Source organism: Clostridium sp. 'White wine YQ', assembly GCF_028728205.1.
In the GTDB taxonomy this organism is placed as follows: Bacteria; Bacillota; Clostridia; order Clostridiales; family Clostridiaceae; genus Clostridium_T.
On sequence record NZ_JAQYUU010000003.1, the window covers coordinates 230,686 to 288,356 of the forward strand.

Here is a 57,671-nt window from a genome sequence, read left to right on the forward strand (position 1 = left end):
TGAATTTGAGACGATTTAAGTGGCTTACCAATCAGATAACTTTTTAAACTTGACATTGAAACACTCTCCCAATATAAATAATTCTCTTGACTCAATAGATATTATCATCATTTAATTTACTATTCAAAATTATTATCAAGTTTAAAGATTACTTAAAACCTTATCATTTATAGCATAGAAGAGTTATTTTCACTTGTTAGCCTATAACTAGGTGAAAACCCTTAAAATAATCAAGTATTTAGCATACGCATTCTTTTTTTAGCATTAATTATTATAAATATATTTATTCATTAATTAAAAGTTGTTTTTTAGTTTAAAATAATCACTCTGCCTTAAGAGAATTTAAAAAAGTATACAAATTTAAAGAGTGAACTTTTATTCACTCTTAAGTCTTTTTTATGAAGAAGGCCTATGGTAGATTTATAATTAATACACATGGCATTTGGAAAAAATGTAAAGCAACTAAGGCTCTTATATATCAGCGCTGCACTCATCACATATGCCGTCATTACGCTCATATTCATCTTCTGATATTTCAGCTTCACAAATTTCACAGGAGAATATTTCTTCCCCTTTATATTCAAAGTTCCTTAGGAATTGCTCATTATCTTCCTCTTCTTCATGTTGATAATGTTCTTTTATTCTATTTATCATCTTATTTCCTCCTTTTATTTAAAACTCAATTGTAAACTTAACTCCATTATCAATATTCTCAATTCTATAATCAAACTGATGTAATTCTAATATCTTCTTTACAATGTAAAGTCCTAAACCACTACCACCAGTTTTTCGGTTTCTAGATTTCTCTACTCTATAAAATGGTTCAAATAATTTATTTAAATGTTCCTCATTTATTGATGTACCTGTATTTACAACTTCCAAATAAGCTCTTGAATTATCTGGCTTACTTAATTTAATTACTATATTTTCTTCCTCTTTGGAATATTTTATTGCATTAATAATTATATTTGAAAATGCCTTATTTAGTCTGTCATAATCTCCTTCAATTGTAAACTCCTTGTCTATGTCTATATTTAATCTAACCTTTTTTTCTTCAATGAAAAAGAACAGATCCTCCATTATATCACTTACTATTTCTGACAGATTTATTATACTCTTATTTTCTAACTTCTCATTGCTCTCAAGCTTATATATATCTAAAAGCTCATAAACTAATTTCTCCATATCCTTCATTATAGAGAGAGATTTTTTTAAATACTTATCTCTGTCTTTATAGGCTCCTATATTATAGAGCATACCTTCTATCTGTCCACTAACTGATGTTATTGGTGATTTTAACTCATGTGATATAGTTGCAACAAATTCTTGTCTTTCTTTCTCTCGTATTTTTTGCTTCTTTATATCATCTTTAAGCTTCATATTAGCATCTTTCAAGTCATCCATATTCTTTTGAAGATTACTAGCCAAAGTATTCAAGCTACTTGATAATTCGCCCATTTCATCCTTGCTAGATATTTCAGATTTAATACTAAAATCTAATTTAGATATTCTTCGAGCTACATCATTTAAGGTTAGTAGTGGGTCTGTTATCCTTCTTGAATAAATCAATGCAGTTCCTAAGGCTATAACGACTATAAATAAAAACATATATGGCATTAAATATAATATAACCTTTGCAGCTTCATCAATTGGCTGAAGAGGAGCCTCAATCATTAAATAATAGCTGCTTGAATCATCTTTGAAATATACTTTTTGCGTATAGGCATAGATCTCTGAATTGTTCTTTTTATTTATTATTTTACCTGATGTATTACTATCTCCATTTAGCGGAGGCCCATCTGTTTTTTTATCTTGAGATATACCCTTAAGCCATTCATTTCCCGAAAATCTACTAAAAGAATTTGGTAAAAAAACCAAATTACTGCTATGATCTAGCAATACTAAGGATACATTATAGTTTTTCATAAAATTATGTAGTAGTGTTTGTGATTCTTGATTGTCCTGAGATTTTATATTTGTCTTACTTAATTGCCCGCTTAATGTTTTTATACCTTTTTCAATATTCTTCATTTTATAATTATAATAGTACTTTGGTAAAGCAAGGTATAATGTTGTTAGAATTATCATTGTACAAACTATAAGAATTCCAGCTGTAGAAATAAAAATCTTAAATTTAATACTATTTCTCTTCATCTTTAAGCTCCAATCTATATCCTATACCTTTTACTGTCTGTATATAGGGCAACTTAAGTTTCTTTCTAATATTTTTAATATGTGCATCAACAATTCTATTCTCTCCAAAAAAGTCGTATCCCCATATCCTATCTAAAAGCATTTCTCTAGTAAGAACCTTATGAACATTGTTCATTAACAAATGCAATATCTCAAATTCCTTAGTTGTAAATTCTAACTCTTCTCCATTCTCATATATTTTATATGTTTCATAATCAAGTTTTAAATTTCCATATTCAATTATATTTTCTTCTTCTTTCTTTATTCTCCTCAGTACAGCTTCAACTCTTTTTATTAAAATGTTGAAGGAGAATGGCTTTGTAATATAGTCATCAACATTAAAATCAAAAGCCTTTAATTGGTCTTTCTCATCATTTAGTGCCGTTAAAATAATTATTGGAACATTAGATTTATTTCTAATCATCTTGCAGGTAGAAAACCCATCTAAATTAGGAAGCATAAGATCTAAAATAATCAGATCATAATCTCCATTTTTAAACTTATTTATACCTTCTATTCCGTCACTAGCTGTATCTACTTCATAATTTTCTGCCTTTAAAAATTCTGATATCAACTCTTGTATATCTAAATCATCTTCAATTACTAAAATATTTGTCTTCATATCATCACCCATTATAATTTTAATCTTCTAATATGAAAATTCAATGAATTTATCACAATTCACATTATTTAACCATATTTTATAGGCTAATATAAAAAGAAAAACAGAGGCATGCCTCTGTTTTTATCTCAAAATTACTAATCACTTATTATTTAATATTTCTATCGCTTACCTTTTTCATAAGGTATTCCATCTGCTGCTGGTGCTTGTGTCTTTCCAACAAAACCTGCAAGTGCTACCATAGTTATTATATATGGGAATATTGCATATACTTCTGTTGGTAAGTTAAATCCAAATGCTTGCGATTTTAATTGTAGTGCATTTGCGAAACTGAATAGCAAACATGCCCACATAGTACCTACTGGTTTCCAGTTACCAAAGATTAATGCAGCTAGTGCAATAAATCCTCTACCAGCTACCATTCCATCTCTATATAATGGAGTCATTCCTAATGATAATGCAGCTCCACCTAATCCAGCTAACATTCCAGAAATTACTACACATATATATCTTGTCTTATATACATTTATTCCAAGGGTATCAGCTGCTTGTGGGTGCTCTCCAACAGACCTAATTCTTAATCCCCATGGAGTCTTATACATAATAAAATGTGTAACTACAACTGCTATTATTGCTAAGAATACAAACCAGTTTAATCCAGAGATAAATCTTCCTACAACTGGTATATTTCTTATAATTTCAGGGACAGTATAATCTAGGCCATTAACACCATCAGTTTGGCCCCCTTTTCCGAATAACTTAAATATTAAGAAAGCTGCCAAAGCTTGTGAAAATAAGTTTATTGCCGTACCAGAGATTACTTGTTCAGCTCTAAGCGATATACTAAGGAAAGCATGCACTAATGCAATCAATCCACCAGCTATTACTGCAAAAACTAACCCAACTAAAGCACTTCCTGTTATATGAGAACCATATACACCAAAAAATGCACCTATAATCATCATACCTTCAAGTCCGATATTTACTACTCCAGACTTTTCAGAAAAAACCCCTCCAAGTCCAGCAAAAATTAGTGGTGCTGCTAAAGCTAATGTGGAGGCTAAAAGTTCTACTATAATATTAATGCTACCCATTTATCATTGCCTCCTTCTTTTTCTTTTCTGAGAAGTATTTTACTATATAATCTGTAGCTACAAATATAATTATAATTGCTTGAATTAAGTAAACTATCTCCTTAGGAATTCCATTAAGTTGAAGTGTTTTTGAACTACTATCTAAAGCTCCAAATAAAACTGCTGCAAAAATACAACCAACAGGATTACTCTTCGCTAACAATGCTACTGCCATTCCTGTAAATCCATATCCAGGTAAAGTACTTAAGTCATCCATATAGTATTTTCCACCAGCTAAATGTACTGCTCCTCCTAATCCTGCTACAGCTCCTGAAATAACCATCGCAAGAATTATGTTCTTTGCTATACTTATTCCACCATATTCTGCTCCAGAAGGATTTGTACCTACTGCTCTTAGTTCATACCCTATAGTTGTTTTCCATAATAACCAAGCAATAAATACTGCCACTACAATACCTATAACAACTCCGTAGTTAGCTTGATATTTAGGTATAAATCTAGCTAATTTTGCACTATCCTCAATAATAGGTGTAGCGGATTTTCCTGCTGCCCCTAAAGGAGTTCTTAGGATTACAAAATTAGATACGTAAAGTGCTATATAATTCATCATAATTGTGTTAATAACTTCATTTGTACCAAACCTTGCTTTTAGGTATCCAGGTATCCCTCCCCAAAGTGCTCCTGCTAATATACCTACTAGTATTACTAGAGGAAGATGCGCTACTCCTGGCAATCCATGTATAGAACCAGTAACACCTGCTGCTAACATACCTACTACAAATTGTCCTTCAACACCGACATTAAATAAACCAGTCTTAAAAGCTAATGCATTGGCAACTCCAGTAAATAATAATGGGGTTAAATAAAACACAGTGTTTAGTGTGTTCATCTGAGTACCAAAACTACCCTTCCAAACAGTACTAAATAAGTCTCCTAATGCCCTTGGGTATTGTAAAATTGAATAACCTTTTGCCCAAACTACGAAAAATGTAGCAACAAATATAGATATTACAATTGCAAAAATTGGGAAAAGTGTAGGTTTTATTATTTCGTAAATTTTATTTTCTTTATTATTTTTACTCAAGGTCTTTCACCTCTTTCTTCTCGTCCTTTAAGCTTCCGCCTGCCATCAATATTCCTAATTTTTGTTCAGTTGCTTCTGCTCTGTCAAGAATATCCACAACTTGCCCATCATACATTACTGCTATTCTATCTGAAAGAGCCATTATTTCATCTAGTTCTAATGAAACTAATAAAACAGCTTTTCCTTTATCTCTTTCATCAATTATTCTCTTATGAATATATTCAATAGCTCCAACATCCAAACCTCTTGTAGGCTGACATACTATTTGTAATGCTGGCTCCTTTGATATTTCTCTTGCTACTATTAACTTTTGTTGATTTCCTCCAGATAGCGCTGAAGCCATAACTTCATCATTCGGAGTTCTTACGTCAAATTGTTCAATTAAATCTTTAGTGTGCTTTCTTATTTCCTTATAATCCATAACGATACCCTTTGAATATGGCTTCTTGTTATGGAATCCTAGAACTGCATTTTCAAAAAGAGAATATTTTAATATTAACCCTCTCTTATGTCTATCTTCGGGTACATGTCCAACTCCTGCTTCCATTACAGCTCTTGGAGATTTATTAAATATATCTTTACCATCTATCTTAATAGTTCCTGAAACTGCTTTTCTAAGTCCAGTTATTGCTTCTACAAGTTCTGATTGACCATTACCATCAACTCCGGCAATACCAAGAACTTCTCCTGATTTTACAGATAGGCTAAGGTCTTTAACTGCTGGTAGATTTCTATGATCATTTACATTTAATTTAGATATGCTTAAAACTTCATTTCCCATTTTAGCTTTTGATTTATTAATAACTAAATTAACTTTTCTACCTACCATCAATTCAGCTAATTGATCTATATTAGTTTCCTTTGTCTTAACTATACCGGTAACTTTACCTCTTCTTATAATTGTTACTCTATCACTCATTTTCATTACTTCTTTTAACTTATGAGTAATAAGTATTACTGACTTTCCTTGTGCTTTTAAATTATCTATAATAACACCTAACTCTTCAATTTCTTGAGGAGTTAGTACTGCTGTTGGCTCATCTAATATAAGTATCTCTGCTCCTCTATACAAGGCTTTAAGAATTTCTACTTTTTGTTGTTGTCCTACTGTTATATCTTCAATAATTGCGTTTGGATCTATTTTAAAACCATATTTTTTAGAAACCTCTACTACGTCATCAATGGCTTTTTTCATATCAATTTTCATGCCTTTTTTAGGCTCATTACCTAAAATAATGTTTTCTGCTACAGTAAAATTGTGTACAAGCATAAAATGCTGATGTACCATACCAATACCTAGTTTTATTGCATCATTTGGATTATTAATTTGGGCAAGCTTTCCATTTATGTATATTTCCCCTTTTTCTTGTTGGTATAACCCATAAAGGATATTCATTAAAGTGGTTTTGCCTGCCCCATTTTCTCCTAATAAAACATGTGTTTCTCCCTTTTCCAAATCAAAATTAACATCGTCATTTGCAATAGTGCCTGGGAATACTTTGGTTATGTTTTTCATTTCTACCACTTTTGTCACTTTTTATCTCTCCCATTCTTAAACAAACTTTTTAATAACTCCATAATAACTTTATAAGAGCTAGATAAATTTTTTTCATCTAGCTCTTATATAATTGAAATTTTTACTCTGTCTTAATAACTATTTTACTTCAACTGGCTTAAACGCCTTTAACTCATCTATAGTTGATGGAGCTGTTATTTTTCCATCTTTTATAGCATCTTGATATTTTTGAACTAAGTCAAGAACGTCTTTAGAAGTGTTCTTGCTTGAAGTTTCTGCTATTCCGATAGCTCCTTCTTTAATTCCTAATACTACATTTTTTCCACCTTGGAATTTATCATCTACAACACTCTTTGTAGCTTCATATGTTGCAGTATCAACTCTCTTAATCATTGAAGAAAGTATAATGTCAGCATATTGTGGAAGTGTTTGTGCTTGGTCCATATCTACTCCGATACCCCAAACTTTGTTACCAGCTTTGTTTGCTTCTTGAATTGCTTGGAACATTCCAACTCCAACACCACCAGCAGCATGGTAAATTACGTCACAACCTGAGTTTATAAGATTTTGAGCTGCTTGTTTTCCTAATGCAGCATCAGCAAAACTGTTAACATATGCAACGTTTTTTCTATTTAGTAAATCTGCAGCTGCAGTTGGGTTTACTGATTCAACACCTGCTACAAATCCTGCTTCGAATTTATTTATAAGTGCTTCATCTTTTCCACCTATAAATCCAACTTTGTTAGTTTTTGTAGTCTTTCCAGCTATAACTCCCATTAAGAAAGATCCTTCTTGTTCCTTAAATGTATAAGAAACTACGTTTGGTTTATTTACAACTGTATCAACAATTGCAAACTTCTTGTCTGAGTACTTATCTGCTACATTTCCAAGAGCAGTTTCCATTTGGAATCCTATTCCGAAAACTAAATCTGATCCATCTGCAACTAGAGCATCTAGATTTGATTCATAGTCATCTTTAGTTTTTGATTCTACTGCTTTGTAACCTACTTTTAGGTCAGTTTGAGCTTTTTTGATACCAGCATCTGCTGATTGGTTAAATGACTTATCATTTAATCCACCTTCATCTGTTGAAAGTCCTACCTTTATTTCCTTTGTAGTTTTAGTAGTAGAATCATCTTTCTTTGCACATCCAGCAAATAAAGTTGCAACTACTGCTATAGCAGAAATTGATGCTATTAATTTTTTATTCATACCTCATACCTCCAATATGTTATCGCTTACGCTTAAATATTATCTCACTAAACTACCGTAGTCAATGAAATTTTTTAAAAATAATGGAAATACATTTTTTTTTTTATATTTTATTAATTAAATTTCGTTTTTTTAACAGATTTTATTATTTCCACAGCAGTTTTTAATGATATTCTATTGAAAAAAGTAAATAATACCTTTCTTTTTCCTATTATTTGTTAAATTAATAGACAATATACTCTGGTTTTTTATTAAATTAATAAAAAATTCTTCATCAGCTGTTTCGATTCAAGTATCACATATTTTTCTCTAAAAATCTAGTGGTATCTTAGATGTAATTTATTCATATTTATACATATTATTAATGAAGCTTACAATTAATTCATCAATTTAAAATTATTATCTGTTATTTTAAAATTATTTTTTAAACCTGAAGTAACATATACCTTGTTATCTTTCGTAACAAATATTGCTTCAATACCTTTTTGGCTTTCAATAAACTTCAATCCGTTATCCACACCAAAACAAAATGCCTTTGCTAAAGCATCCCCGTCTATTGATTTATCTGTAATAATTGAAACACTTGCAAGTTCATTATCAACAGGATATCCAGTTGAAGTATCTAAAATGTGATGATACTTCTTACCATCCTTAATAAAATATCTTTCATATATACCTGATGTAACTACAGCTTTATTAGTTACTTCTATTGTTCCTAAGTAATCTCCTCTTTCATTATTGGGATTTTGCACCCCAATCTTCCAATCCGTACCATCAGTCTTAGAACCTACTGTTAAAATGTTTCCACCTAAATCTATAATAGCATGACTTACCCCGTTACTTTTTAAAACCTCTGCTACTGCATCACCAGCATAACCTTTAGCTATTCCACCTAAATCTAATGACATTCCAGGTTCCTTTAACATAACTTCTTTTGTATCTTCTTTTAGAAGAACATTTTTATAATTAACAAGTGATTTTGCTTGATTTATTTGTTCTTGTGTTGGAAGTGGTTCAGTATCATTTTCTTTTCTTTGATTTACATGCCAAAGCTTAACTAGTGGTCCAATGCTAATATCAAATTTTTCGCTAGTTAAATCACCATATTTTATTCCTTCTTTTATAACATAGAAGGTGTTATCAGATACTTTTACATATCCTTTCCCAGCCTGATTATTTACTGCTGAAATCTCACTGTCCTCATTGGCTGCATTCATTTTTTTATCTATTTCTCTTAACTTATCAAATGCCTTATCTAAAACATCACTTGATACATTATCATATATCGTTACTTTACATGGCGTATCTAGCAATATTTCGCTTTTTGAAATTGGTTCTGCTGTTTTTTTGCTACAAGAAACTAAGCTTCCTATTAATGATAATGTAATTGTTCCTAAAATTAGTCCTTTAAAAACTCTACCTTTAGTCATTTGTCTTCCTCCATTTTTGAAACTGTACTATAGATATTTTAACATAATGATTGATGAATTCAATAAAAGTATTTCTATTAATTCATATATTAATGATAAAATAAATACCATAAATATTTTAAAGGAGTATATAAAATGAAAAATACCTTAAATCTACGTAAAATACATCATGTTGCAATTATTTGTTCAAACTATGATATATCTAAAAATTTCTATGTTAATATACTAGGCCTAAATATTATTCGTGAAGTTTATAGGGAAGAAAGGAACTCATATAAACTTGATTTATCTATTGGTGAAAGTCAACTCGAACTTTTTTCATTCCCAAATCCGCCAAAGAGGCCGAGTTATCCTGAGGCTTGTGGTCTTAGGCACCTATCTTTTGAAGTTTGCGATATAGAAGCTTCAGTAAAATATCTTAATTCACATAATATTGAAGTTGAGCCTATAAGAATTGATGAATTTACTGGCAAAAAGTTTACATTCTTTAGTGACCCGGACAATTTACCTATTGAAATTTATCAATTTTAAATTTTCAAAATATTCTTGACATTGTTTTTGCATAGTTATACAATACTAACAATAACCAATTTAATATCAAAGACTTTGATGAGGAGGAGTATATATTCTCTGGATTTAAAGAGAGGGAAAGCTTGGTGTAAATTTCCCATGAAGGAACTATAGAAGGTAGCCTCGGAGTCGTTAATCGAAATGAGAAGAGTAGAATTAAACGTAGTCTCAACGTTAAAGGAGAAGTAGTATCGGTATTAAGGTTTTACCTATTTATGCCCGTACTATATTTAAGAGTGTATTATTTTTATACAAAATTAGGTGGTACCGCGGAGATTCAACCTTCGTCCTTATATATAGGACGAAGGTTTTTTTATTTTATAGAAAATTAATTTATTTAAAGGAGTGTTTATTAATGAAATTATCTGGGGCTGAAATTACTATTAAACTTTTAGAACTACTTGGAATTGATACTATAGCTGGTATTCCAGGAGGTGCTAATCTCCCACTTTATGATGCATTATACAAGAGCAATATTAGCCACATATTGGCTAGACATGAGCAAGGGGCTGCTTTTATTGCTCAAGGGATAGCAAGGTCAACTGGCAAAGCCGCTGTATGTTTTGCTACATCTGGGCCTGGCGCTACAAATTTGTTAACTGCTATAGCTGATGCAAAGCTTGACTCCATACCACTAATTGCAATAACTGGGCAAGTTCCGTATAACGCAATTGGAACTGATGCTTTTCAAGAAGTTGATACCTATGGGTTAACTATTCCAATTACCAAGCATAATTTTTTCATACATTCAATCGAAGAACTATTTGATGTTATCCCTGAAGCTTTTAGAGTTGCTGAAGATGGCAGGCCTGGTCCTGTGGTAATTGATATTCCAAAAAATATTCAAACTGAAATATATGAATTTAATTCTTGGCCAGAAATCATACAACAAAAGTCATCTAAAATGCATACATTCTCACAAAATATAGATACTGCAGTAAATTTAATTAACGCCTCTAAGAAACCTATTCTATATGTAGGGGGAGGTATTATAAATGCTGAGTGCTCCGATGACTTATATAAATTAGCCAAGAAAAATTCTATTCCTGCTACTACTACGTTAATGGCTTTAGGTTCGTTTCCATATCATGATGAACTATATTTAGGTATGCTAGGTATGCATGGTGCTAGATTTACTAATCTACTATTAAATGAGGCAGATTTAATTATTGCTTTAGGCGTTCGATTTGATGATAGGGCTGTATGTAAGATATCTGAATTTTCTCCTAATGCAAAAATCATTCATATAGATATAGATGAATCTGAAATAAATAAACTCAAAAAAGTTGACCTTTCTATTATTGGTGATATAGGCATTATAATTAAATATCTTATAAAGAAAATAGATTTAAATCCAAGAGAAGATTGGCTAATAGAAGTGGCTAACTGTAAGAAGTCATACCCCCTAATTCTTCCAGCAGAAGAAGATTTATTTCATCCATTAAATATAATTAAGCAGGTTTCTAAAATATTAGATGAGGATGCAATAATAACTACTGATGTTGGTCAGCATCAAATGTGGACAGCTCAGATATATCCTTTCACAAAACCGAGAACACTTTTAACCTCAGGGGGATTAGGTACCATGGGTTTTGGACTTCCTGCAGCTATTGGTGCATCTTTAGCTAATCCTGATAAACAAATTGTTTGTTTTTCTGGTGATGGTTCTATTTTAATGAACATTCAAGAACTTGCTACCCTATGCGATCTTAATCTTAATATTAAAATAATAATTCTAAATAATAATCATTTAGGATTAGTTAAACAACAGCAGGAGTTATTTTATGATAAACATTTTATAGCTTCAAAGTTTATAACTAAAACAAATTTTGCTTTAGTTGCTCAAGGATTTGGGTTAAACTCATGCAACTTAAACTATGAGCAAAATCCAATTGCTAAACTTGAATATATTTTGGGCTTAAAAGAACCTTATGTAATAAATATTGACATTAACCCAGAAGAAAATGTGTTTCCAATGGTTCCTCCTGGAGAAAGTTTAATTAACATGATTGGTGGTGAAAATATATGAATAATAAATATTTAATAATTGAATTATTAGTGAACAATCATCCTGGGGTGATGTCTCATATAACTGGATTATTTGCTAGAAGAGCTTTTAACCTTGAAGGAATACTATGTGGAGAAGTTGGTGACGGGCTTAAAAGTAAAATGTATCTCTTGGTAAAAGATGATGTGTTTCTTGATCAAATAATAAAACAATTAAAGAAACTATACGATGTTTTACAGGTTGAGGTTCATGATGACTATGAAGAAATAATATTTAAGAATCCAGAATTATTTTTAAAAACAAGATAAAACTAATAAATAGCAACAGGATAAAGTCCTAAACGAAGAACTTTATCCTGTTGCTTTATACTTTTTACCGAATAAACCCATCTGTTTTTATGTAAATATTCGTATTTCCTATTGATTATGTAAGATTTATTTGTTACTATATTCAAGTGGTTTTTTTAGATATAAAACAAATGAAAGGTATTTCCCAAAAATACCTTATGCGAAAAGGAGACTTATATTCAATGTTAGAATCATTTTTTAAACTAAAGGACAACAAAACTACTGTAAAAACTGAAATATTAGCTGGAATCACTACATTTATGACAATGGCTTATATACTAGCAGTTAATCCTTCAATTCTCTCCGCAGCTGGAATGGATTCAGGGTCAGTATTTACAGCAACTGCAATATCAGCAATAGTAGCAACTTTATTAATTGGTTTACTTGCAAAACTTCCTTTTGCAGCCGCTCCTGCTATGGGACTTAATGCATTTGTAGCATTTACAGTTGTTAAAGGTATGGGATATTCATGGCAATTTGCTATGACTGCAGTTTTCTTAGAAGGAATTATATTTATACTATTAACAGTATTCAATATACGTGAAGCAATCATAAATAGCTTACCATTAAACATTAAACGAGCTATTTCAGTAGGAATTGGTTTATTTATCGCGCTAATAGGTTTAGCAGATTCTCAAATAATCACTCATGCTGATGGTGGTACTATTGTTTCACTTGGTAATTTAAAAAGCCCTGGAGTATTACTTGCAATAATAGGAATTATAGTGACTGCCATTTTATTGGCTAGAAAAGTCAAAGGAGCTCTTTTAATAGGAATAGTTGTAACAACATTAATTGGTATACCAATGGGAATAACTCATCTTCCTGGAAATCTTTTTAGTGCTCCGCCTTCATTAGCTCCAACATTCATGAAATTTGAATGGACTCATGTTTTCAGCTTAGATATGGTTATAGTGCTATTCACTTTATTGTTTATGGATATGTTTGATACTATAGGAACCTTAGTTGGTGTTGCTACAAAGGCTGGATTATTAGATGAAAAGGGGAATGTTCCAAGAGCAAAAGAGGCTTTACTTGCAGATGCTATAGGAACTACTGTTGGTGCTTGTCTTGGAACTAGTGCATTATCTGCTTATGTTGAAAGTGCTTCTGGTGTATCTGAAGGTGGACGAACTGGATTAACAGCTGTTTCAACATCAGTAATGTTTATACTTGCATTATTCCTTTCACCATTATTTTTAATGATACCTACAGAAGCAACTGCTCCTGCATTAATCTTAGTCGGATTATTTATGTTAGAACCTGTTAAAGAAATTAACTTAACAGATTTTTCTGAAGCTATACCAGCATTTATCGCATTACTTTTAATTCCGATGAGTTACAGCATTGCTGATGGTATCGCATTTGGTATGATATCTTATGTCATATTAAAATTAACTACTGGTAAGTTTAAGGATATTTCAATTGCTACTTGCGTAATATCACTAATATTATTAGCTAAGTTTTTTATTTAAAATGTTTATATAAAAAGAGGCCGTATACGGCCTCTTTTTTAATTACTATCCAACTTATATCCAGTGTGTTCTATACACCTTTTAATCTCTTCACCTGTTGCAGGATTATTAAACTGCACCTCAACTGTTCCTCTTGCTAAATCTACTTCAACCTTATGAACTCCTTCTATTTTATCTAATGCATTATTTAATTTTGTTTTACTTTCTGAGCCTGCGAGTCCACTTACTTGATAATGAACATTATTCATCTCTAACCCTCCTTAATATTTATACATATATTATGGAGAGCTACTATGTTTTTTATCCATCATCAATATCTTAAAAAATAAACTAGCCGATGTAATTACAACTACTCCAATTATTATCCAACCTATTGAAATAGAATAATCTTTTGCCACAAATCCCATGCCTAAAGAACCTACAAGTCCGCCCGATTTCATAAATAGTGATTCTAACGATAAAAGAGTTGCTCTATTCTCGTTTTCTACATGATTATTAAATAGTGTATAATATGGTGATTCTGCCATTCCATTGATTGCATAAAGTAATAGATATACAATTACAAATGTTATTATATTTTTTTGAAAAGCTAGGATTATGAATGAAATTCCAAGTAATATCCTTATTAGAATCAATACCCTTAGTAAATTTCCTTTAAACAGTTTACAAATAGGAGAAATAATTATACTTCCAATAGCTCCAGCAAAAAAATATCCTGCATTTATAACTCCAAACACAATAATTTTAGTTTCTCCTCCTAATATATTCTTTACTTGTGGCTGCCAATAGACTTCTAGAGCTGAAAAACCTAATCCCCATACTACTGTTGATAGCATCATAAAAAAAATAGATTTATTTCTTACTACAATTTCAAGAGAACTTTTCAATGTTTTGGGTGATGATTTTAAGCTTTCTAGTATTTTAGCTTTTTTATTTTCATGAATTTCTTCAACTATTAATTTTTTTGTTAATATAATCTGAATAATTATAAGAAAAATTTCTACTATAAAATTAATTGAATAACTACTTAAGTGTAGTTTTGCATGAAGTATAGTTCCAATACTCATAGGAAGTATCCCCGCGAGCAATGAGCTCCCTCCTAAGGATATTAATGTGAATACATTAGATTTAGCCAAGGCACTTTGCAAGTCACCCTTAGGAAATTCATTGTTAAATTCATCCACAAACCACGCATCTATTGTACCTGAAGAAAGTGCTTGTGCTATACCCATAAATACAATCCCTATAGATACTTGAAACAACCCCACAGAAAATATATAAATTATTGCTGCAACACACATCATCATCATTGAAATAATATAAACATTCTTTCTGCCATAATTATCTGCAAGTGCTCCTGATGGCACTTCAAAGATTATGACTGTTGCTGATTGTATTGCTACAAGTAACCCTATTTGTAATAATGAGATTCCCTTATCCATAATGAATAGTGTTGATATTGGTAATATCATCCCTATTATGCACCAATGAATGCTTTTGTTTATAATTAATACATTAGTTATACTTAAATTCTTCATTTCATAACCTCCTGTTAAATTAATCTTACGCTCTTGTGTTAAGACCACTTCAACAGGCTATTTCAAAAATTCTTCTCCCTAAATAAAAAAAAGGTGGGGTTAACCCTACCTTTTACCGTAATAATTATAGGTATACACCTTTTCACCTTTTTTAAAATAGTTCTCAAACGGGCCCCCTTCTTCTACATAATCAGAAACCCTTTCTGTTTCTAACTTATAACCTAATTTATTTAAGTTCTTTTTAACCTCTTCAAGAATGAAATTAATTCTAAAGTTCTTGTCTACAAAGCTATCGGCAACAAAATTTTTAAATAAAATATAACTTCCTATAAGCCTACTTTGCTCTTTTACTTTATTATCTATTAACGCCAATAAAAATTCTCTATTTTCAAAACTAAAATTGCTTGTACCTGAAATATCCATAACTATATCTACAGACTTATTTTTAATGGGTATATCTAAGAAATCACAGCAAATAAATAGAATATTTCTTTCATAATTCAAATTCTCTAAGATTGACTTGAGAAATATATGAGAATTTATATTTCTGTCTACCGCTATATAAGTACAGGATTCAGGAAGTTCACTATATATACTTCTTAAAAAATATCCCCATCCTGTCCCCAGTTCTAGAATTACCTTATTTTTAGAATCATTAAAATCGAGCTCTCTATGCAGCCATTCATTAGTCTTATACAGATTATCTAGGTATTCTTCACTCGTTTCTAGGATATAATCCTTAATTGAATTTTTTTGAGTGATGTACTCTTTATTAACAAAGGTATTTTCATCCATTAAAATACCTTCGCTAATTATATACTTTTTACCACATTTACAACTTAAAGTTCCTTCTATTATCTTGTTATCAGTTATACTTCCTTGTGTTAAGATTAGTCCTTCGTTACAATGACTGCAATTAAGTAAACTTATTACTCTTATATCGACTCCAATTTTTCTCGGTTGTATATTTTCTGATAAGTTCATTATTTTTAATTTTTCTTCAAGCTTTTCTCTTATATCTGAAAGTTTTTCTATCTCAATAGAAATATCCCTGCACTTTTGTTTAAATATACCCCTATAATATTCCCTATCCTCATTTCTCGCCAAGCTAGCAAACTTTTTAAAAAAGAAAATTGTTTTAATTTCATTTAAACTAAAACCTAACTCCTTTAAATTTATTATTTCTTCTATGTCTAGTTGGCATCTTTCATCAAAATCATATTGTTTTCCATTTCTATTCGGTACTAGTAATCCTAGGGTAATATAATGTCTTATAGAATCTAAAGTTATATTATTTTTCTTAGAAAAGGCACCTATTTTCATAACTTCACTTCCTAGTTTTTCTACTCTTTTTCCTTGAGAATACTTCATTCCATAAATATTTCCCTATCTTAATAATTAAATAGATAATAAATAGGTACAAAAACCCCATGAGTCCAGCCACTATATCCTCAAACTCCATATTACCTCTTTTAGTTATCTTTTGACCAATTTCTATGGCAAATACTATTACTACTAGCACTGTAAATGTGTATATAAATGAAATAGCTGTAATGCTATACTTAGATAACTTTTTAAATGCAAGTTGAGTAATTCCAAAAATACATATCCCAAGTAATCCAATTATAATAAAGTGAAGTTGCTTATCATTAAGTCCTACCCCCATTTTATTAAATATCTTTTGAAGCAAATCATGCAAATTATTAACTACGTTCATTAAAAACTTTATTACTCCAGCCATTATAACACCCTACCCCTATCTATTCATTTAATTTAACTTTTATTCTTACTAACTCTGATCTACTTCCTATTCTTATAGGTGGCCCCCAAGTTCCAAAACCAGAGGACACTATTTCTGTGAAATTTCCTTTTTTAAGCATACCCCAGTCAATTTCAAAAAGCTTTCCAGTTATTAACTCTCCAGGTGCTAATTGTCCTCTATGGGTATGTCCAGAAACCTCTAAATCTACTCCTGCTTCAACTGATTCCTGTAGATTCTTAGGTTGATGATCCATTAAAAATATTGGTTTACCTCTATCTACACCTTCCATTATTTCTGATAAGTCTTTTCTCTTCATTCCAGAATAGCTCATTCCTGATATATCATTTCTTCCCACTACATAGAAGCTATCATCTACCTTATAGTATTCATCTTGAAGCACTTTAACTCCAGAGTCCTTTAAAAACCCTACTAACTTATCTGCATTTCCACTTATATATTCATGATTCCCTGTGACTGCAAAAACTCCATATTTTGATTTTATCTCTTTAATATATTGACTTATATTTTCATCAATATATGGTTGTATATCATCATTTATTATATCTCCAGCTAGTAGGACCATATCTGGATTTTCTTCATTTGTCATTTCAACTAACTTTTCCATTCTATCCCTATATCCAACACTTCCGATATGAATATCCGATGCCATAATTATCTTTAACTCTTTAATAGCTCCTGCATTTTTATTTATGTTTACTTCATAATCCTTTATAGCAGTATGACTAGCATTCCAAGTCCCATAAATCAAAATAAACATAATAAAAATGGTTATAACTATTCCTACAGTTGCCTTAAAGAAATCTGTCATTTGGAAAATACCTATTTTACCATTTAATATTCTTAAAATATCTATTACAGGTAAAATTATTAGTAAATACATCATTATAGCCATATAATACGAACCTATGTAATCTAGTCCTCCTATAACTGTTTTAGGAAGAATTTTAGGTAGTGCCATACTAAAAATATAGCTAAATGCAATAAACCAAAAGATTACCCATAAAATTTTAGTATTTATACTCTTATTTAAAAGTTGTACTAATTGAATTCCTCTTAATCCTATATAGTAATTTATAATAATATACAATGCTAACGCAAAAATAATTGCTGCTATTTTCATTAAACTTATTCCTCCCAAAATTCCTGTGCTTTTATATTCACTGGATACATTCCCCAACTTATTATTATCCATAATTCTAACCTCTTTCGAACATCTTAATATAAATATTTCTATTACTATCTACTATACTTCAATTGCCAATTGTTCTCAACAATCATTTCAATTAATGTTTTTCTTTATAATACAATAAAATACAGAAGCTTCCCTCCATTAAGAAAACTTCTGTATTATTAGCTATTTTTCAATATGCAAATGGGTATTATCTTCTTTCTTCCCATTTATTATGTTTAAGATATAATTACGTTGAAACATAGATATATCATTTTCCCAAAGTTTAAATCCTTCAGTATTTTTAATATCGTCTCCAATCTTATATTCAGTTCCTGCAAAATAATTAAGATTTACTATTCTCATTATATTGCTCATTGCTTTAATTTGTTCAACTGTATATTCTCCTGAACTAGCTAGATTTTCGTATGCTCTATCATATGCTTTATCCCCAAAATACTCTTCCGAATAAGCTTTAAAATTAATTAGGTTTTTATCTTTTAATCCATTTTCTTTCGCATAGGCTTCAACATCAACAGACTTAGTACTATAATCGTATCCCTTTTCCTTATCATAATTTATGATTCCGTACTGCTGAGGATATACTGCTAACGAACTAGTTGCTATATCATAAACCTTGGTATTGTTATCTTGAGCGGAGTTTATATTTTGAATATGTATATGCCCTGTCAAAACCAAATTTATTCCATCCTTTGTAAATTCATCAATAGCATCTTTACTATTATCTAAAGTATAATCTTTTTTCACCACTCCACTGTGATCCATTAAATTGTGATGCATAACTGTTATTAACTTTGCATTATGAGCTTTTGCTAAATCACTGCATTTTTTAATCCACTCAAAAGTTTCTTTAGTAATCTGTCCCCCTACTTCTGGAGATCCATTTTTAATGTTACTCATATATTTTGCTGTATCCAGCATAAGAAACCAAGTATCTTCTGTTGGTGCTACTAAATAGCTTAATGTCTTCTTATCCCTTGAAACAGCTTCATTATATCCAAAATCCTTATACAACATAGAGAAATCTTTATTGGTTATATAGTCGGTCTTATATTGATCTTCTCCCTTAAAACTTCTTGCATTAGGATTCAAAATATCATGATTTCCTGGAATTACATACACTGAAGTCCCAAGTTCCTCTATCTTATGTAACTTCTTAATCAATTCTTCATGACTCGCCTTTTCACCATTACTTGTTAAGTCCCCGCTTATTATAAGAAATTGAGGTTTACTTTTTTTAATATCATTTATAAAGGCATCCGTAATTTGTTCAATATAATCTGTTTGCTTCCCATCACCTAAAGTTACGAATCTTTGAAAAGCTTCTCCATGGTCATTTATACTATCAGGTAAATAGTGTATATCTGATGCTACAAATATAGATACTGGTTCTCCTCTTTTAATCTTAGGATCAACTTTCTTATCCCTATATGTATTTAAGTTATAAATATAATACCCACCAGCTAAAAAGATTATTAAAATTAGAGACAAAAATATCCAAGGCTTCTTCTTAATCTTCATATTATCCACTCACTTACTTATTAAAATGTTATGTTCTTAATATCTCATAATATTTAATAATTATAAAGAAATTTTTCAAAAAGGATGGATTTTTTTAATCATCCATCCTTTTATCTATAAATTCTCTATTCACTTATGTTTTTAAATTGGTTAAGGTACATACTAGAATATACCCCTTCCTTTTTAATAAGCTCATCGTGATTTCCTTTTTCAATAATATTCCCGTTATCTATAACCATAATAGTATTGGCATCCCTTATAGTGCTTAATCTGTGGGCAATTATAAAGCTCGTACGCCCTTTCATCATATTTAACATGGCTTCTTGTATTCTTCGTTCTGTTCTTGTATCAACACTGCTTGTTGCTTCATCCAATATTAAAATACTTGGTTTTGATAAAATAGCTCTAGCTATAGCTAAAAGCTGTCTCTGCCCTTGACTTAAGTTACCTCCGCTTTCCCAAAGTATAGTATCGTATCCACTAGGCAATCTTTTTATAAAAGCATCTGCATTTGCCATAATTGCTGCTGCTTCAACTTCTTCATCTGTGGCCTCTGGTTTTCCATACTTTATATTTTCCTTTATTGTGCCTGAAAAAAGATAAGTATCCTGAAGAACTACCCCAAAGGCTTTTCTTAGACTTTCTCTTGTATATTCTCTTATATCTCTTCCATCAATTAATATTCTGCCCTCGGTAACATCATAAAACCTAGTAAGCAAATTAACTATTGTTGTTTTACCTGCTCCTGTTGGTCCTACTAGAGCAGTGTCTGTGCCCTCCTTAGACTCAAAGCTAATGTTTTTCAGTATAGGCACATCGGATCTATAACCAAAAGATACATTTTCAAAGACTACATGCCCTTTTATATTTCCAAGAGAAATTACATTCTCTATATCCAATGGCTCCTCTTCTTCATCTAAAATATCAAAAACTCTTTCCGCTCCAGCTACTGCTGATTGTAATGTATTAAAAATATTTGCCAAGTCATTAAGAGGTCTAGTAAATTGTCTTGAGTAACTTAAAAAGCTTGCTATTACTCCTACTGTAATAAGATTTTTTACTGCTAAAGTTCCTCCAATACCTGCCACCACTGCAAATCCCACATTATTAATTACATTCATTAAAGGCATTAGAAAACCTGACCAAATTTGTGCCTTAAGGCCTACGCTACATAAACTTGAATTAAGTTCCTGAAATTCTTCAATAGCCTTATCTTCATGATTAAATGCCTTTACCACATCTATTCCTGAAATAGTCTCCTCAATATATCCATTTAATTTTCCCAACTGAACTTGCTGTTCTTTAAATAATACCTTAGTTTTCTTAGCTATTATCTTTGTAAGTAAATAAACTAAAGGAGCTGTTATTATGCTTGCAAGAGTTAATATTGGGCTTAGCACTAGCATCATGATTAAAGAACCAATAATAGTAATAGCTCCAGACATCAACTGAGTTGTTGATTGAGATATGGTACTACTTACATTTTCTATGTCATTAGTTAGCCTACTCATTACCTCACCATGGGGATGGGTATCAAAAAAACCTATAGGTAATTTCTGCAGCTTACTAAATAAAGTTTTTCTAAGACCTTTTACTATTCTTTGAGATATACCTGCCATTAACCATCCTTGCAGAAAATTTAGAGCTGCATCAATAAAATACGCTCCAAATAAGGCTATTATCATGTATGTTAATATTGAGAAATTTACTATATGCTTATTACTAGACATTGCATCAATAGCCTTTCCAATTATATATGGAACTAAAAGCGTAATTATTGCATCAATAATTATAAATACAAAGGTTATTAATAATAGATTTCTCTCTTTTCCAAAATAGTGCCAGAGCCTTTTCATAGTCCCCTTGAAATTCTTTGGTTTTACTACTGGTGCCATTCTATTTCCTTGGCCAGGGCCTCTTCTAGCTAACGATGGGGGAGTAACATTATTTGAATTATCTTCCTTCATGCTTATATTGCCTCCTTCCCAATTTGCGACTTAAATATCTCTTGATATGTTTCACATTCCTTCATAAGTTCCTTATGAGTTCCAATTCCTACAATTTCACCTTTATCTAACACAATTGTTCTATCTGTGTTCATTACGGAAGTAATTCTCTGAGCTATGATTATAGTAGTAAGTTTACTTGAGTATTTTCTTAATTCTTCTCTTATTTCAGCTTCTGTTGTAACATCTAGTGCACTTGTACAGTCATCTAAAATAAGTATTTCTGGGTCCCTTACTAATGCTCTAGCAATTGATATCCTTTGTTTCTGGCCACCTGAAAAATTCACTCCGCCTTGTCCTATCAAAGTCTCATATCCATCTGGAAGCTTTTCAATAAAGCTATGAATTTGGGCCATATCTGAAACTTTCTCTATGTGTTCCTTAGTTGCTTTCTCATTTCCCCATCTAATATTTTCTGATATTGTACCTGTAAACAGAACAGTTTTTTGAGGAACAATAGCTATTTTTTCTCTTAAGACCTTAGTATCTATCTCTTTTACATCTATATCATCAACTCTTATTTCACCACCAATTGCATCATAAAATCTTGGAATTAAATTCACAAGAGTACTTTTACCTGAACCTGTAGATCCAATTATCCCTAAAGTTTCTCCTTGCAAGCAACTAAAGGATATATTGTTAAGCACCTTTTCCTCATAAGACTCAGAATAACTAAAGCTTACATTTATAAAATCTATCTTGCCTTTAGAAGCAAATTCTTTTATTGGTTGTTTCTTTATAATCATTGTATTTTCTTTAGAAAATACTTCTTCTATACGCTCTGCTGAGGCTTTTGCTCTTACTAACATATTAAATACATTAGAAATTATCATAAGTGAAAATAAAATTTGGGTCATATAATTTACAAAAGCTATTATTTGGCCCACCTGCATTTGCCCTTGATTTACCTTTACTCCTCCTAGCCATATTACTGCAACTATTCCTAAATTTACAGTAAAGGTAATAGCAGGAGAAAATATAGCCATCCTCTTCATTGCTTTCGTAGATATTTCTGATAATTCTTCGTTTGAATTTCCAAATCTATTTTCTTCATAGCTGAATCTATTAAATGCCTTAACTACTCGTATTCCTGACAGATATTCTCTCATTATGCTATTTACCTTATCTAAAGCTTTTTGCACTCTCCTAAACAAAGGATATCCTATCTTCATGTTCATCGAAATAATAATAGCTACTACTGGAATTACTGCTAATAATATTAAAGCTAATCTGTAATTTAATCTTATAACCATGACTAAACTTCCTATGCACAATAAAGGAGCCTTTACAAAAATCCTCATAAGGCCATTAGCAAAAACTTGAATTTGATTTACATCGTTAGTTAATCTCGTAATCAGAGATGCTCTATCAAACTCATCTATGTTTTTGGAAGAAAAGCTTTGTATCTTTTTATATAAATCTAGTCTTAACTCTGCGCCAAAATTTTGAGAAACATTAGTTGCTATTATGTTTCTAGTTGATGCTGCTATAGCTCCTGCTAATGTCACTAAAAGCATTATGCCTCCAAGCTTTATTACATAATCCATATTCTTTTCAGCTACTCCAACATCTACTATTCTTGACATTATTGTAGGCTGCAGCAAATCACACATAGCCTCTAATGTAAGGAAAAGAACTGCAAGAAAAAATAATTTCCAATATCTTTTTATATACTTGTTTAAAAATCCCATATAAGCTTCACCGCCTCAAAAAAGTCATAGTGAGCATTAATTATACCCACTATGACTCTATCTATAATTCTAAAACTATTATACTCTTTTTTATTCTATATTTAATATTTATGCAAAAACTTCACGGATAATTTAAAATTTTTAATGTATTTTTATTCATCTTTATTTAAAGGCAAACTAATAATTATCTTAGTGCCCTTATCTAAAGCACTCTTAACAGATATTTGACCCTTATGACTTTTAACTATCCACTTTGCTATAGATAGTCCAAGACCAGTTCCTCCTGTTTCTCTAGTTCTAGATTCATCTGCCCTATAAAACCTATTAAATATTTTAGGTAAATCTTCTTCTGATATTCCTATTCCATTATCTTCAATTACTATTAAAACTTCTTTCTTTTCACAGTAAGAATTTAGCTTTATTGTTCCATCCATTGGAGTATATTTTATGCTATTATCAATGAATATTCTTAGCATTTGCTTAATTAATTTTCTATCACCATAAATTTCTACATTATCATTTCTTTCTAGAATTATATTATGATTGCTATCAATTAATTGAGTATCCTTTAATATTTCCTCCATTAAATTTCCCAATGTAAATATTTCAAAATTTATCTCTTGTGTATTTTTATCTCCTCTTGCTAAAAACAAAAGATTCTCAACTAGTTTTTTCATGTTTTCAGCTTCAGATTTAATTGCATCAATAGATTCTTGCAGAACCTTTTGATCCTCTTTACCCCACCTATCCAATAACTTTACATATCCTTGAATTACTGCTATTGGAGTTCTGAGCTCATGAGATGCATCTGATACAAATTGATTTTGAACTTCATAAGATTTTTGAATTCTATCTAACATATCATTTACAGTTATTGATAAATCCTTAAGTTCATTTTGTGTCCCACTTATATTGAGTCTTGTATCTAACTCATTTATTGTAATATTCTTAACTGTATTATTCATTTCATCAATTGGTCTTAATATCTTCTTAGTTCCTTTGGTAGCTTTACTTAAAGATATTAATATTAGTACAATCTCTACTAATATTAATATACTTAATATGGTCTTTAATTCATTTAGTTCACTAGTAAATCCATATTGAGCTACTACGTTGATATTTCCGCTCTCAGTAGTAATGCTTTTTTCATATACGTAGTTAATATTTAATAATGAATTTATTTTCTTGTTTAAAGTTTCCTTTGCTTTAAATGGATTTTCCCTATTTCTTAATGAATTCTCATCATCTATCTTAAAAATCATATTAGTCAATTCTTGAGCTTCGCTATTATTTGCGTAAATTAGGCTTTCATTTTCATCATAAAAATAATAATTAATCTTTTGAGTAAACCCAATACTTTCAATAATTCCTGTAGGCAGATCTTTCTGTTCTTTTTGTATTTGAGATATATAACTAACCGAATCAATTACCTTACTTTTATTTGTCTTATAAACTGCATAACCATAAATAATACTAATTGCAATATTTAAAAAAATCAGCATACCAATTAACCTTAAGGTATACATAGTATTTAATTTTAAAACTATAGACAAACGAATCTTAGTAATTATTCCTTCTGAAGTTTTCTTAATTTCTTTTTTCACATTTTCAGCATATTCTTTGCTTATATCGTTAAATTTATTATTATTCATCTTTCACAGAATACCCTACCCCTCTTACGGTATAGATTATTTTTTTGTTAAACTTATCATCCAATTTACTTCTTAAATATCTTATATAAACATCTACTACATTAGTATCTCCATAGTAATCGTAGCCCCAAACTTCTTCAACTATTTTTTCTCTAGATAATACTTTATTTTTATTTTCTAGAAGATATTTTAATAGATCAAATTCTCTTTTGGTTACTTCTATTGCTTCTTGGTCATAGTTTACAGTGTATTTTTCCAAGTCAACCTTAAGCTTTCCTACCGTTAATATATTATCCTCAATTCTACTTACACTTTTTCTCTTTAAAGCCACCCTTATTCTTGCTAATAATTCTTCAATCTCAAAAGGTTTTGTTACATAATCATCTGCTCCTAGATCAAGACCTGTTACCTTATCAATAGTTTCATCCTTGGCGGTTAACATAATAACAGGAATTTCTGATATTGCTCTTACCCGTCTTAAAACTTCAATTCCACTCATTGTAGGTAACATAATGTCTAATAAAATCAAATCAAAATTGCCATTCTTAAATGTTTCAAAACCCATTCTTCCATCATGCGCCTTTTCTACTTCATATCCTTCATAATTAAGTTCTAACTCAACAAATCTAGCTATTTTAACTTCATCCTCAATAATCAATATTTTTCCCTTCATTATTTCAACCCCTCAAGTATATTAATTAAATTATAACCTATCATAAAAATAAAAGAGGGATATTTTTAAAGAATTCTTATATCTAATTCAAATCCTTAAAAACATCCCATTGATTATTATTTAGCAAATTCACTTTTAATGTTTTCTGCAGCTGTACTAGCCTTATTCATTGTATCATTTGCTCTAGTTTTCTCTATATCGTCTCCAATAAATTTAATTTTGTGACCTGTAAATAGCGCTAATAATAGTAATGGTATTGAGATATATGGTGCTAATACAACTACTAAAACTATTACTGTTAGTGAAAGTCTTAGTATTACATTATCATTTTTCACAATTACTAAGTGGTTTGAATTTCCTTTTCTAAAAACATTCTTTGACCAAGAAATCGCTTTGCATACTGCCTTTGTAAAACCATCTTGTTCTTCTTTTTGCTCTTCTTTAAACTCTTGCTTTTTTGAATTAACCTTATTATTTCTCTCAAGATATATTATAGCTTCTAAAATATCTCCTTGGGAATTTTCTAATGCTTCTTTAGCATCTTCGTAAGTTACATCTACTCTAGCTCTTAATTCATCGATCATCTCTATTGTTATCATAATAATCCCTCCAAAATTTATATGTTTTTCTTAAATCATTCATTTACTCTACACTTTTATTATAGATTTCATTAATTATAGAATGATTAATGAATTATTAGAATTTGATTAGAAAATTAATTTTATCGTAATTTTTAATTTATTTAGTTTAATGCTAAGATATTGTAATATAATATATATGATATTATGAAATCATTATTTATTAATTTTAGAGGTGCAGGATTATGACAAAAACAATTAATGAATCCCTTCATGAAATGAGAGGGAAATTACTTTATTATTCAAAGTTACTAGAAAAGTTATCTAAAATCGAGAAAGAAATAATAAGAACTAAGCATCAACTTATGGCATTAAGCGATATTTGGGATAACGAAGAATCAGATGTTAAAGAATTAAACTCTTTCTCCTTAACTACTCTTTTTTTGAAGCTATCGGGTAAGTATGATAAAAAGATTTCTGAGGAAAATAGAGAACTTCTTGAAGCAAAAGCAAACTTTGAAAAGTGTAATAATTATCTAATGACACTTTTAGAAGAAAAAAAACAATTATCAGAAGAAGCCTCTAGCTACTATGCCTTAGAACAAGATTATAATAAATTATTAAGTGAAAAAGAGGCATCTCTTTATGCTTCAGACAACCCAAGTAAAGAAAAATTAGTTGAGATTTCTAGTGAAATTAACAAGCTTAACCTTGAACTTAAAGAAATTAATGAAGCTATTGATCAAGGTTCAGAGTTATATTCAGTATTAAGAAGTTTAACTTCAGAATTAGAAGATGCTGAAAGCGTATTAAGAGAAACCAATCTTAATAAAGTTACAAGCCAACTTAAAATAGAAAACATTTCAGATTACATAAATCAAGTAAAATTACAACTAAGTAAATACAAGGTAGAATTAAGTGATTTAGATGATACACTTCAATCTACTATAAATCTAAATGAATTAGATTCTTTATGCGATAGTCTTTTTGACAACTTCTTTGCGGATCTTATGGTTGAAGCACCTATAAAAGATGCTCTGCAAGATGTTAAAGCTTTAAGATCTGCTATTGAAAGAATTCAGTCTGCCTTGAGAGATGATAAAAAATCTTTACTTGAAAACATATCTAAACTCAAAGCAGAGAAAGATAAGATTTTAGAAGAATCTTAAATAAAAAAGATGGAATAAGATTATAGACTTATTCCATCTTTTTATATTATTTATAGGGTTTTAAGTTCAACTATTAACTTATTCATGCCTGAAAATGTCCAGAAGCCGACATTTTCAAACAAGTATAAGTTAAGTTTCCTATAAAAAACCCTATATATCCTTTGAAAATAACCATTTCTTATCATTGAAACTTCTACCTTTTATTGTTACCTTGCCATTGTTTACTTCCACGTATAGCCCTTGATTATAGTTTACATTCTGTCTGTTACCCGAACTATCCATTACTATGGTATAGGCAACAGCTCCTGTGTGAACTGTTGTAAAAGGAAGATCAGTCTTTATTCCTTTCTCATCTAACGGTGCATGAGTATGGGAGGTAAATAATATCACTTCAGGATATTTTGATAGTATATCCTTAACTTGCTGCCCTTGTTCCACTCCTGTAAACCCTTTTCCATTATTATTTAATGGTTGATGTAAAAATACAAAAATAGGCTTACCCTTTACGTATTTTTCTGATAGCTTTTCTTCTAGCCATTTCAATTGCTTATCAGATAAAAATGCCTTCATCGATCCAAGTTCTTTAGTATTTCCAGATTCGGAGCCAAGAGATATAAAGTGATAATCTTTAATCCATTTATCGTGATACACAAATTCCTCTCCCGAAAAGTCTAGATATCTCTTTTTGAATACTTCAACTTGTTCTGGAGAATTTTGCTCTATATTATAATCAAAAAATTCATGATTTCCTATATTACTTATAATTATCTTAGGCAAAATTGAGCTTTTTTTATCTAATGCTTTTTTTACAGATTCATATTGACTTGGAATTCCTTGACCCACCATATCTCCATTCATTATTAAAGCATCCATTTTTGGATTTATTTCATGAAAATCTTCAGCTAATTTATTAAAACTATCTATATTTTCATGCAAATCCCCAATCACTCCAAATGAAAGTTCTGAATTTGTAGATACCTCTTTAGCTGATGATACCTCTCTATCCATTGCAAGTTTTTCTTTATAACTAAAAAAGGCAATTGCCGCAATAAACATGATTATAACATCAAGTAATATTAATACTTTCTTCAAAATCCTCAACCCTTACAAATTAAATTTTTTCTATATTTTTCCCTTAAATTATCTTTGCATCTTTATTATATTTTTATTCATACAAAATATCAATTAATACCTATTATTAATATATAAACAATTGTATCCATACATTTTGCATTTTCTTTAAATTGTTTTAAGATAATAACATTAATAATATTAAGGGGGCAATCATCATGACAACAAACACATCAAACAAATCAAAAACTAGCGATATCGCACTTTATGGATTATTTATTGCATTAATCTATGTAGCTACAAGATTCATAAATATTCCTGGACCTACTCCTGGGGGACTATTTCATTTAGGAAATGTTATGGCTTTTACTATTGCAATAGTATTTGGTAAAAAGGCAGGAGCAATATCTGCTGCTTTCGGAATGGCTCTATTTGATATAACAAGTTCATTTTTCCCTTGGGCACCCTTTACTTTTATAATAAGGTTTGCTATGGGATATACTATAGGTTATCTAGCTGACAAAGGCAGTAATGGAAAGGCTCCAAAATCATTCTTTTTTAACCTTTTTGGAATAATTTTAGCTACTATAATAATGATAGTTGGATACTATATAGCTGAAGTCATTCTTTACGGAAATATATATGCACCTATACAATCAATTTGGGGTAATTTTATGCAATGTGTAGTAGGTACAATTTTAGGTCTTCCTCTTGCAACTGCAGTTAAATCTGCTTTTATAAAAAGAAAATTATTAACTAGAGCTTAAGGAGATATAAATGGATAAATTAATTATGACTCCAGGTCCAACTTATATAAGAGAAAATGTAAGAATGGCATTAAGTCAAGAAATTACTAACCCTGACTTGGATCTAGACTTTTATGAATTTTATAAAGAAACTTGTAGTAAGCTTCAAACTCTTTTAAAAACTAAAAACAATGTCCTTATTTTATCTGGCGAAGGAATACTAGGTTTAGAAGCTGCTTGTGCCTCTCTAGTTGAACAGGGCGATAAGGTATTGTGTATTGAAAATGGAATATATGGAGAGGGGTTTGGAGACTTCTGCAAAATATACGGTGGTGAAGTTACTTATTTTCATGATGATAGAAGAAAAGGCTTAGATTATAATAAGCTTGAAGCTTTTCTACAAGAAAATCATGATTTTAAGATTGCAACTTTGGTTCACTGCGAAACTCCTTCTGGGATAACTAATCCAATCTCTGACATATGTAAGTTGCTTAATAAGTATGGAATTCTCTCTATAGTTGATGCTGTTTCTAGTATTGCTGGAGAAGAAGTAAATGTAGATGAATGGAAGATCGACGTGGTTATTGGAGGTTCACAGAAATGTCTTTCTGCACCTCCAGGTTTAACCTTCCTATCTATAAGTAAAAGAGCACAAGATGCTATGAATAACAGAAAAACTCCTGTACAAGGTTTCTACACCAACTTATCTATATGGAAGAATTGGTATGAAGAAAAATGGTTCCCTTATACTCAACCTATTAGTGATATTTATGCACTAAATCAAGCAATAGATAACGTGCTTAATGATAAAAACATTATTAAAAGGCATACGCTATTTGCTAACGCTGTTAGGGGTGCACTTATAAACTCTGGATTAGAGCTTTTCCCTATTGACTATTATTCAAATACTGTAACTACAGTTCTTGTTCCTTCTGGAATTAAATATAAAGATATATTTGATAAATTAATCAAGGAACATAATATAATAATTGCAGGTGGCTTTGACTTTTTGCAAGATAAGATTTTTAGAATTGGTCACATGGGTGAAAATTGCTATGAAGATAAATTATATCTTACACTAAAGGCACTTAACACAGTGTTAAAAGATTTAAACTTCAACTTAAAAGAAGAGCTTCATCAAGAATTTGTAAAGCTACTTCCATAATTTCATAAAATTGACTTCTCCAAAAAACTTATTATACAATGAGTATAATAAGTTTTTTATTTTAGTAAAGATTTATAAAAGTTGCTTTTTACTTGGAGGATTAATATGACATCTACTCCCTTATCCACTAAAAAATTAACTGTATTTAAATTAACTTGGCCAATATTTATAGAAACCCTGCTTTTTATGCTTCTAGGTAGTGTAGATACTCTTATGTTAAGCAGATATTCAGATAATGCAGTTGCTGCTGTTGGTGTTTCAAATCAGCTTATTACCATGATGAATATAATGTTCGGAATTCTATCTACTGGAACCTCTGTACTTATTGCACAAAACCTAGGTGCTGGGAACAAGAAAATGGCATCTAAAGTTGCAACAGTATCATTAATTATTAACTGTATTTTTGGACTTTTCCTAAGCTTAATAATGTTCTTAGCTGCTCATGGAATTCTTAGTACAATGGGAATAAGGCCAGAACTTATGAGTTTTGCAGCAGAATATCTTAAGATTGTCGGAGGATGTTTATTCCTACAATCAGTTATGATGACATGTACTGCAATTGTTAGAAGCCATGGTTTAACTAAAATATCTATGCTTGTTACCTTAGGAATAAACATTGTTCACGTTATTCTTGATTATATCTTTATATTTGGACCTTTGAACTTACCTGTGTTAGGAGTACGCGGAGTTGCTATTTCTACTAACATTAGTAAATTATTAGGGCTTATAATAATGCTTTATGTTGTATTTAAAAATGTTGGGCATGGCATAAGCATTAAAAATATAACCCCTTTTCCTAAAAATATTGTAAGAGACCTCTTAAAGATAGGCATACCTACTGCAGGAGAGCACTTTTCATATAATTTATCTCAACTTGTGATTACATATTTCATAAATTTCCTTGGAAATGAAGCCCTCACAACAAAGGCTTATGTTCAAAATATAGTTATGTTTGCATATCTCTTTTCAGTAGCTATAGGAGAAGGAACCGAAATATTAGTGGGTCATTTGGTTGGTGCAGATGAAACTGAGAAAGCGTATAAAACTTGCCTTAAAAGTTTACGTTTAGCTCTTATAATATCTTTTAGCATTGGAACTCTATTCGCCTTGCTTAGGACCCCAGTATTGTCAATATTTACAGACAATCCTTCCATCCTCATTGTCGGTGGAACGGTTCTTATTATAGACGCAATTTTAGAACCTGGACGATCATTTAATGTTGTTGTAATTAATTCATTAAGAGCAGCTGGCGATGTTAAGTTTCCAGTTTACATGGGTATTTTATCCATGTGGGGTGTCAGTGTAACTCTTTCCTATATTTTCGGAATAAAGATGGGGTTTGGGCTCGCTGGAATGTGGGTGGCTTTTGCCTGTGATGAGTGGTTCAGAGGTATACTTATGCTATGGAGATGGAGAACTAAAAAGTGGCAATCAATGGCCTTTGTTAAAAAGCCAGCCTAAAATATAAAAAGACTGAAAAACATAAGTTTTTCAGTCTTTTTATTACTTTTTATCTTTATTATTAGCTCCTTCTTTTCCTTCACTTGGCGCTTTCTTTGTTTCTCCTTGGCTGCTATTATCGTCTTTTCCACTTTTCGTATCTATATTACTATTTTGAGTCTTTTCATCTTTGCTTTGGGCTTTATCTTTATTTTCTTTTTGCGTTGCATTATTTTTATCACTATTTACTTCTCCAGAATCTGTTTTTCCCTTTTTAACTTCAGCCTTATCATCCTTCTTAGCCTCATTTATTGCTTTCATAATTTCTTTTACAGGTTTATTAGCATATTCTTCTGCACTAACCCCTTGTTCTTCTGATTGAAGCTTTTCAATCAGTAGCATCTTTCCTGGAGATATTCCTAAACTTTCTGCCTCTTGATGTCTTTCTAGGTTTAAGTTCTGTACTACTACTTCAGTTTTTCCTAGATCAGCGTCATTTAACTCTTGTTTAAGCTCAACTTCTAATTCTTTTACTTTATCTTCTCTGTTTCTACTGTTAGAAGACAATGTTATTGCAACTGCATTATCTTCCCCTACCTTCAAGTATCCATTATCCTTTGCTGCCTTTATCAGTTCTCCAAGTGCTTCCTCTTCTTTTTCTCCTTTAAGCTTTAACCCACTATAAATTTTCTTTCCATCTTCATTTAATGGATTAACGTCAACTATTCTTCCAAACATATTGGACTTTAATTCTACACTTGGGTTAATATCTAAAGATATATAAGAGCTTGGTTTTGCATAAGCATATCCAAATGATACAAAAAGCATTACCATCGCGAGACTTGCCACCTTATATACTAGACTCCTATTAAATTTAAATACTGAGTTACTAATATATTCTTGCCCTATAACTAAATTATCTATATTTTTAACTTTATGAAATTTTCCTTTTGCATCAAGTATTATTCCATATCCATCATGTTTCTCTAATACTATTCCTTTCATCCTTATACCTCCAAATTTATGTAGTCTCTTAAATATTGATAATCTCCAATAATAACTACTAACACTGCTATTATATATCTACGAGATCTTTCTATTTTTTTTCGGGGTAGGGATGTTAATTTTTCTAGCTCTTTAATATTCAAAGTCTTTTTATCAATTAAATTTTTCATAACTTCATTACTTTTTAGTGATGCGTTTATTATCTGATTATATATTTTTTTAGTTGTACCCCATTTAGGAGATGCTTTTACCAAGTCTTCGAATGTTATTCCATATTGTTTTAAATCTATTGATAATTGATCAATCTCAAGCTTTCTAAGATAGCTTATCCCTTCTGATTGATATACCTCCATTGCATTTTTATCAAGAATGCTATAACTTTCGGATTCTTCATTTTCAAAATTACCTTCTGTCAAAATATTTTTTTGCTTGCTTTCCTTACGCAAATAATCTATTAACCTATACTTTATTATGTTTTGAGCAAAAGATAAAAAGCCACCCTTTTCAAAATTGTAGGTATTTATTGCCTCATTAAAAGCTAATAATGCTATGCTATATTCCTCATCGTTATTATAATCAATATAATTATTAAGAAACTTACTTGCAGAGGAAACTATAAATGGTTTAAATTCTTCAATAAAAATATCTATTTCTTTATTATTATTTTTTATAGATTCAACTCTTTTATCTATACTTCTAATCAAGTTAATCTCCTCCTGTAAAACTTAATAAATGCGCTCATTAATTTTTGAAAACAATTCATAATATATATTCGCACATTAGTCATGCTTTTATGAGGTAGTATCAACTTTTTTTGTTTTAAATATTATTCTAATTATTATTACTAATATTAATACAGCTCCTCCACTCACTAAAAAACCAGCTGAAGCACCTATATTATCGCATATCCATCCAGTAAGAAGACTCCCTATTGGTGTTGCTCCTGCAAAAACTAGAGAGTATATACTCATTACTCTTCCCCTATATTCATCCTTAGAATTAAGTTGTAATAAAGAGTTTGAAGTTGTAGAAAATGCTATATTAAAAAATCCAGTTACAATTAATAATAAGCTTGTAAACATTAGACTCTTATTCAACCCATTTAATATAAGCATAGTTGATATGACGATAGAACTTATAAATGCTACCTTCATTTTTGGGCCTCTCTTACTCCTTATAGAAACATTTAACGCTCCTATTAAAGAACCTGCTCCTAAAAATGACATTAATAACCCATAGGTCTTTTCATTACCATCTAAAACTAGTTTTGTAAAAGAAGGAACAAGAACATTGTAATTAAATGCGAATATACCTATTATACATACCATCAGTAGGGTCTCTAAAAGCATCATGTCATTCTTCACATAGAATAATCCATCCTTTATTTCGTTTATTATATTGCTTTTAACTCTTTGTTTATTATTTTTTCCATCTACATCAATATTGTAAAGTCCATACAACACTGCTAGATAGCTTACTCCATTGAAGAAGAAACACCACGCTGCTCCAAAGTAAGCCATAACCACTGCTCCTATGCTTGGTCCTAATATTCTTGCTAGATTAAAGATAGATGAGTTTAATGCAATAGCATTCATCAAATCTTCTTTCCCTGCAATCTCTACAGTGAATGCCTGCCTTGTTGGCATATCAATACAATTTATACATCCAAGTAAGAATGCAACTATTAATATATATTCATATTTAACAGTGTCACTAAACACCAGTGCAGATAGTATAAATGCTAATATCATTGATGCGGCTTGAGTAAAAAGCAATAATTTTTTCTTGGGAAACCTATCCACTATAACTCCTGCAAACAAAGAAAATATTGTTACAGGAATGAACTGAACTGTTGTAAGAACCCCTAATAAAAATGGAGAGTTAGTTAGGGATAAAACAAGCCAACTTTGACCTATATTTTGCATCCATGTTCCAATTAATGAAGCACATTGCCCCATCCAAAAGTATCTAAAATTTTTATGCATTAATGCATGAAAATTTCCTTCTATAAGTTTCTTTACCCTCAAAATACCACCTTCTCTTTATGTAAAAGTCCCCTCTTATTAGTTATAGGGTTTTAAGTTCAACTATTAACTTATTTATGTAAGTATAAATTAAGTTTCCTATCAAAAACCCTATAAGTCGCGTTTAAAATCCCTTTTTATTTCTAACATATATTCAAAATCATTTAAATACTGAAAAAGCATAGCTCTGTTTTCAAATTCTTCTCTACTTTTAGGTAATTCCTGCTTACTACATATCTCAAAGACTTCTTTTAAATCAAGTAGCAATTCTTCTGCAGTATTATACTCGTGCAAGGCAAAAGCAACTCTTTCCGTAAATGATGCTACCAATTCAGTTTGATCGTAGGCAATATAAAACTTCGTAAAATGTCCTCTCATATATTTTAACACCTGTAATTGCACTGTTCTCATTTGCATATACTTAACGTAATATTTGGCTTCATATAAAATATTGTTGTTTAAATTTATATATGCTCTTTCTGTAGCTTCTTTAAGCTTATCTTCTAACTTACTGAATAGTTCTTCCTCGCTAATACTTACAGATTGATTTCTTAAACTCTCTGCCATACTTAATAGTATCTTTTTCATAAACCCTTCAATCTCTTCTTGATCTGATTTAATTTTATCTTCTACTCTAGGCATATATGTATTTAATAAAATTGCTATTCCCGCTCCTATTGCCATTAAAAGCAGCTCATTCTTTATCCAAAATAATGATATTGAATTTTCTACTAGCAAATGTGTTACTAATACCGAACTAACCACAATCCCATCCTGCATTTTAAACCTAACTGCAACAGGAATAAAAATAAGTAAAAATAGTCCGAAAGCTACGGGATTGTATCCAACTATAGAAAATAATATCGCTGAAATTATTAGCGCCAATAAGGTAGATCCTAACCTTTGAAAGGCTAAAGTTATTGAATGTTTTTTAGTATTTTGAACACTTAGTACTGTTATTACCCCAGCAGACACTGCATATCTTAGTCCTAAGACTTCTGAAATTACTATAGCTATTGTGGCACCTATTGCTGTTTTTAGTGTTCTTAGTCCAATAAACTTTTTCATAAAACCACCTACCTTTAAGTATATTCACTTTATATCTTACACCAATTTGCTAAAATAAAAAAATAAGAGCACCCAGTATTTTCATTATATTTCTAGGTGACTCTTTTATATTTATTTTATTCTACAGTTTACTTAGTATATCAGTTGATATTCCTTCAAAGCCTTTTATAACTATATCTGCTTCAGAAAGATTCTCTTCACTTCCTACCCCTATAACCTTCATTCCTCCATTATGTGCTGCTCTAACACCTGCTAATGCATCCTCAAATACTACGCACTCTTCTGCACTTAATTCCATCTCTCTAACAGCTGCTAAAAATACTTCCGGATCTGGTTTGGCCTTACTTATTTTATTGCCATCTATTATACAATCAAAGTAATCCTTCAATGCAAGTTTGTCCAATATAAATCTTGAATTCTTTGAGGCTGAACCTAATGAAATTTTTATCCCTTCATTTCTTAATTCCTGAAGAAATTCTTTAACCCCTGGAAGTATTTCTTCTTCCTTTAATTTGTCTATACACTCAACATACTTCTTATTTTTCTTATCTGCTAGTAACTCTTTTTCTTCTAGTGTCATTTTTTTATTTCCTAATGATAGTATTATATTAAGTGACTCCATTCTTGAGACGCCCTTTAATCGCTCATTATCCTTTTCATTGAATGCAATTCCTAACTCTTTAGCTAAGGAGCTCCATGCTAAATAGTGATATTTCGCTGTGTCGACAATCACTCCATCCAAATCAAAAATGCAACCTTTTATCTTATTCATAAATCTCACTCCAAACTACCTCGAATTACTTTTCCAAACAAAATATATAACATAAAAAGTCATTGCTTCATTAAAATTTCTTAAATCCATGGATGTTTCTCTTTTTATTTTGTCTAATCTATATAACAAAGTGTTCCGATGAACAAATAACTCCTTTGATGCATCGCTGATATTTAAATCTCTCTGAAAAAAAGTCTCTATAGTTTTTAATGTATCCGAATCTTGGCTATCTAAATAATTCTTATATGTGGCTATTATCTCTTCTTTTAAATTATGATTTATTCCATCCATGACTCTCTCAAAAATTATATTACTTGAGGTAAGTATATCTTTTCTTATTCCGGTTCTATCACTTAGTTCAATTAAACTTTTAAGATTTTTTAAAGCTTCCTTTATATTAGCCTTTCCACAAAGAGCCTCCAAGGCTATTCTTGGACTTCTAATATTTAGTTCCTGAACATTATGCAAGATACTTTTGCAATGATCATAAACCTCATCAAAAATTCCTAATAGTACAACATACTCTTCCCAGATACAATACTTATACTCCTCTTCATTATTGTAAGAATATTTGACTATATCATAAACTTCTTTACAATGATTCTTCGCCTTAATAAGAATTAGTGTTCCTTTATCTAATATATTATTTAACACTTCAGCATTTTCTTTAAAACTTGAATCCCCTTTGATAAGGTTAAATAATTCATTACCTTTTAATTCTTGAACTTCTTTTAATTTCTCTTCAAAAATAAATCTTAATAAAGGGATACTCGATTCTTCTTTCTTTTCTATCTCAATATAATAAACCGTATCATTGTATTGAATAGGGAAATGTATACCTTCAAGTTTTTTATTTTTTGTTGATTCACAAATATAATTTCCATACTTGTCTGTCACTTCAATAATATATGGAAACTTATTCATGAATTCTCTTACATAATCTTTAAATGAGTCCATGTCTTTCACCTCTATTTAAAAGAAATCTCTTTTATATTTTTAAAGGCATATTTCTTATTACTTTTGTATCCCTCACACTCCTTTTCTAGCTTTGCTTCATGGGCCGAATAACTTGCTCTGTATAAATTGTATTGTCCCATTTTATAGTTTTTGCTTATCCCATCATCCTCATAAATTACTCCTGTCGCCTTTTCTCCATATGGAATTAATGTCACTTTATCTGGGACATTGTCCATGTTTAAGTAATTATCCTCATAAATCGGAATTATTGACCCCTCTTTCACAAATAGAAGAATCTCATCTAAATTAACTTTAAAATTATAGAATTTAGTTCCTTGATACTTTTGCCCATTAACCAAATTATACCAGTTTCCTTCTGGTAAATATACCCTTTTTTGTCGTTCTCCTTCATACAAAACTGGCGCAACAAGTATGCTCTCACCAAAAAGAAATTGCTCCTTCATATTTAATACCTTCATGTCTTTTGGATAATCAAATACCATGGCTCTAAATACAGGTATTCCTTCTTTATAAGAATGATAAAAAGAGTTATAGATATATGGCATTAATTTATATCTTAAGTTAATAAATTTTCTACAAATATTCTCTACATCTTTACCAAAGCTCCATGGCTCTTGTCTTCTGGAAAGCACATCTGAATGATTTCTCATTATGGGTAGAAAACTCCCCAATTCCATCCATCTTATAAATAATTCTTCATTTGTATCTAAGCAAAATCCCCCTATATCATTTCCTACAAATGAAAACCCTGACATGCCCAAATTAGCATTCATAGTCATACTCATTCTCATCTGACTCCAAAGACTTCTATTATCACCTGTCCACACTGAGGAATATCTTTGTCCACCTGCAAATGTAGCCCTTGTCATGGAAAAACTCCTCTTATTCTCCCTAAGTTCTTCTTGAGCCTCTTTTGAGCACCTGCTCATTTCTCTTCCATATAGGTTATGAAACTCTTTATGCTCCATTACTCCATAATCTCCATCGTGTAAACACTTTTCATCGAGGGTTCCTTCTTCATTAAATGCTGCTGGCTCATTCATGTCATTCCATATTCCATCAATCCCTATTGATATAAAATTCTTAAGCTCATCTTTCCACCATTCTCTAGCATCTTTATTTGAGAAATCAGGAAATGCACTTATTCCTGGCCAAACTTTTTCAAAAGTCAATTTCCCATCATAATTTTTTACAAAATGATTTCCCTGTAATCCTCTATTATATACTTCATAATCTTCATCCAACTTTACTCCTGGATCGACAATCGCAATGACCTTTACCCCATTTTCATGAATCTTCTTTATCATCTTTTCTGGATCAGGAAACTTATCTTTATCAAATGTCATTACCCTGTATCCGTCCATATAATGAATATCTAAATATATACTATCTAGTGGAATTTCTTTTTCTATGAATTTATTTAGAAGCTCTTCTACTTCATTTTGTGAGAAATAGCTATATCTACATTGTTGATATCCAAGTGACCACAAAGGAGGCATATCCATTTTCCCGGTTAGTGTTCCATATAGTCCAGTAACCTCTCTTAAGTCATTTCCTAACATAAAATAATATTCTATTTCTCCTCCAACAGCTCCAAAAAAGATTCTATCCTCAAAGCTATTGCCCATATCAAAATAACTTCTAAAACTATTATTGAAAAAAATTCCATAGGCTAAGTCCTCCTTTAGCCCTTGAAAGAATGGGATAGTTTTATAATATACATAACTCTCATCATCTGTATCTGGTTCATCTGTATTATAATTTTCTATATACATTCCTTTTTTATTAAGATTTCCACCTTTTTCACCAAAGCCATAATAACCCAATGCAGAATTATCCTTAGTAATAAATATATTTCCTTTGCTATCCTTACCAGCTGGAGCTACATCTTCTAATACGATGTTCCCGAAATTATCTAGAAATTCTATTGTCCCGCAATTTTTCGATACTATGGTTATAACTCTATTACCTTTAAATACGATACTCTTTTCTGATTCTTCTATAGGAACTTGTACACTATTCATTTGCATTACTGATGAGGTTTCTTTTGGATTACTATGTTCTTCTCCTTGAAATATTCTTACTATATCACCTTCAAAATATTCCACTTCAATTTTCCCTTTGGTAAACAATAATTGTGTTCTGTTTCCTACTTGTTTCATTGTTTCATATATTCCAATTGTAGAAACGGTTGCATAAACTTGATGAATTATTTCCGACTTTTTCATTTTATTCTCCCCCTAATCCTAAAAAATATATTACTTTATTTTAGTATATCAACGCCAGAAAACATTTTCAACCAAATTCATTATAAAGTATTGTTAAATTATCCATAAAATGCTATCATATTTATAACAACCCTTTTAATTCAGTATAATTTTATTAAAAATTTTTTAACTATTTTGTGCAACCGTTTTACTTACTATTAGTTTTGAGGTGATTAAATGAATAAAGATTACGTTTTACTTGATCCATGGCATATTATCCAAGATGGTTTTAATTCAAAGGATAATAGAATCTACGAAAGTCAAATGAGTATTGGGAATGGCTTTATGGGCATAAGGGGAAACTTTGAGGAAACCTTTTCCGGGAACTCTCTTCAAGGAACTTATGTTGCTGGAGTTTATTATCCAGATAAAACAAGAGTTGGTTGGTGGAAAAATGGCTATCCTGAGTACTTTGCCAAAGTCCTCAATTCAATAAACTTTATTGGAATAAAAGTTTTTTTAGGAAACCAAGAGTTAGATTTAGACAAAGTTACAATTAAAGACTTTAAAAGAGACTTAAATATGAAAGAAGGAACTTTAACTAGAACTTCTACTATTATAGATTCGATAGGAAGAGAAACTAAAATAGAAAGCTTAAGATTTTTAAGTAAAAAAAGAAAGGAAATTGCTTGCATTAGATATTCCATAACTCCATTAAATTATCTCGATACCATAACTCTAATTCCATACTTAGATGGTAATATAGTTAATGAAGATTCAAACTATGATGAAACTTTCTGGGATGAGGTTAATAAGGGTTTTATTGAAGATTCAGCCTATCTAACACTTAAAACGAAAAAATTAGACTTTCATGTAACTGCAGCTACCTCAATTAAACTTTTAAAAAATGAAACTGAAATAAGTACTACTCCAAGCTCTTTAATTGAAGATAAATATGTAGCTTACAAAATTAATATAGATGTTTCACAAGGAGAGACTCTAACTTTAGAAAAATACGTTTCCCTAAGTTCTAATAGATACTATCCTAAAGATGATTTAGTTAATAATGTTGTAGGATCTTTAAAATCAGCTAAAAATGATGGTTTTGATCTCCTATTGGACGAGCACGTATCTGAATGGAATAAGAGTTGGGAGAGTAATGATATTTTTATAGATGGAGATGTCAAAGCACAACAGTCCATTAGATTTAATATATTTCAGCTTCACCAAACTTATACAGGTGAAGATTCAAGGTTAAATATTGGTCCTAAAGGATTTACTGGAGAGAAATATGGCGGAAGCACTTACTGGGATACAGAGGCCTATTGTCTTCCTTTCTATCTTGGAACTTCTGAGGCGCAAATCTCTAAAAATTTACTAATTTATAGGTATAATCAGCTGGAAAAAGCAAAAGAAAATGCAGCTAAACTTGGTTTGAAAGGTGCTCTTTATCCTATGGTTACCATGAATGGTGAGGAATGTCACAACGAGTGGGAAATAACCTTCGAAGAAATCCATAGAAATGGTGCCATAGCTTATGCTATATATAATTATGTTAATTATACTGGTGATCATAAGCATCTTTTAGATTATGGTATTGATGTTTTAGTTGAAATAAGCAGGTTTTGGGAAGGAAGAGTTATCTATAATAAAAATAAAAACTGTTATATGATACTTGGTGTTACAGGACCTAACGAATATGAAAATAACGTAAATAATAACTGGTATACAAATAGAATCGCATCCTGGACTTTAGAATACACTCTTCAAACACTAGAATTTATAAAGAATTCCTATTCAGAAAGTTACGAAGATGTACTAAATAGATTATCAATTAAAGACTCAGAAACAGTTATATGGATGGATATCATCAAAAAGATGTACTATCCTAAGGATGATAGTCTAGGAATCTTTTTACAACAAGATGGTTACCTTGATAAGGAAGACCTTTTAGTCAAGGATATACCTAAAGAAGACTTGCCGCTGAATCAAACTTGGTCATGGGATAGAATACTTCGCTCCCCTTTTATAAAACAAGCTGATGTGCTTCAAGGTTTATACTTCTTAGGTCATCTATACGATTTAGAAACCAAACGTAAAAATTTCTATTTTTATGAACCCAGAACGCTACACGAATCATCCCTTTCTCCTTGCGTTCATTCAATTTTAGCTTCAGAGCTTGGAGATAAAGAAAAAGCATATTCTATGTATTTACGGACTGCTAGATTGGATTTAGATAATCTAAACAACGATACAGATGATGGGTTACACATAACCTCTATGGCAGGAACTTGGATGTCAATAGTCCAAGGTTTTGGTGGAATGAGAATAACAGATGGAATTCCTTCATTTAAACCATTTATACCTGATCAATGGATTAAATATTCCTTTAGAGTTCTTTTTAGAGAAAGAGTTTTAAGCATAGAAGTTTCAAAAGGAAAAACTCTAGTGACCTTAGAAAAAGGAAATCCTTTGAAAGTTCTTCTATATGATTCAGAGATAGAGCTAACTAAACAACATTAAAGCCCTAAAGGTTTTAAAAATTGCACACTTTAAAACCTCCATAACTTAAGGAAGTGTTGATAATTTGGCACTTCCCCCTTTTTATAAAAAATGAACCCTTACAGAATGAATTACAATCTGCAAGGGTTTTTCTTTTCTACTCTAAAGTATTCCTTTAGTTGATTCTCTATCAATTAAACTAGTTTCTATTATGTAGTGATTTCTCTCCAAGTTACTATCATTAAGACTTCCAATCAGAAGCTTAGCAGCATAATGCCCAAGCTTCTCTGCATTAATATCTACAGATGCTAATGGTGGATTTTGATATGCAGCTAATGGAGTGTTATTAAATCCCACTAATGCAACATCCTTTAAGTTATTTTCATTAAGATATTTTAGTGCACCAAAAGAAAACAAATCATCTGTAGTTACTACTACCTGAGGAATTTCGCTTTCTGCTATCAACTTCATGGCATCATAGCCTTCTTCTTCATTGAATTTTATCCTCTGTACTATAAGGTTTTCATTTATCTGAACTCCATGCACAGAATGAGCCTGTAGATATCCATTTAACCTATCCTTTGAAACATTCCATTCTTTATCTCCGCTTATAAAACCAATTTTTTTGATTCCCTTTTGAAGAAATTTACTTACCACATTATACATAGCATTAAAATTATCATTATCTACCCAAAGTACTTCTGAGGTATCCTCTGGCCTACCAATTACTGAAAATGGAAACTCCATATCCTTTAAGTACTCTATGCATCGATCGTTTGCCCTTGCTATTAATAAAATTACTCCATCTACTAAATTACTTGAAGTAAATTTTTTTACAAGCTCAAATTCTTCTTCCTCATTTTTACTAAAAGAATACATAATGTAATAACCCATTTTTTGTGCATATATGTTTATTCCTGTCATTGCATTAATAAAGAAAGGGTTTTTAAACAAATCCTCAGCTTCATTAGGTAACACTAGTCCAATTGTTCTTGTAGAGCTTTTTGCCAGACTTCTAGCAATAGCATTTGGATGATAATCTAGTTCCTTTATCACTCTTTGCACCCTTATTTTTGTATCTTCACTTATTCTTGGGCTATTAGCAATAACCCTAGAAACCGTAGATGCTGAAACCCCAGCCTTCTTAGCCACATCTCTTATAGTTACCGACATCTATTTTCACATCCATTCTAGATAGAATAATATCTACATTCTTTTAAACATTTATAATTTTCTTAGCCTAATTTTATCTGCTAACAATAATTATTTTCTCATTATTATGTAAATTAGTAAACTATCCTATTTATACCTTTTATAAAATTCTACCAAATTATCTTAATGCAAGTAAATACTTATAATACATATTAATTTCTTTTGTGAAATCTTACATATTTTTTCTACCCTTTTTATACAAATTTCTAAATTCAACACATGAAATATTATTGAAGACATGCAACTATGCCGTTTATATTCAATATACCTTAGTAATCTCTAAAAATAAATTTCTTTGCCCAATGGAATTTTTTGGTGTTATAGTATTAATATAATCACTTTATAGTATTTAGTTTTTTATTTTGGGAGGTACAGGTATGGCAAATCTATCATTAAAAAATATATGTAAAGTATATCCTGGAGATGTTACAGCTGTAAGTGACTTTTCTTTGGATATAGAAGATAAGGAATTTATTGTATTTGTAGGTCCTTCAGGTTGCGGTAAATCTACAACCTTAAGAATGATTGCAGGATTAGAAGACATTTCATCTGGTGAAATTTATATTGATGGAAACCTTGTAAATGACTTAGCTCCAAAGGATAGAGATATCGCTATGGTTTTCCAAAATTATGCCCTCTATCCGCACATGACTGTATACGACAACATTGCTTTTGGACTAAAACTTCGCAAAACTCCAAAAAGTGAGATAGATATAAAAGTTAGAGATGCAGCTAAAATTCTTGATATTGAGCATCTTCTTGATAGAAAACCTAAAGCTCTTTCTGGTGGACAGAGACAGAGAGTTGCTATGGGTAGAGCCATAGTAAGAGATGCAAAGGTATTCTTACTAGATGAACCATTATCAAACTTAGATGCAAAACTTAGAAACCAAATGAGGGCTGAAATAGCAAAATTGCATCAAAGCTTAGGAACAACTTTTATATATGTAACTCATGATCAGACAGAAGCTATGACCCTAGGTACAAAAATTGTTGTAATGAGAGATGGTATTATTCAACAAGTTGCCTCACCAACTGAAATATATAATCATCCTTCAAATATGTTTGTTGCTGGTTTCATAGGAAGTCCCCAAATGAACTTCCTATATGGACATGTCGTTATTGAAAATGAAACTGCTGTACTTAAATGCTTAGATAGTAATATGAAATTAAGTACTGATAAAGCTAATATACTTAAAGATAAAAGATATATAGATCAAGAAATGATTATTGGTGTTAGGCCTGAAGACATAAAGCTAGTAGACTCGAATTTAGATTCTAGTACATTAAAGGGTAAGATTGAAGTTATTGAGAATTTAGGAGCAGAAGTTTTTCTTCATATAACTTCTGGAGACAGAAATCTTATAATAAAAACTACTCCTAAAGATAACTTATCTGTTGGTAGTGAACTATATTTCACCTTTAATATAGATAAAATTCATATTTTTGATAAGGAAGAGCAAAACACTATTTTTTAAATTTTTCCTCTAAAATTTAATTAATACCTAAAAAAGCTGTAGCAAATATTTACTACAGCTTTTTAATATATTCCTTTTATACTATCTTGAACCCGCCTACAATTTCTTCTAAGTTATCTGATGAATATACCATTATCTCAGAAACTTGTTTTAGTTGGATAATTTGTCTTAATATATCCTCTACAAGACTGAGGGATTCTTCACTACTGCTTGCACCTTGAAGTGTATTTTTTCTTATAACTTCTGCCATTTTATTTATCTCTATATCTACTTTATTAACTGAAATACTTTGACTATTTGTAATCTTTGATATAGACTCCATAGTTTTAGTTACCTCTGTTATATTATTTGATATTAATCCAAAAGACTTAATTGCTTCTTTAGTACTTATAACAGATTTTTTTACACTTGAATTAATATGTTCAATTGCTCCAGAAGTATTCTTTGTTTCTAATTGAATATTTCTTACAATTTCACTAATAGACGTAGTTGATTCTTCCGTTTCTGAAGCTAATTTCGATATTTCCTGGGCAACTATTGAGAAGCCCTTACCAGCCTCTCCTGCTCTTGCTGCTTCAATTGTCGCATTGAGTGATAATAATTGTGTTTGTTTGCTAATTCTACTAATAACACTTATAACTTGGGATATTTCATTTGATCTTTTTTGTAACATATCTATGCTTTTTAATGTTCTCTCCATTATTCTATCAAGTTCTTCCATAGAATTTAAAACTTCTTCAGATGATCCATTTGCTTCAACTGCATACTTACTTGTTTTTATAGCTTTTTCTGTAACTTGATTAATTAACTCATCCATTTCCTTAATCGAAGTAGATATATCATTAAACTGTGCTTTACTATTTTGAATTAATTCATTTTGATTGTTTGTATTTGATAGTAAACTTTCTACAGTCCCAGCTATTACTTTCATACTATTCTTTATATTCTCTGTTAATTCCGAAACTGCTTTTATTGATTTTTTTGTAGTCTTAGCTGATGTACCAACCCTCTTAACCATATTCATTTGATTGTTTATAAACTTATTAAACCATCTAGACAGTTCTCCTATTTCGTCTGATGATAACTTATCCACTCTTTTAGTTAAATCTCCTTCTCCTTCTGCAATCATATGTAATATCGAAACAGTTGTATTTAAAGGTTTTACAACAATTTTTTTAGAAATGAAGTACGTTGCTAATGTTATGATAATCCAGGTAGCTATGTCACTAATAACACCAAAGTTCCCTACCTTTGTTGTTAGTACCCTACTAACGATTAGGAATAAAGCTGTTATTATTGATGTAACTAGTGGAATTCTTAAATTTACACTTCTGAAATTATATATTTCAGCTATGTCTCCTTCACACATCATACCCCAAACTTCATTAGAATATGGAGGTCTAATTATTGTTCCCTTTCCTCCAACCATAATGTGTCTATAATCCGGATATCCTGGCCAACAATCTAAATTTTCTTCATTTTCCATGGTCTTTTGTATACCTGGATGAAGTTTTCCTGTTGCTGGATCATTAAAAATTACTTCAAACTCAGTATGTTTATTAATTTTTACTACTCCCCACTTGCTTGTCTTTACACCATCCTTTAAGTTTTCACCCATGGTAAATGTATTGTCTTCAAACCTACTTCTTGATATAGCTGTTCCTGGCAGTATATTTCTATCACTTTTTATCATGAATAGATAATTATCTCCAGAGTCTTTATAAATATGCGTATCCTCATCTTGGATTACATTACTCATGTCATCATTCAAGACTCTTGTGCATAATATTCTTCTCTCATTATTCTCATTTCTATACGGAATTGAAAATAGCAATGTAACTTCATCAAAAAACTTTTTATTAGACAGATTTAAATCCAAGGTTTTTTCATCATTGTATGGGCCATACATAAGCTGATTGCCCCTTATCCCTTCTTCAAAATTAGGGAATATGCTCATGTCATCTCCTATATGTTTTTGACATGTTGAAATAACAACTTTTCCAGCCTCATTAATAACTAAGAGCTCACTAAAATCACTGTAATATTTTAGTTTGTCCTCAAGTTCTAAATTAATTTCCTTACTATCTTCATCCAAACTTTTAATTGTGTTCATTGTGGTTTCTAATTGCACCCACTTATCTCTAAACCAATTTTCAAGAGCTTTCTTTCTCCCCTTAGAAATGCCCTCAAAAACCATTTCTGAATGGCTCTTTAAGCTCCTATTCAGCAAATAATTAAACCTTAATTTCATTTTTAGCCCCCCTTATTATATAAAAAAAGAGGACATTCCTTATTAGGAATGTCCTCTTTGACATGTATATACTTTTAAATATATAATATTTATTCTTTGTAGTCAATTTATTTATCAACTTTATTAGATTATTTGCTATCTTGGAGAGCATCCCATCCTTCTTCCCCAGTTCTAATACGAATAACATTTGCTAGTTCATAAATAAATATCTTTCCATCTCCAATTTCACCAGTTCTCAAAACCTTCTTTGCAGCATCTACAACCACTTCAACTGGTATTTCACTTACTACTATTTCAACCTTTATTTTAGGAAGCAAATTAACTTCTACTGCTACGCCTCTATAATACTCTTTATATCCTTTTTGCATTCCACAACCGAGTACATTAGACACAGTCATTCCTGTAACCCCTATATGGTTTAATGCATCTTTTAGTTCATCAAATTTATTTGCTCTTGTGATAATATCAACTTTCATAAGCTTTTTATCCATATAATTTACCACCCCCATAAGTTCATAATACTATATACTTAATAGCGTAGTCTACTATTTATACTTCCCTTGAATATAAAAAAATAACCTTAAGTAACTTAAGGTTATTTTAAACTATCTACTACACATTTAGACCTGTATATGCTCCCTCACCATGTAAGGATATATCTAATCCCTCTGACTCTTGAGCCTCATTAGTTCTTATCTTCATAACAAAACTCATCACCTTTAGAATTACAAAGGTTACAACTGCTGCATATAACGCAACTGAGACTGCTGATATAAGATGAACTTTTAACAATTCGAAGTTTCCATATATAACTCCATTTGCTCCTGCAGGATTAATATCTTTTGATGCAAATATTGCAGTTCCAATAGCACCCCAAATCCCAGCAACTCCATGGCATCCAAAAGCATCTAATGCATCATCATAGCCAAGTCTAGCTTTTAATATTGCAATTGCAAGGAAGCTTAATATTCCTCCAACTAGCCCTAAAATTACTGCTGACATAGGACTCACATATCCAGCTCCTTGAGTTATAGCAACTAATCCTGCTATAGCTCCACTTATAGTTCCTAAAGCAGTAGGTTTCTTATAAAGAATCCACTCACAAGCAACCCAGGCAATTGCTCCTGCTGCTGCAGAAGTATTTGTTGTAACAAATGCATTAATTGCTACATAATTCATAGAAAGAGCACTTCCTGCATTGAAGCCAAACCAACCAAACCACAAAATACCTCCTCCTAGTATTGCCATTGGTATATGATGAGGTTCAGGTTTTCTCTTTTTTCTTTTTCCAATAAATATTGCTGCAATAAGTCCAGAAACACCTGAATTTATTTCAACTACATTTCCACCAGCAAAATCTAAGACCCCAAGTTTTTTTAACCATCCCATATGCTCTCCATTACTTCCCCATACCCAATGAGCAATAGGATCATACACTAAAGTACTCCATAAGAGCATGAATATCAAGAATGCTGGAAATCTCATACGTTCAGCAAAAGAACCTGATATTACTGCAGCTGTAATAGCTGCAAACATTAATTGAAATATTACAAATTCTAAATGCGGAATAGTACCTGCATAATCTGCATTTGGAATTATACCTATATTTCTTAGAAAACTCCAGTCAAATCCACCTATTATTCCTTTTATGTCTGGCCCAAAGGCTAATGTATACCCTACTATTATCCATTGTATCGAAATAATAGCTAAGGCTGCATAACTATGTACTGTTGTACTTAACACATTTTTACTCTTCACCATTCCGCCATAAAATAATGCTAAACCCGGAACCATTAGCATTACTAAGGCAGCAGAAATAAAGACAAACCCCATGTCTGCTCCATTTAACATATTCATTTTTCTACCCCCATTGTTTAATTACCTTTGTAATTCAGCTTAATTTATTTTTTTGCATAAAAAAAGCGTAGACATCCCAAACAATATACACCCCCAGTGTATATTAAAATTGAAATGAAAACGCCATAGTCTTCCTAAATTTTTATTAATCAACTAGTTCTAATTCTACTTTCATATTTTTTATATGTCAAGATTACTTTTTAGATAATTAATCATTTCTAAAATAATTCATAATTTGTTTAATATTTAGTATAATTTTTACTTTATATTAATTTCCGAAGAGGTATCACTTATTGCCAATATCTTAAATAGCTTATTAATATCTAAGTTAGTGATTATTCCTTCTTCATCCCAATGATTTTTACATCCGCAATAGTTAAGAATTACACATTGGGGGATAAATCCTATACTCTTCGCCTTCATTCCTCCCGAAATCAGATTAAGTACACATGCCACCCCAATAATACCTATGCTTCTATCTTCAATACGTGTGTTTTCATATATAAGTGATTCATGTGGAATTACGAAAACCCTAACTCCATATTTTTTACCCATTAATGATAGCTTGCTCACAGCACAATCATTTTTACAATTAATGCATACATACCCGTTTTCTGTTCTTATTCCCCTGCACTCTTCTTCTAAATTGTTTCTCATGCAGCCTGGTAAAAGAATTCTCTTCTCATCGGTCTTTAGAAAATCCTCTCTATATATTCTATTGAGTATTTCTGCTCCAACCATATTTAAATGATATTGAACTTCTCTCTTTCCACAATATATAACATCCTCTTTCCAGGTATGCGTAGGATAAGTTTCCCTTAGAAAGTTTCCTACCTCCTTTGTATAAACGCCTAATGTGATTTTGCTCTTTTCCTCAAATTCACTTGCAATGTTTATACTCGTAGTCAAAACTTCGTAAATCTCTTCTTTATCTTTTGTTTTTAAATAATCACTCCATTCTTGTAGACACTTAACTTCATATATAAATTCTCCAGTTGCTTTTAACCACAGAATTAGTTTATTTAGATTATTTAAAGACCTAGACACATCTTTTCTTACACTCTTACTGTTCTTTGAAATAATGGTAGAGAAAAAGCCTTTTATCTTTATTCTTACTTTTTTCATCCTTTTTCCTTTTACCCTTAAATAAACAGTCCTAGTCAATATTGTTTTGGATAGTAACCTAGATTTTATAGCGTTATTAATGTATTCTTTCCAAAGTACACCTAAAATTAATATCTCTAAATAATACTCTTCCTTCTTTTTTAAATTTTTAGGATTAATTCTATTCTGGTATTCCATACGGTTTTCTACATATACCCCTACGGCTTCTTTAATATATCCTATTATATCTTTTGAAAATCTCCTTATTACATCATAGTATTCTTCAGCTGAATTTTTCTCATCACCCAGATAATATGTTATTACTTTCCCCATATCCTCACCCGCCAAAAATATTTACCACCTTTTTACATATCTGCTATATAATATTATTGTAAACTAAAAAGATGCATTGGGGGATAATTAATTTTGAAAACTACCAAAATTGATTTTTTAAATTCATATTACAGAAAACTTTGGTGGCAATCTGATACTAACTTGCTTATAGATCTGAAAAAATATAGTTATTCAGATAAAAAACTCAACGAGAAAGATTTAAATATATTGATAGACACCATGATTAAAAAGCTTCAAGCTTTTCCAAAGAAATCTGATAACCAAGTTGTTTGGAAAAATGACTTTAAAAACCATATAGATACTATCTTTAAAGAAAATAAGTTTTTTAGTGGAATAAGTTCAGAAATGAAAGATGCTTTTCTCATAAGCACAAGTAGATTTATAAAGGAATGTAAGCTTTTTGATTCAACCTTACCATTTACCGATATTGGGCAAGCCCTTCGGAATGTTTGGATAATTAACATTTTTCAAGAAATATTGGGTAAAAAGATCGAATTTACTAGTGCTATTCTGGGTTACAGCCTTCTTTATCCTTATACAGATAACTATCTTGATGATACTACTATCTCAATACATAGCAAAAAGACTTTTAATACTAATCTTTCCAAACGGCTTGAAGGAGAGTTGATTTCTCCTGCTTCTTCACATGAAGAACAAGTATTTAACCTTATTTCTTTAATTGAAGCTAAATATAATAGAGAAAGTTATCCAAATGTCTATAATTCTCTATTATATATACAAAATGCTCAAGAAAAAAGCTTAATGCAGCAAGGATATACAAGCATTCCTTATGAAGTGGATATTTTAGATATATCCATTGAAAAAGGTGGTTCATCGGTATTAGCTGATGGTTATTTAATTGATGGAAATCTATCGGAGGAAGAAGAAGTATTTGCTTATGGATATGGATTTATTCTTCAACTCTGCGATGATCTTCAAGACTTAAAAAATGATTTAGTTAATAATCACATGACTCTAATGTCTCAACTATCTGGCAAGTATCAGCTTGATAATATTATAAGTAAATTAATAAATTTAACCACTCACATAATAGACTCTTCTACTTGTTTTCGCAGTGAAAATAGTAGTTTCTTAAAGTCATTCATTAAAAACAACTGTATTTTAATGATTCTTTTTGCAATTACAGATAGTAAAAACTTTTTTTCTAAAGATTATATTTCATATATTGAACAATTCTTACCTTACACCCTAAGGTATACGAAAAATTTAAAAAATAAGCTAATGAAGAAACTTAATAAATTAAATCTCTCTCTTTCTGATTATTCCTTAGATTATATTATTATGTTCTTACTTGAATAGAAAAACCCAATAGCTTGTTAACTGGGCAAGCTATTGGGTTCTTTAATTAATATAAATGTCCCATTTTTTCTTTTTTAGTTTTAAAATATCTTTCATTATGAAGATTTGTCTCCATTACTAATGGAACTCTCTCTACAATATTAATTCCATGACCTTTAAGTCCAACAATCTTTTTAGGATTATTAGTCATTAATCTTATTTTCCTTACTTTTAATTCACTTAAAATCTGTGCACCTATTCCATAATCTCTCATATCAGCTGGGAATCCTAAGGCTATGTTAGCTTCCTCAGTATCCATCCCCTCTTCTTGAAGTTTATAAGCTTTAATCTTGTTAATTAAACCAATTCCTCTTCCTTCTTGTCTTAAATATAAAAGTACTCCTTTTCCTTCTTTTTCAATTGCTGCTAATGCTGCTGCCAATTGTTCTCCACAATCACATTTTAAAGAATGAAAGGCATCGCCTGTTAAGCATTCTGAGTGTACCCTTACCAAAACTTCATCCTCTTCATTAATATCACCTTTAACTAACGCTACATGATGTTCTCCATTTAACTTATTGACGAATCCAACCATCTTAAAATTCCCATATGCTGTAGGTAATCCAGCCTCTGCTTCTCTAACAACATAGCACTCGCTCTCTCTTCTATATGCAATTAAATCCTCAATAGAGATTATACTAAAATTATTACTTATGGATAAATCAGCTAATTCAGATAATTTTGCTAAAGAGCCTTCATTATTTAACACTTCACATACTACTCCTGAAGGATTCAATTCAGCTAATGTAGCTAAGTCAACTATAGCTTCACCTCTTGCTGCTCTTTTAAGCACTCCTCCTTTTAAGGTCCTAATTGGAAATACATGTCCAGGAACCCTAAAATTCTTTCTATCAATACCTGGTTCTATTAATTTTTTAATTGTTAGTACTCTATCTTGAACATCTACTCCATTTTTTGCTTCTTCATAATCTACAGATAAAGTATAATCCCCTTTGCCCTTTTCAAGCGTCTTTTCCGCTATTTCTGGCAAGTTAAGTTCTTCAAGTCTTTCTTCTGTCAACGCAACAGAAACAAGCCCTCCTCCATTTTTTATCATAAAGTTCAAAGCTTCTTTTGTAATCTTTTCTGCTGAAGCTACTAAAACCCCTGTATTATCCTTATTATCATCATCTACTACTATAACTAGCTTACCTTCTTTAATATCTTTTATTGCATCTTGAATCTTAGCAAACATAATTTTCCTCCTTTTATTCACCTAAATATATCCTTTAAAAATAACATCATTTCCTACAATCTCATGTTTAACATTTCTTAGTACAATAGCATCTTTCATTCTTTCAATTCCAACTCCTCCAACAGGAGTTATTGCATCTTTACCACCAATAATCTTTGGTGCAATTGCTGCATATACCTTGTTTACAACTCCACTTTCAAAGGCTGATGCCAGTACTGAACTTCCACCCTCAATATAGAGAGAATCAATTTTCATTTCTCCTAAAGCTTTAACTATATCCGTAAACTCTATTCTATTATTTTTTTCTTTTATCTTAATTAACTGTACTCCTTTATTAACTAAAAACTTTTCTTTATCTTCTGGAATATTAATCGAAGAAATAATTACTGTTTTAGTATCTCTATCTACCTTTAAGACATTTGCTTCAGGCGATATATCACCATACTTAGATAATATTACTCTTAAAGGATTAGATATTTGAACACCTTCTAATCTTGTAGTAAGCATAGGATTGTCCTGCCTTACAGTATTTTCTCCTACCATAATTGCCGCTACTCTTTGCCTTAAATGATGGACAAATCTCAAGCTTTCTTCTCCACTTATCCATTTAGAATCTCCAGTTTTAGTTGCTAACTTTCCATCCAAAGTCATTGCCCACTTTGTAAATACAAAAGGAGTTTTAAACAATGTATAATGCTTATAGATTTCATTTAGCTCTTCACATTCTTCCTTTAGCATGCCGACATTAACCTCAATGCCACTTGATATAAACTTTTCTATATTACTTTTAGTTTTATCTGGATTTAACATTCCAATATATAATTTTTTTATTCCACTACTAACTATTATATCAAACTCCGGTTCAAGGTTTATATATAATTCTGCTCCATCTATTTCTTCCTTTGTGGTAGATAATATTTCTTCTATTGCAGATGGAGATCCATACTCTTTGTGATACCCTTCACCTATGACTCTATTATCTTTTACTAATACTGCTCCAACTAATGGATCTGGATTTACAAAACCTACAGCTTTTTCTGCAAGTTCAATAGCTCTCTTCATATAGAATTCTTTCATAACTTCATCCCCCCAAAGAATTCAAAAATTCACTAATATTTTACTTAATGTAGCACATGAAAATTTTGCTGTCAAGTTATTTGATAATTATTATCACCTAATTCAACTTATTCATTTATCGCTACCCACTTCTCTAGAAGCGTATCTAACTTTTCTTGTAAGTCTTCCTTTATGGAAAGATATTTATTAAGCTCTTCATAATCACTTCCTAAAGAACTCATTCTAGTATCTACATCTGTTATTTCCTTCTCAATTTCATTTATATTATTCTCCAACTCTTCTATTTGCCTCTTACTTGGGGTGCTCTCTTTTGTTCTATAAGGCTTCTTTATGGATTCTTCTTTCTTAATAAGTTCTTGACCTACTTTTATTGAATTTTCATCTTTCTTTATCTTGTAGTAATCAAAATTTCCTTCATAACTAATAAACTTCTTGTCATTAAGCTCAACAATCCTACTACCAATTTTATTTATAAAGTATCTATCATGGGATATAAAAAATATAGTCCCCTGAAAATCTTCTAGTGCCTCTTCTAAGGTTTCTATAGAATCAATGTCTAAATGATTCGTAGGTTCATCTAATATCAATAAATTAACATCCTTAAATAGAAGTTTGCTTAACATCAATCTAGTTTTTTCTCCTCCGGATAAACTTCCAACCTTTTTATAAACACTCTCTCCAAAAAACATGAATCTCGCTAGGTATTCTCTTGCCTTCCCTTCCAAGATCTGAATATCTTCTCTAAAACACTCTAGTATTGTTGCATTATCATTATTAAATTCAATATTTTGTGGTAAATAAGTTGCTCTTACACTTTCGCCTAATTTTATTATTCCGCTATCAATATCCTCATATCCTAATAAAATTTTTAAAAATGTTGATTTCCCACATCCATTTGCACCAATTAAGGCAACTTTTTCTCCATATGAAACATTAAACTCTCCATTAATAAATAGCTCCTTATCCCCAAAGGTCTTGCGGGCTTCTCTAACTTTAATTACTTCTTCCCCTGATCTTTCTTCTAGCATCAGATTAAGCTTGATATTTTTTCTATTTAAATTAGGTTTATGAACTTTATCTATTTTATCTAATCTTTTTTGCATACTAGCTGCTCTTCTAAAAAACTTACCATTATCTCCTCTGATAGCCCAATCTCTTAAATTCTTTATAGACTTTTCCATTTGGTCTATCTTTTTTTGCTGGTCACTATATGCTTGATACTGCAAAAGTAGATCTTCATCCTTCTTTTTTACATACGCAGAGTAATTTCCTTGATAAGCAGTGCTTTTATTATCTTCTAATTCCACTATACTAGTAGCCACCTTATCTAAAAAATACCTATCATGGGATACTATAATAATAGTTCCGCTGTATTGCTTTATATACCCTTCAAGCCATTCTAATGACTCCATATCTAAGTGATTAGTTGGTTCATCTAAAAGCAGTATATCAGGGTTTTCTAGTAGTATCTTCCCTAACATTACCGTGGTTTTTTCTCCTCCACTTAATATACTAAATGGCTTATTTAACATGTCATCACTTAGCTTAAGCCCCTGAGAAACCTTATTTAGTTTTTCTTCCTTATCATATCCGCCCAAGGTCTCATATTTCTGTTGTACTTCACTATACTGCTTAAACACCTTTTCTAATTCCTTTTCGCTGGAATTACTCATTTTCTCTTCTAAATCAGTTATATCTGTTTCCAGCTTATTTATCTCTATAAATGCAGTATTTAACGCATCTCTTCCTGTATATTCCTCTGGATAATTAGGTATTTGCTTTAAGTATCCTACTTTTGCACCTTTTCTAATACTTAAGGTTCCACCATCAATTTCTTCATGACCTGATATTATTTCTAATATGGTGCTTTTCCCGCTTCCATTTCTCCCCACTAATCCTATTCTTTCTCCCTTGTGTACCTCAAAGCTTACTGACTCCAAAACTAAGTTGGCTCCGTAATACTTAACTAATTCTTTTAAAGCTATTTCTATCATATTTCTCTTCCTTTCTTAAATCAGGTAGGTGCTACTTTCCGGATCCATGTTTTAAGAAAGGTTTTTATTTATATAAAACAAAAAATCCAGACAAGTAAACTCCTGCCAGGATTCCATAAAAAAGTATACACTAAGCCATATACTTATATTCATATAAAAACCGGGCAAGACCACCTTACCCGGATATCATTTCTTTTAATATAATATATCTGGTTATAGATGAATTACTTGCTTAATGTTGAATATATACAATTTTAGACGCACTTATCCCGTTAAATAAAGAATTTGCTGAAATTCTTACAGATATTGCTCTAATTTTGTTCATTCTATCAACATAGCAATTATTCATTTTCTATCCTCCTTCTGATATATTTACTAAAATTATACTGTAAAATTTTAGATATATCAACAATATATTTAAAAACATAAAATTTTTATATCTGTACATTATATAATTTATATCTATATTTTGTTCATGAGGGGCTAATATTATGACTAAAAAATCACTTGTGAAGTTATTTATTTATACGAATTTTATCCTATATTTTTTATTCCTATTAATTGATTTATATAATAAAGGGTCTTATAACTATGTTTCTATTTGCTTAAAATACTCTACCATTTTACTTTGCTTTGTCTTAAGTTTATTTATAGGAAATGATTGTGTTAATAAAAGGGATCTGTTATTTGTGCAAACTGCTAGATTTTTTACTCTTTTATCTGATTTATACCTTGTTCTTTCTGGCAAGCTATTCTTAGGAATATTCTTTTTTATATTAGTTCAGTACTCATACCTATTTAGATTTTTAGCTAAAAAATCTTTAATTCTTATATCAATCTTAATATCATTGTTTTTTATACCAATATTTATATTACTTTCTTATAGATTCCGTGGCATAAGCTTATTTATAATTGCTCTATATTACGGAATATTATTACTAACAAACCTGATAATAGCCTCAATAAAATACAAATACCACCAGTTAATCTTCTGGGGAATACTCTTGTTTTGTTTATGCGATATTAATGTTGCTCTATATAACTTAAGCTCCAACTTCAATTTTAATGGTATAAGCTTTATTCCATTTGGATTTCTAATTTGGCTTTTTTATTTTCCATCACAATTACTTCTTACCCTTAGCGGATTTAAATCTAGCTATTTAGAAGAATTATTTTAAATCTTTATATAGAGTGTTGTATATTTTCCCCTTCTCTGGATCTATAAGATTAACCTCTTTATAATATATCCTAGGAGTTTTCCATAATGAAATTAATGCTGAAGATAAACTCATTTCATTATATCTCTCTGGCCAATGTTTAAGTATATGTTGTTTAATTAATGGGTAGTACTTAGGATTCATTCTAGGAAATAAGTGATGCTCTGTATGATATGAAAAGTTAAAGTGTAAAATATCAATCCATTTAGGAACCCTTACTGATAAGCTATTAATCAAAGGGTCA

Annotated in this window: 48 protein-coding genes and 1 other annotated feature (2 of these 49 only partly in view); of the genes, 11 read left to right on the forward strand and 37 right to left on the reverse strand. The window is 30.6% G+C overall.

The features are described 5' to 3' along the window. From PTZ02_RS13325 to PTZ02_RS13365, 9 genes are all read right to left on the reverse strand, one after another. Positions 1-56, reverse strand: partial view of an APC family permease gene (locus PTZ02_RS13325; protein ID WP_274228288.1) — the 5' portion only. It extends 1,789 nt beyond the left edge of the window; only the first 56 of its 1,845 coding nucleotides appear in the window; its start codon is at positions 54-56; its stop codon lies off the left edge, out of view. A gap of 415 nt (positions 57-471) precedes the next feature. Beyond that, positions 472-654, reverse strand: coding sequence for a hypothetical protein (locus PTZ02_RS13330; RefSeq protein WP_274228289.1), 183 nt, complete (start codon positions 652-654; stop codon positions 472-474). 18 nt (positions 655-672) lie between these two features. Then, complete coding sequence (locus tag PTZ02_RS13335) at positions 673-2,154, reverse strand: sensor histidine kinase (RefSeq protein ID WP_274228290.1); 1,482 nt, start codon at positions 2,152-2,154, stop codon at positions 673-675. Further along, positions 2,141-2,815, reverse strand: coding sequence for a response regulator transcription factor (locus PTZ02_RS13340; protein ID WP_274228291.1), 675 nt, complete (start codon positions 2,813-2,815; stop codon positions 2,141-2,143). Before PTZ02_RS13340 ends, PTZ02_RS13335 begins: the two co-directional genes overlap by 14 nt. Positions 2,816-2,976: 161 nt before the next feature. Next, the gene (locus tag PTZ02_RS13345; protein ID WP_274228292.1) at positions 2,977-3,909 is read right to left on the reverse strand and encodes an ABC transporter permease; all 933 of its coding nucleotides are present in this window, start codon (positions 3,907-3,909) and stop codon (positions 2,977-2,979) included. Then, positions 3,902-4,993, reverse strand: coding sequence for an ABC transporter permease (locus PTZ02_RS13350; RefSeq protein ID WP_274228293.1), 1,092 nt, complete (start codon positions 4,991-4,993; stop codon positions 3,902-3,904). The genes PTZ02_RS13345 and PTZ02_RS13350 overlap by 8 nt, the downstream gene beginning before the upstream one ends. After that, complete coding sequence (locus tag PTZ02_RS13355; protein ID WP_274228294.1) at positions 4,986-6,527, reverse strand: ABC transporter ATP-binding protein; 1,542 nt, start codon at positions 6,525-6,527, stop codon at positions 4,986-4,988. The genes PTZ02_RS13350 and PTZ02_RS13355 overlap by 8 nt, the downstream gene beginning before the upstream one ends. A 120-nt stretch (positions 6,528-6,647) precedes the next feature. Next, positions 6,648-7,721 carry a BMP family lipoprotein gene (locus PTZ02_RS13360; RefSeq protein ID WP_274228295.1) on the reverse strand — a complete coding sequence of 358 codons (1,074 nt, stop codon included), beginning with the start codon at positions 7,719-7,721 and terminating at the stop codon, positions 6,648-6,650. Between the two features lie 377 nt (positions 7,722-8,098). Beyond that, complete coding sequence (locus PTZ02_RS13365; protein WP_274228296.1) at positions 8,099-9,151, reverse strand: FAD:protein FMN transferase; 1,053 nt, start codon at positions 9,149-9,151, stop codon at positions 8,099-8,101. 135 nt (positions 9,152-9,286) lie between these two features. Between PTZ02_RS13365 and gloA2 the strand changes: the two genes are divergently transcribed. From gloA2 to PTZ02_RS13385, 4 genes are all read left to right on the forward strand, one after another. Beyond that, positions 9,287-9,682: an SMU1112c/YaeR family gloxylase I-like metalloprotein gene (gene gloA2, locus PTZ02_RS13370; RefSeq protein ID WP_274228297.1), complete on the forward strand. Its 396-nt coding sequence runs from the start codon at positions 9,287-9,289 to the stop codon at positions 9,680-9,682. 66 nt (positions 9,683-9,748) lie between these two features. Beyond that, positions 9,749-10,016: a binding site (T-box leader), on the forward strand. Positions 10,017-10,076: 60 nt separating this feature from the next. Then, the gene (gene ilvB, locus PTZ02_RS13375) at positions 10,077-11,750 is read left to right on the forward strand and encodes a biosynthetic-type acetolactate synthase large subunit (protein WP_274228298.1); all 1,674 of its coding nucleotides are present in this window, start codon (positions 10,077-10,079) and stop codon (positions 11,748-11,750) included. Beyond that, positions 11,747-12,037 carry an acetolactate synthase small subunit gene (gene ilvN / locus PTZ02_RS13380; RefSeq protein WP_274228299.1) on the forward strand — a complete coding sequence of 97 codons (291 nt, stop codon included), beginning with the start codon at positions 11,747-11,749 and terminating at the stop codon, positions 12,035-12,037. The genes ilvB and ilvN overlap by 4 nt, the downstream gene beginning before the upstream one ends. A 221-nt stretch (positions 12,038-12,258) precedes the next feature. Beyond that, complete coding sequence (locus PTZ02_RS13385; protein ID WP_274228300.1) at positions 12,259-13,551, forward strand: NCS2 family permease; 1,293 nt, start codon at positions 12,259-12,261, stop codon at positions 13,549-13,551. Between the two features lie 38 nt (positions 13,552-13,589). On the opposite strand, the gene PTZ02_RS13390 is transcribed toward PTZ02_RS13385, so the two are convergent. The 11 genes from PTZ02_RS13390 to PTZ02_RS13440 all read right to left on the reverse strand — a co-directional run bounded on the left by PTZ02_RS13390 (position 13,590) and on the right by PTZ02_RS13440 (position 26,203). After that, positions 13,590-13,799 carry a heavy-metal-associated domain-containing protein gene (locus PTZ02_RS13390; RefSeq protein WP_202766676.1) on the reverse strand — a complete coding sequence of 70 codons (210 nt, stop codon included), beginning with the start codon at positions 13,797-13,799 and terminating at the stop codon, positions 13,590-13,592. Between the two features lie 30 nt (positions 13,800-13,829). Continuing rightward, positions 13,830-15,089, reverse strand: a complete 1,260-nt coding sequence (locus PTZ02_RS13395) for an MFS transporter (RefSeq protein ID WP_274228301.1) — start codon at positions 15,087-15,089, stop codon at positions 13,830-13,832. Positions 15,090-15,194: 105 nt separating this feature from the next. Beyond that, on the reverse strand, positions 15,195-16,460 hold the full coding sequence (locus PTZ02_RS13400; RefSeq protein ID WP_274228302.1) for a MerR family transcriptional regulator: 1,266 nt from the start codon (positions 16,458-16,460) through the stop codon (positions 15,195-15,197). Continuing rightward, the gene (locus tag PTZ02_RS13405) at positions 16,417-16,830 is read right to left on the reverse strand and encodes a hypothetical protein (RefSeq protein ID WP_274228303.1); all 414 of its coding nucleotides are present in this window, start codon (positions 16,828-16,830) and stop codon (positions 16,417-16,419) included. The genes PTZ02_RS13400 and PTZ02_RS13405 overlap by 44 nt, the downstream gene beginning before the upstream one ends. 19 nt (positions 16,831-16,849) lie before the next feature. Beyond that, positions 16,850-18,064 (reverse strand): metallophosphoesterase, encoded by a 1,215-nt coding sequence (locus PTZ02_RS13410; RefSeq protein ID WP_274228304.1) that lies wholly within the window; start codon positions 18,062-18,064, stop codon positions 16,850-16,852. A gap of 162 nt (positions 18,065-18,226) precedes the next feature. Continuing rightward, on the reverse strand, positions 18,227-19,582 hold the full coding sequence (locus PTZ02_RS13415) for a metallophosphoesterase (protein WP_274228305.1): 1,356 nt from the start codon (positions 19,580-19,582) through the stop codon (positions 18,227-18,229). A gap of 125 nt (positions 19,583-19,707) precedes the next feature. Beyond that, the gene (locus PTZ02_RS13420; protein WP_274228306.1) at positions 19,708-21,549 is read right to left on the reverse strand and encodes an ABC transporter ATP-binding protein; all 1,842 of its coding nucleotides are present in this window, start codon (positions 21,547-21,549) and stop codon (positions 19,708-19,710) included. 2 nt (positions 21,550-21,551) lie between these two features. Then, the gene (locus PTZ02_RS13425) at positions 21,552-23,279 is read right to left on the reverse strand and encodes an ABC transporter ATP-binding protein (RefSeq protein ID WP_274228307.1); all 1,728 of its coding nucleotides are present in this window, start codon (positions 23,277-23,279) and stop codon (positions 21,552-21,554) included. A 152-nt stretch (positions 23,280-23,431) separates the two neighbouring features. Next, the gene (locus tag PTZ02_RS13430) at positions 23,432-24,931 is read right to left on the reverse strand and encodes a sensor histidine kinase (protein ID WP_274228308.1); all 1,500 of its coding nucleotides are present in this window, start codon (positions 24,929-24,931) and stop codon (positions 23,432-23,434) included. Beyond that, positions 24,924-25,604 (reverse strand): response regulator transcription factor, encoded by a 681-nt coding sequence (locus PTZ02_RS13435; RefSeq protein WP_274228309.1) that lies wholly within the window; start codon positions 25,602-25,604, stop codon positions 24,924-24,926. Before PTZ02_RS13435 ends, PTZ02_RS13430 begins: the two co-directional genes overlap by 8 nt. A gap of 116 nt (positions 25,605-25,720) precedes the next feature. Further along, positions 25,721-26,203, reverse strand: a complete 483-nt coding sequence (locus tag PTZ02_RS13440) for a DUF4342 domain-containing protein (RefSeq protein ID WP_274228310.1) — start codon at positions 26,201-26,203, stop codon at positions 25,721-25,723. Positions 26,204-26,427: 224 nt separating this feature from the next. Here PTZ02_RS13440 and PTZ02_RS13445 point away from each other — a divergent pair, with 224 nt between their 5' ends. Then, positions 26,428-27,351: a hypothetical protein gene (locus tag PTZ02_RS13445; RefSeq protein ID WP_274228311.1), complete on the forward strand. Its 924-nt coding sequence runs from the start codon at positions 26,428-26,430 to the stop codon at positions 27,349-27,351. A gap of 150 nt (positions 27,352-27,501) precedes the next feature. Here the strand turns inward: PTZ02_RS13445 and PTZ02_RS13450 are convergent, their stop codons facing one another. Continuing rightward, complete coding sequence (locus PTZ02_RS13450) at positions 27,502-28,443, reverse strand: metallophosphoesterase family protein (RefSeq protein ID WP_274228312.1); 942 nt, start codon at positions 28,441-28,443, stop codon at positions 27,502-27,504. Between the two features lie 197 nt (positions 28,444-28,640). Between PTZ02_RS13450 and PTZ02_RS13455 the strand changes: the two genes are divergently transcribed. From PTZ02_RS13455 to PTZ02_RS13465, 3 genes are all read left to right on the forward strand, one after another. Continuing rightward, positions 28,641-29,189: an ECF transporter S component gene (locus PTZ02_RS13455; RefSeq protein ID WP_274228313.1), complete on the forward strand. Its 549-nt coding sequence runs from the start codon at positions 28,641-28,643 to the stop codon at positions 29,187-29,189. 10 nt (positions 29,190-29,199) lie between these two features. Continuing rightward, complete coding sequence (locus PTZ02_RS13460) at positions 29,200-30,333, forward strand: pyridoxal-phosphate-dependent aminotransferase family protein (protein WP_274228314.1); 1,134 nt, start codon at positions 29,200-29,202, stop codon at positions 30,331-30,333. 105 nt (positions 30,334-30,438) lie between these two features. Then, positions 30,439-31,794 carry an MATE family efflux transporter gene (locus tag PTZ02_RS13465; protein ID WP_274228315.1) on the forward strand — a complete coding sequence of 452 codons (1,356 nt, stop codon included), beginning with the start codon at positions 30,439-30,441 and terminating at the stop codon, positions 31,792-31,794. 42 nt (positions 31,795-31,836) lie between these two features. On the opposite strand, the gene PTZ02_RS13470 is transcribed toward PTZ02_RS13465, so the two are convergent. The 7 genes from PTZ02_RS13470 to PTZ02_RS13500 all read right to left on the reverse strand — a co-directional run bounded on the left by PTZ02_RS13470 (position 31,837) and on the right by PTZ02_RS13500 (position 39,848). After that, a complete protein-coding gene (locus PTZ02_RS13470; protein ID WP_274228316.1) occupies positions 31,837-32,778 on the reverse strand; it encodes an anti-sigma-I factor RsgI family protein in 942 nt (313 codons plus the stop codon). Between the two features lie 2 nt (positions 32,779-32,780). Beyond that, positions 32,781-33,482: an RNA polymerase sigma-I factor gene (gene sigI / locus PTZ02_RS13475; RefSeq protein ID WP_274228317.1), complete on the reverse strand. Its 702-nt coding sequence runs from the start codon at positions 33,480-33,482 to the stop codon at positions 32,781-32,783. A gap of 87 nt (positions 33,483-33,569) precedes the next feature. Beyond that, on the reverse strand, positions 33,570-34,805 hold the full coding sequence (locus PTZ02_RS13480; protein WP_274228318.1) for an MFS transporter: 1,236 nt from the start codon (positions 34,803-34,805) through the stop codon (positions 33,570-33,572). Positions 34,806-34,913: 108 nt separating this feature from the next. Beyond that, positions 34,914-35,870 (reverse strand): aromatic acid exporter family protein, encoded by a 957-nt coding sequence (locus tag PTZ02_RS13485; protein WP_274228319.1) that lies wholly within the window; start codon positions 35,868-35,870, stop codon positions 34,914-34,916. Positions 35,871-35,991: 121 nt separating this feature from the next. Beyond that, positions 35,992-36,642 (reverse strand): beta-phosphoglucomutase, encoded by a 651-nt coding sequence (gene pgmB / locus PTZ02_RS13490; protein WP_274228320.1) that lies wholly within the window; start codon positions 36,640-36,642, stop codon positions 35,992-35,994. Between the two features lie 15 nt (positions 36,643-36,657). Continuing rightward, entirely contained in the window at positions 36,658-37,599 is a 942-nt protein-coding gene (locus PTZ02_RS13495; RefSeq protein ID WP_274228321.1) for a PucR family transcriptional regulator, read from the reverse strand. Positions 37,600-37,610: 11 nt separating this feature from the next. Further along, positions 37,611-39,848 (reverse strand): glycoside hydrolase family 31 protein, encoded by a 2,238-nt coding sequence (locus PTZ02_RS13500; protein WP_274228322.1) that lies wholly within the window; start codon positions 39,846-39,848, stop codon positions 37,611-37,613. Positions 39,849-40,064: 216 nt separating this feature from the next. Between PTZ02_RS13500 and PTZ02_RS13505 the strand changes: the two genes are divergently transcribed. Then, positions 40,065-42,350, forward strand: coding sequence for a family 65 glycosyl hydrolase domain-containing protein (locus PTZ02_RS13505; RefSeq protein WP_274228323.1), 2,286 nt, complete (start codon positions 40,065-40,067; stop codon positions 42,348-42,350). A gap of 141 nt (positions 42,351-42,491) precedes the next feature. On the opposite strand, the gene PTZ02_RS13510 is transcribed toward PTZ02_RS13505, so the two are convergent. Next, entirely contained in the window at positions 42,492-43,502 is a 1,011-nt protein-coding gene (locus PTZ02_RS13510; protein WP_274228324.1) for a LacI family DNA-binding transcriptional regulator, read from the reverse strand. A gap of 416 nt (positions 43,503-43,918) precedes the next feature. On the opposite strand from PTZ02_RS13510, the gene PTZ02_RS13515 reads away from it, so the two are divergent. Continuing rightward, on the forward strand, positions 43,919-45,019 hold the full coding sequence (locus PTZ02_RS13515) for an ABC transporter ATP-binding protein (protein WP_274228325.1): 1,101 nt from the start codon (positions 43,919-43,921) through the stop codon (positions 45,017-45,019). A 76-nt stretch (positions 45,020-45,095) separates the two neighbouring features. Here PTZ02_RS13515 and PTZ02_RS13520 read toward each other — a convergent pair whose 3' ends face one another. The 4 genes from PTZ02_RS13520 to PTZ02_RS13535 form a co-directional block, all read right to left on the reverse strand. Then, the gene (locus tag PTZ02_RS13520; RefSeq protein WP_274228326.1) at positions 45,096-47,270 is read right to left on the reverse strand and encodes a methyl-accepting chemotaxis protein; all 2,175 of its coding nucleotides are present in this window, start codon (positions 47,268-47,270) and stop codon (positions 45,096-45,098) included. Between the two features lie 128 nt (positions 47,271-47,398). Continuing rightward, on the reverse strand, positions 47,399-47,761 hold the full coding sequence (locus PTZ02_RS13525) for a P-II family nitrogen regulator (protein ID WP_274228327.1): 363 nt from the start codon (positions 47,759-47,761) through the stop codon (positions 47,399-47,401). 121 nt (positions 47,762-47,882) lie between these two features. Next, positions 47,883-49,127 carry an ammonium transporter gene (locus PTZ02_RS13530; RefSeq protein WP_274228328.1) on the reverse strand — a complete coding sequence of 415 codons (1,245 nt, stop codon included), beginning with the start codon at positions 49,125-49,127 and terminating at the stop codon, positions 47,883-47,885. A 258-nt stretch (positions 49,128-49,385) separates the two neighbouring features. Beyond that, positions 49,386-50,564, reverse strand: coding sequence for a DUF116 domain-containing protein (locus PTZ02_RS13535; RefSeq protein ID WP_274228329.1), 1,179 nt, complete (start codon positions 50,562-50,564; stop codon positions 49,386-49,388). Between the two features lie 93 nt (positions 50,565-50,657). Between PTZ02_RS13535 and PTZ02_RS13540 the strand changes: the two genes are divergently transcribed. Further along, positions 50,658-51,905, forward strand: coding sequence for a hypothetical protein (locus PTZ02_RS13540; protein WP_274228330.1), 1,248 nt, complete (start codon positions 50,658-50,660; stop codon positions 51,903-51,905). A 46-nt stretch (positions 51,906-51,951) separates the two neighbouring features. Here the strand turns inward: PTZ02_RS13540 and ribA are convergent, their stop codons facing one another. The 4 genes from ribA to PTZ02_RS13560 all read right to left on the reverse strand — a co-directional run. Beyond that, positions 51,952-53,139 carry a GTP cyclohydrolase II gene (gene ribA, locus PTZ02_RS13545; RefSeq protein WP_274228331.1) on the reverse strand — a complete coding sequence of 396 codons (1,188 nt, stop codon included), beginning with the start codon at positions 53,137-53,139 and terminating at the stop codon, positions 51,952-51,954. Positions 53,140-53,160: 21 nt separating this feature from the next. Continuing rightward, positions 53,161-54,216 (reverse strand): bifunctional diaminohydroxyphosphoribosylaminopyrimidine deaminase/5-amino-6-(5-phosphoribosylamino)uracil reductase RibD, encoded by a 1,056-nt coding sequence (ribD, locus tag PTZ02_RS13550; protein WP_274228332.1) that lies wholly within the window; start codon positions 54,214-54,216, stop codon positions 53,161-53,163. Between the two features lie 107 nt (positions 54,217-54,323). Then, entirely contained in the window at positions 54,324-56,210 is a 1,887-nt protein-coding gene (gene abc-f, locus PTZ02_RS13555) for a ribosomal protection-like ABC-F family protein (protein ID WP_274228333.1), read from the reverse strand. Positions 56,211-57,379: 1,169 nt separating this feature from the next. Then, positions 57,380-57,671, reverse strand: the end of a protein-coding gene (locus PTZ02_RS13560; RefSeq protein ID WP_274228334.1) for a fatty acid desaturase family protein. 728 nt of this gene lie beyond the right edge of the window; only the last 292 of its 1,020 coding nucleotides appear in the window; its start codon lies beyond the right edge, outside the window — the gene reads right to left on this strand; the stop codon is at positions 57,380-57,382.

Coding starts and splice junctions, on each gene's coding strand:
- PTZ02_RS13330 (WP_274228289.1), bottom strand. CDS start 654: ATGATAAATAGAATAAAAGAACATTATCAACATGAAGAAGAGGAAGAT.
- PTZ02_RS13335 (WP_274228290.1), bottom strand. CDS start 2,154: ATGAAGAGAAATAGTATTAAATTTAAGATTTTTATTTCTACAGCTGGA.
- PTZ02_RS13340 (WP_274228291.1), bottom strand. CDS start 2,815: ATGAAGACAAATATTTTAGTAATTGAAGATGATTTAGATATACAAGAG.
- PTZ02_RS13345 (WP_274228292.1), bottom strand. CDS start 3,909: ATGGGTAGCATTAATATTATAGTAGAACTTTTAGCCTCCACATTAGCT.
- PTZ02_RS13360 (WP_274228295.1), bottom strand. CDS start 7,721: ATGAATAAAAAATTAATAGCATCAATTTCTGCTATAGCAGTAGTTGCA.
- PTZ02_RS13365 (WP_274228296.1), bottom strand. CDS start 9,151: ATGACTAAAGGTAGAGTTTTTAAAGGACTAATTTTAGGAACAATTACA.
- gloA2 (WP_274228297.1), top strand. CDS start 9,287: ATGAAAAATACCTTAAATCTACGTAAAATACATCATGTTGCAATTATT.
- ilvB (WP_274228298.1), top strand. CDS start 10,077: ATGAAATTATCTGGGGCTGAAATTACTATTAAACTTTTAGAACTACTT.
- ilvN (WP_274228299.1), top strand. CDS start 11,747: ATGAATAATAAATATTTAATAATTGAATTATTAGTGAACAATCATCCT.
- PTZ02_RS13385 (WP_274228300.1), top strand. CDS start 12,259: ATGTTAGAATCATTTTTTAAACTAAAGGACAACAAAACTACTGTAAAA.
- PTZ02_RS13390 (WP_202766676.1), bottom strand. CDS start 13,799: ATGAATAATGTTCATTATCAAGTAAGTGGACTCGCAGGCTCAGAAAGT.
- PTZ02_RS13395 (WP_274228301.1), bottom strand. CDS start 15,089: ATGAAGAATTTAAGTATAACTAATGTATTAATTATAAACAAAAGCATT.
- PTZ02_RS13400 (WP_274228302.1), bottom strand. CDS start 16,460: ATGAAGTATTCTCAAGGAAAAAGAGTAGAAAAACTAGGAAGTGAAGTT.
- PTZ02_RS13405 (WP_274228303.1), bottom strand. CDS start 16,830: ATGGCTGGAGTAATAAAGTTTTTAATGAACGTAGTTAATAATTTGCAT.
- PTZ02_RS13410 (WP_274228304.1), bottom strand. CDS start 18,064: ATGGATAATAATAAGTTGGGGAATGTATCCAGTGAATATAAAAGCACA.
- PTZ02_RS13415 (WP_274228305.1), bottom strand. CDS start 19,582: ATGAAGATTAAGAAGAAGCCTTGGATATTTTTGTCTCTAATTTTAATA.
- PTZ02_RS13420 (WP_274228306.1), bottom strand. CDS start 21,549: ATGAAGGAAGATAATTCAAATAATGTTACTCCCCCATCGTTAGCTAGA.
- PTZ02_RS13425 (WP_274228307.1), bottom strand. CDS start 23,279: ATGGGATTTTTAAACAAGTATATAAAAAGATATTGGAAATTATTTTTT.
- PTZ02_RS13430 (WP_274228308.1), bottom strand. CDS start 24,931: ATGAATAATAATAAATTTAACGATATAAGCAAAGAATATGCTGAAAAT.
- PTZ02_RS13435 (WP_274228309.1), bottom strand. CDS start 25,604: ATGAAGGGAAAAATATTGATTATTGAGGATGAAGTTAAAATAGCTAGA.
- PTZ02_RS13440 (WP_274228310.1), bottom strand. CDS start 26,203: ATGATAACAATAGAGATGATCGATGAATTAAGAGCTAGAGTAGATGTA.
- PTZ02_RS13445 (WP_274228311.1), top strand. CDS start 26,428: ATGACAAAAACAATTAATGAATCCCTTCATGAAATGAGAGGGAAATTA.
- PTZ02_RS13455 (WP_274228313.1), top strand. CDS start 28,641: ATGACAACAAACACATCAAACAAATCAAAAACTAGCGATATCGCACTT.
- PTZ02_RS13460 (WP_274228314.1), top strand. CDS start 29,200: ATGGATAAATTAATTATGACTCCAGGTCCAACTTATATAAGAGAAAAT.
- PTZ02_RS13465 (WP_274228315.1), top strand. CDS start 30,439: ATGACATCTACTCCCTTATCCACTAAAAAATTAACTGTATTTAAATTA.
- PTZ02_RS13470 (WP_274228316.1), bottom strand. CDS start 32,778: ATGAAAGGAATAGTATTAGAGAAACATGATGGATATGGAATAATACTT.
- PTZ02_RS13485 (WP_274228319.1), bottom strand. CDS start 35,870: ATGAAAAAGTTTATTGGACTAAGAACACTAAAAACAGCAATAGGTGCC.
- pgmB (WP_274228320.1), bottom strand. CDS start 36,642: ATGAATAAGATAAAAGGTTGCATTTTTGATTTGGATGGAGTGATTGTC.
- PTZ02_RS13495 (WP_274228321.1), bottom strand. CDS start 37,599: ATGGACTCATTTAAAGATTATGTAAGAGAATTCATGAATAAGTTTCCA.
- PTZ02_RS13500 (WP_274228322.1), bottom strand. CDS start 39,848: ATGAAAAAGTCGGAAATAATTCATCAAGTTTATGCAACCGTTTCTACA.
- PTZ02_RS13505 (WP_274228323.1), top strand. CDS start 40,065: ATGAATAAAGATTACGTTTTACTTGATCCATGGCATATTATCCAAGAT.
- PTZ02_RS13510 (WP_274228324.1), bottom strand. CDS start 43,502: ATGTCGGTAACTATAAGAGATGTGGCTAAGAAGGCTGGGGTTTCAGCA.
- PTZ02_RS13515 (WP_274228325.1), top strand. CDS start 43,919: ATGGCAAATCTATCATTAAAAAATATATGTAAAGTATATCCTGGAGAT.
- PTZ02_RS13520 (WP_274228326.1), bottom strand. CDS start 47,270: ATGAAATTAAGGTTTAATTATTTGCTGAATAGGAGCTTAAAGAGCCAT.
- PTZ02_RS13525 (WP_274228327.1), bottom strand. CDS start 47,761: ATGGATAAAAAGCTTATGAAAGTTGATATTATCACAAGAGCAAATAAA.
- PTZ02_RS13530 (WP_274228328.1), bottom strand. CDS start 49,127: ATGAATATGTTAAATGGAGCAGACATGGGGTTTGTCTTTATTTCTGCT.
- PTZ02_RS13535 (WP_274228329.1), bottom strand. CDS start 50,564: ATGGGGAAAGTAATAACATATTATCTGGGTGATGAGAAAAATTCAGCT.
- ribA (WP_274228331.1), bottom strand. CDS start 53,139: ATGTTTGCTAAGATTCAAGATGCAATAAAAGATATTAAAGAAGGTAAG.
- ribD (WP_274228332.1), bottom strand. CDS start 54,216: ATGAAAGAATTCTATATGAAGAGAGCTATTGAACTTGCAGAAAAAGCT.
- abc-f (WP_274228333.1), bottom strand. CDS start 56,210: ATGATAGAAATAGCTTTAAAAGAATTAGTTAAGTATTACGGAGCCAAC.